Genomic DNA, 55,003 nt, shown 5'->3' on the forward strand with positions numbered 1-55,003 from the left:
CCCCCACCGACACCAAATCCGACAACCGACGATCCGACTCCGGCTTACGCCAACCCGCACGAGGCATGCACTACAAACTACACCCATGTAGTCTTAACTGAACGGTATTGGGTCTAGGGCCCGTGGCTCGCCGGTGCGCCGAGGGTACGGTTGTTGTACAGATCGCCCGAGTGGGGCCGCAATCAACCGTACTTTCGGCGAGCGGTTACCCGCGTGAATCAGAGCGCATTTGCCTTGCAGGGCATCGCCAACCTGATCGGGATCGCGTGGCCCAGCACGCCGATGCCTGCGCCGAGGATCGGCCAGATCGGCCAGAAATACCAGGCGCCCGCCGACAGCGCGACGGCCAACCAGACCGTCAACACGACGACGACCATCAGCAGGTAGGCGGCCAGGTGCAGGCGGACCGACATCCTGGCGGCGGCGCGGCGGGCCTCCTGGCGGCGCGGGTCGGTGCGGCGCAACCGGGCGACGGGCAGATCGGCCAGTAGCGAGTGGAGGTCGGCCGCGGTCTGCGCGGCGAACGCTGCCCCGACCCTGCGCTCGTATTCGGGCATGTCCAGATAGCCCTCGGTGAGCGCCTGACCGAGTTGGCGGGCCGTCGTCTCGCGCTCGTGGTCGCCGACGCGGACGGGCGTCTGAGTGAGCATATTGGTCATATGCCAACAGTGACATGTCAGTTGTGGAGTGTCAATGGTTCAGGTTGAATTGGAGCCATGACCGACGAGCAGCGCGTGGTCACGGCCAGCCGCGACATCGCCGCACCGGCCGCGACGATCTTCGAACTCATCGCCGAACCCACACAGCAGCCGCGCTGGGACGGCAACGACAACCTCGCCGAGGCTCCGTCGGGCCAGCGTGTGCGGGCCGTCGGGGACGTCTTCACCATGACGCTGACCTTGGGTGTCGATCGGGAGAACCACGTCGTCGAGTTCGAGGAGGGTCGGCTCATCGCGTGGCAGCCATCGGAGCCCGGGGCCGCGCCGCCAGGGCACCTGTGGCGGTGGCAGCTGGAGCCCGTCGACGACGGCCACACCCTCGTCACCCACACCTACGACTGGACTCGGCTGACCGACGAGAAGCGGCAGGTGCGGGCCCGCGCCACCACTAGCGAGAAGTTGCAGGCCTCGATCGACAGGCTGGCCGCGCTCGCGGAACAGACCTGAACTCGCTGGTTTGTTCAAACTCCAACGACGGCCTGACTCGGTGATCACGATGGTTGCTAGGAAACCCAACTAGTGAGACGAGCAGCACCATGGCTGTCGACGAAAACAAGCTGAACGAATTCCTCGGCAAGGCCGTGGGTGATCTCGGCGCCGCAATGAGCGCGACACTCGTACTTGTCGGTGACCGGCTCGGGCTGTACCGAGAACTGGCGAAGGGTGCGGTCACGTCGACCGAACTGGCCAAACGCACCGGAACCAACGAACGCTACGTCCGCGAATGGCTGGGGAATCAGGGCGCCGGGGGATACGTGCAGTTCAACCCCGCGTCCGACGAGTGGTCGCTGAGCGAGGAGCAGGCGCTGTGCCTGACCGACCCGAACGGTCCGGTCGACCTGCCCGGCGCGTACAACATCGTCGAGGCGACGTTCCACGCGCTTGCCCACACCCTCGACAACTTCACGTCCGGTAAGGGCATGGAGTGGGGCGAGCACCATCCCTGCCTGTTCGAGGGGACCGAGCGGTTCTTCCGCGCCGGCTACAACGCCAGTCTGATCGATGCGTGGCTGCCTGCCTTGGACGGTGTCGTCGGCAAGTTGCAGGCCGGCGCGAAGGTTGCCGACGTCGGCTGCGGGCACGGCGCCAGCACCATCTTGATGGCGAAGAATTACCCCGATTCGGAGTTCGTCGGATACGACTATCACGCCGCATCGATCGACGTGGCCCGCGAGAAGGCAGCGGCGGCAGGTGCGACGAACGCGACGTTCGAGGTGGCGGACGCGGTCGGCTACGACGGCAAGTTCGACCTCATCGCGTTCTTCGATTGCCTGCATGACATGGGCGATCCAGCTGGCGTGGCCCGGCACGCGCGTGAGGCGATCAACGACGACGGCGTCGTGATGCTGGTGGAGCCGTTCGCCAACGACACGGTGCAGGACAACCTCAATCCGGTAGGTCGGGTGATGTACGGCGCGTCGACGCAGATCTGCGTACCCGTTTCGCTGGCGCGCAATGGGCCCGCACTCGGCGCTCAGGCAGGTGAAGCCCGGCTGCGCGAAATCCTGGTGGACGCAGGCGGTTTCAGCCGATTCCGCCGCGCCACCGAGACGCCGTTCAACCTGGTGCTCGAGGCCCGCCCGTAGCGGCTACTTACCTTCGGAGAACGCCCGCAGCGACGCCACCTGCACCGGGTCGAGCGAAGGTCGCACGTTGGCGCGTGCCTTCTCGACGTCGGCGGCCGTGACGTCGGCGGCGTCGATCGAGCGGCGCATCGCCGTCAGTGCCGACTCCCGCAGTAGCGCAACACAATCGGCGGCGCTGTAACCGTCGAGTTCATCGGCGAGCGCATCCAGGTTGACGTCGGCACTCAACGGGATCGACTTGCCCGACGTGCGCAGGATCTCCCGCCGCGCGTCGGCGTCGGGTGGCTCGACGAACACCAGCTTCTCCAGCCGGCCGGGCCGCAGCAGCGCGGGGTCGATGAGTTCGGGTCGGTTGGTGGCACCGAGCACGACGACGTCGCGCAGCGGGTTGATGCCGTCGAGTTCGGTGAGCAAGGCGGACACCACGCGATCGGTGACCCCGGAGTCGAAGCTCTGCCCGCGCCGCGGGGCCATCGCGTCGATCTCGTCGAGGAACACCAGCGACGGCGCGGAATCGCGTGCGCGCCGGAATAGTTCGCGCACAGCCTTCTCCGAGGAGCCCACCCACTTGTCCATCAACTCGGCGCCCTTCACGGAGTGGATCGACAGCCGGCCGGTGCTGGCCAGGGCGCGCACGACGAACGTCTTGCCGCAACCGGGCGGACCGTAGAGCAGGACGCCGCGTGGCGGCTCGACGCCGAGCCGGGCGAACGTATCCGGGTGCTGCAGCGGCCACAGCACGGCCTCGGTCAGCGCCTGCTTGGTGTCGACCATGTCGCCGACGTCGTCGAGCGTCACCGACCCGACGGCGACTTCCTCAGTGGCGGAACGGGACAGCGGACGTATCACCGACAGCGCACCGACGAAGTCCTCCTGGACCAGCGCGGGCGACTTGCCGTCGGCGCTGGCCCTCGCTGCCGCCCGCAGCGCGGCCTCGCGAACCAGGGCGGCCAGGTCGGCGACGACGAAACCCGGTGTCCGGCCGCCAATTTCGTCCAGGTTCAGGTTCTCGGACGGGACGCCGCGTAACAGCACCTCTAGCAGCGACTTGCGGGTGGCTCCGTCGGGCAGGGTCAGGCCGAGCTCGCGGTCGCAGAGGTCGGGTGCGCGCAGCCGAGCGTCGACCGCGTCGGGCACCGCCGACGTCGCGACGAACGCGACGCCCTTGGTGCCGACCGCACGGCGCAACTCGGTCAGGATCAGCGTGGCGACCGGTTCGGCGGTCGCGGGCAGCAGCGCGTCGACGTCGGTGATGAGCAGCACCCCGCCGCCGGTTCGCACCGTGGCGACGGCCGATGACACGCTGGCCAGCCGGTCCTCTGCGCGTAGCGCTCCGACTTCTGGGCCGTCCAATTCGACGAGGCGGCGCTGCGAGCACACCGAGCGCACCAGTGCGGCCTTGCCGACGCCGGCCGGTCCGGTGACCAACACGCCGAGATTGGCTGTGGCGCCAAGAGTTTCAAGTAGCTTGGGTTCGTCGAGCGCCAACTTGAGCCACTCGGTCAGCCGCGACGCCTGCGCGTGGGAACCCTTGAGGTCGTCGAACGGGATCGTCGGGGTGTCCGGTTTCTTGCTGGGCGTCGTCACGGTGTGCTGGGCGGGGCCCGCGGCGCCTGCGATGGCTTCGGTGCCGTCGCCCCAGGCGACCGACGAGTTCGGCTGGATGCTGACCGGACCGCTCGGGTCGACGCTGGTGACCGTCAGCAGTTCCGAGGTCCAGGTGATGCCGACTGACGACGCGAGCGCCGTGGTGGCCGCCGACGTCGACGTGCCAGGCCCGAGATCGCGCGGCAGCAACGACACTGTGTCGCCGACCGTCATCACCTTGCCGAGCAGCGCCTGGCGCAATGTGGCCGGGGTTATCGACTGGGTGGCGAGCCTCGACCCATTGACCGTGACCGACCGCGCGCCGTACACCGTCACTGGCGCGACGATCACGGTCGTGTTCTCCGGAAGTCCGGCGTTCGACAGCGTTACGTCATCGAGCAGTGCCGTGCCTGCCGGGGTGCCGGACGGCGCAACGCCGACGACCGAGGCGGTAGTACGGGCCCCCGTCAGCGACACCGCATCCCACTCCCGAATACCAAGGGCTGCAATCACTTCGGGGTGCAGCCGGACCACGCCCCGGCGCGCGTCCATGGCCGAGGTGTTCAGCCGCGCCGTCAACCGCAAGTGCGACAACCGGGTGTCCTCGGCCTCGCGCAGCGCGTCGCCGGACTCAGTCATTGCGCGAGCCCGGCCTGCGGAGCCCGAGTCGCGCCGCGGACCGGCGATTGGGCGCGGCGCGGCGCGCGGCCCGGCGCACCGCCCGGCGTTGTTCCGGTTTGGCGTCCCACGCCTCGGGGCGCGCCGCCACCCAGCGCTGGCTGCGGATGGTGAACGGGATGATGCACAGGTACCCGGCGATGATCAGCAGCACCAGGATGTACGGGAACAGCAGGAGCCCGGCGGCCCCCGCCGCGACGAGGATCAGCAGAATGGGCGCGGCGTTGGGCGGCACCGAGATGGCCTTCAGTGCCAGTGTGGGCACCCGGCTGACCAGCAGTGCGGCGTTCGCCGCCAGCCACGCGCAGACGAACCAGTGCGACGTCCACCAGCCCTGGCCGAACTGCATCATGGCGACCAGCGGGCCAATCGCCCCGACGGCGCCGCAGGGGGCGGGCATGCCGGTGAAGAACTCACGGGTGTACGCCGGTCGGGTGTCGTCGTCGAGTAGCGCGTTGAAGCGGGCCAGCCGCAACACGACGCACACCGCGTACAGCAGCACGAAGATCCAGCCGATCTGCGAGTGCTCCAGCATCGTCACGTAGATCACCAGCGCGGGCGCCACGCCGAAGTTCACCGCGTCGGCGAGCGAGTCGATCTCGGCGCCCATCCGGGACTGGGCGTTCAGCGCGCGGGCGATGCCGCCGTCGATGCCGTCGAGCACGGCGGCCGCGCCGATCAGCGCCAATGAGATCCACGGCTTCTCGTCGAGCGCGAACTTGATGGAGGTCAGGCCCGCGCAGATCGCCAGAACCGTCGTCGCACTGGGCAGGATGCGGAGGCTGATCTGAGGAGTCTTGATGCGGGGTCTCATCGCGTCAGCTCCGCGAGCACGGTTTCGCCGGCGACCGCGCGCTGTCCGATTTCGACGAGCACGTTCGCGGCCTCCGGCAGGTAGGTGTCGAGCCGGGAGCCGAACCGGATGAGGCCGTACGTCTCGCCGAGCTCGAGCTTGTCGCCGACCTTCGCCGAGCAGACGATGCGTCGGGCGATGAGCCCCGCGATCTGGACGGCCACGACGTCGATGCCGTCGGGCGTGCGGATCCAGACGCTGTTGCGTTCGTTGTGGGTGCTGGCCTCGTCGCGCTCGGCGGAGCCGAACTGACCGGGCTGGTACTTGATGGTGACGACCTCGCCCGCCACCGGCGCGCGCTGCACGTGGGCGTCGAACACCGACAGGAAGATGCTGATGCGCGTCATCGGCTCGGTGGAGAGGTTGAGCTCGGCGGGCGGGACGACCTTCTCGATCAGGGTGACCCGGCCGTCGGCGGGAGCGACGATGACCCCGGGCCTCGTCGGAGGAACGCGCGGCGGGTGGCGGAAGAACAGTGCACTGGCGCTCGCGGCGGCGAGGCCAGCCGTGCGCACCCAGCGGTGCCGCCGGCCTGCCGCGGCGAGCCCGAGCCCGCCCGCGATGAAGGGTAGGCCCGCAGGGTGGACTGGGGGGACGGTGGAGCGGACGAGGTCAACCAATTGGGAGAGCTCGGATTGGTCGGCTGCGTCTGATGGGCGCGCGGGTCTGGCCATGGGGTCTCGATTCTACGGTTGGAGTGCTCGGCCGGGGACGGCTAGCCCAAGTCCCAGACGCTCACCCGTGCCCCGGGCTCGAGCTCGGTGACGCCCTCGCCGAGTTCGAGCAGGCAGTTCGCCGACGCCAGCCAGCGCAGGTGATGTGACGCGGGAGGTCCGTAACTGGTGACGGTGCGTCCATCGGGCCCGAGCACCCCGCGCCGGAACTGCCGCTTGCCCTTCGGGGAGGTCAACGACTCCGTCAGGGTGACGTCGAGTCGCGGGCGGTCGGGATGGGGGACCCCCATGGCGGCGCGCAAGGGTGCGCGGATGAACACCTCGAACGACACCAGCGCGCTGACGGGGTTGCCGGGCAGCGTGATGATCGGCGTGCCTGCCACTCGACCCGCGCCCTGCGGCATGCCCGGCTGCATGGCGACCTTGACGAATTCGACCTCGTCGCCGAGCGAATCCTTCACCACTTCGTAGGCGCCCGCGCTGACCCCCCCGGTGGTGATGATGAGGTCGGCTTTCGCGGCGTGCTCTTCCAGCGTGGCCCTGAATGTCGCGACGTCGTCGGACGTCATCGCGACGGTGCTCACCTCGGCGCCGGCGTCGCGCACGGCCGCGGCCAGCATGACGGCGTTGGACTCGTAGATCTGGCCGGGCAGCAGGGCAGTTCCCGGCGCCACCAGCTCCGAGCCCGTCGACATGACCAGAACCCGTTGTCGGGCAACGACGTTCACCTCGCCGAGCCCAAGCGCGGCGGCCAGGCCAAGCGCGGCAGGCGTGAGTACCTGCCCGGCGTGCAGCACGGTGGTGCCCGCGGTGACGTCCTCACCGGCGCGGCGGAGGTGTTGGCCGGGCTTGGCAGCGGCCCGGATCGCCACCGTCTCGGTGCCGCCGTCGGTGGCCTCGACCGGCACCACCGCGGTGGCGCCTGCGGGCAGCGGTGCGCCCGTCATGATGCGGTGCGCGGTGCCGGGCGCCAAGGTGAGCAGATCGGTGCGTCCCGCCGGGATGTCCTCGGCGACGGGAAGATTCACCGGATGTTCATCGGACGCATCGACGACCTCGTCGGCGAACACGGCGTAGCCGTCCATCGCCGAGTTGTCGAACCCCGGCAGCGACAGCGGGGCGACGACGTCGTCGGCCAGCACCAGCCCGAGTGCGTCGGTCAACGGCACCAAACCTGGCTTGGACGGCGCGATCAGCCCGGCGACGACCCGCTGATGCTCTTCGACGGATCTCATGGAGTTAGACCGGGAAGGTGACGCCGGTGAGCTCCTCGGAGACGGTCCAGAGTCGCGCCTGGATGCTCTCGTCATGCGACTGTTTGCTCGACGCAACGACTTTCGGGTGTCCGCTGGATTCGCCGAGCCCGTCGGGACCGTAGTACTGGCCGCCGACGACGGTCGGGTCGGTCGCCGCGCGCAGGGTCGGCAGTGCGCCCATCTCGGGCGATTGCGAGAACAGTGAGACCACCGGAACGAGGATCGACGGCATGTGACGCGCCAGCTCGGTGTCGGACAGGCCCGGATGGGCGGCGACCGCGATCGTGTCCGCGCTCTTGGCGGCGAGCCTGCGCTGCAGCGCGTAGGTGAACAGCAGGTTCGAGAGCTTGGACTGTCCGTACGCGGCGACGCGGTTGTAGCTGCGTTCAAACTGCAGGTCGTCGAAGTGGATCTTCGCGATGATGCGGTGGCCGACGCTGCTGACCGTGACCACGCGTGAACCCGGGACGCCCATCAGGTTCTCGAGCAGCAGCCCGGTCAGCGCGAAGTGGCCGAGGTGGTTGGTGCCGAACTGAAGCTCGAAACCGTCCTTGGTCGTCTGCCTCGGCGACGGGTACATGACCCCCGCGTTGTTGATCAGCAGGTCGATCCGCGGGTAGGCCGCCTTGAGCTCGGCTCCGGACGTGCGGACCGAGTCGAGCGAACCCAGGTCCAGCGGGTGGACCGTCACGTCCGCGCTGGGGGTGGCCTCCTTGATGCGGGCGGCCGCCGCCGCGCCCTTCTCGGTGTCGCGCACTGCCATTACGACCTTGGCTCCATGCTCGGCGAGCACGCGGGCGGTGTCGAAACCCAGGCCGGTGTTCGACCCGGTCACGATGGCGACGCGGCCGGTCTGGTCGGGGACGTCTGCGTCGGTCCACTTTGTCTTGGCGCTCATGTGCACGACCATACTCAAGGTGATGGTCACGCTCGTAGATCCCGCAAATCCACCCAGCCGGAAGGCGCCGCTGGTGTGGGCCGTCGGCGCAGCCATTCCGTGGACGGTGCTTGCCGTGGCCCAAGTGGTGTGGTTGTCCCTCGACGCGCGACTGGCCGTCCTGCACGTCGCCGCGGCCGTCGCGACGGTGTTCGGGGTCGCACTGTTCGTGTTCGTGGTTCCGTTGTGGCGGTACCGCGTTCACCGCTGGGAGATCGGGGCGCAGGCCGTGTACACGCGCACCGGTTGGCTGGTGCAGGAGCGCCGCATCGCGCCGATCTCGCGGGTGCAGACCGTCGACACCCAACGGGGGCCGCTAGACCGACTGTTCGGACTCGCGAATGTCACGGTGACGACGGCGTCGTCGGCGGGCGCGGTGCGCATCATCGCGCTGGACGCCGACGTCGCCGACCGGATCGCCGCACAGCTGACTGACATCGCGTCGATCGGAGAGCAGGACGCCACGTGAGCGTCGACGAGGTTGCGATTCCAGCGGGCCAGTGGCGCAGGCTGAGCCCGCGCATGCTGCTCGTCCACCCGGTCCACGAGGTGCTGCGCCAGCTGCCGCTGCTGATCGGCTCCGTGGTGCTGGGCTATTCGACGGGCAACCCGATGTGGTCGGTGGCGGCGCTGATACTCATGGTGGCCTACGGCGTGGCGCGGTGGTTCACCACGGCGTATCGCCTCGACGCCGACCAACTCCAACTCCGCGAAGGCGTGCTGCAGCGCAAGGTTCTGTCGTTGCCGCGAAACAGAATTCGCTCGCTGTCGACGGATGCGCGGCTGTTGCACCGCTTGCTCGGGCTCACCGTCGTGAAGGTCGGTACCGGCCAGGAAGCCAAGGGGGACACGGAGTTCGAGCTCGACGCCGTCCGGTCCGAAGAGCTCGCGGGCCTGCGCACGGTGCTGCTGGCCGATGCTCCGTCGGCCGCCTCGGACGAGGTTCCGGCGGCCGAGCGGGTGCTGGCCCGGTGGCAGCCGACGTGGCTGCGCTACAGTCCGCTGAGCTTCACGGGGTTGGCCATGATCGCGGCGGCGGTCGGCATCGTGTATCAGACCGGGGCCGTTGCAGCGCTTGAGGATTCGCAACTCGCGCGAGCAGGGCTGGACGCCGCGGAGCGATTCGGAGTGTTGGCCAGTGTGGCACTGGGTGCGGTCGCGGTGGTGGTCATGTCGGTGGTGCTGTCGGTCGCGCGCTCGCTCGTCACGTTCGGCAATCTGGTGCTGACGCGGCGTGATGACGGGACGGGCGCCGGTGTGCTTCACCTCGAACACGGCCTGCTGCGGGTGCGCGAGCACACGTTCGACGTTCGTCGACTTCGCGGCGGAACGCTGCGCGAGCCGCTGCTGGTGCGAATCTTCGGGGGCGCGCGCCTGGATGCGGTGATGACCGGGGTCGGAGGGGCGGGCGAGGCGTCGCTGTTGCTCCCGCCGTGCCCCCGCGCGACGGCCGAGGCGGTGCTGACGTCGCTGACGGGGCCGGACGTCGTCGCCGGCGAGTTGCGGCGGCACGGGCCCGCGGCGACGCGCAGGCGGTGGACCCGGGCGCTGGCGTTTCCTGCGGTGCTCGCACTCGGGCTGGCGGGGTTGTCGTTCGTCGTCGCGGTCCCGACGTGGGTGTGGGTGGCGTGCGGCGTGCTCGCGGTGGTGGCCGCGCTGCTCGCCGCCGACCGGTCGCGCTCGCTCGGACACCGGGTGGATGGCGGCTGGCTGGTTGCGCGAGCCGGCAGTCTGGACCGGAGGCGGGACTGCATCGCCGCCGCGGGCATCATCGGTTGGACGGTGCGTCAGACGCTGTTCCAACGAAGGGCTGGCGTCGCGACGCTGGTCGCGGCGACCGCCGCGGGGGTGAAGGGCTACCGCGTGCTCGACGTGCCCGCGGACCTGGCGTGGTCGGTGGCCGCCGCGGCGTCACCGTGGGTGGCCGGCAACGAATGGGCGCGGATTCAGTAAACCGACTGTGTCGCTGGGAACATCCGGGGAGTCCCGAGTTGCGCGGATTCGGTCGCCCTCTACCTTGGCACCATGGCTATCGGTGGTGTGCTGTTCGACATCGATGGCGTCCTGGTCACTTCATGGAAGCCGATCGCGGGCGCCAGCGACGCCTTGCGCACCCTGGCCGACCACCAGATCGCCAGGACCTACCTCACCAACACCACCACCCGCACACGCGGGCAGATCGCCGGACTGCTCACCGACGCGGGCATGGACGTCTCCTCCGACGAGGTCATCACGGCCGCGCTGCTGACGGCCGACTACGTCAGGGACCGCTATCCGGGTGCCCGTTGCTTCCTGGTCAACAGCGGACTGGTCGGCGAGGACATGCCGGGGATCGACCTGGTGTACGCGGGTGACGTCGTCGACGCCGAGCCCGAGACGCCCGACGTCATCCTGCTCGGCGGCGCGGGGCCCGAGTACGACCACGTGACCCTGAGCCGCGTCTACGACTGGATGAGCCAGGGCGTGCCCGTGGTCGCGATGCACCGCAGCACGTCGTGGAACACCACCGAGGGGCTGCGCATCGACACCGGCATGTACCTGATCGGCATGGAGGAGACGTCCGGCCGCAAGGCCACCGCCGTGGGCAAGCCGGCCCCGGAGGGGTTCCTGGCGTCGGCCGCGCGGCTGGGCGTCGAGCCCGAGGAGATGTACATGGTCGGCGACGACCTCAACAACGACGTGCTCGCCGCACAGGTGGTGGGGATGACGGGCGTGCTGGTTCGCACCGGAAAGTTCCGCCAGGACACGTTGGACCGTTGGGCCGCAGACGAATTCGCGATGCAGCCCAACCACGTCATCGACTCGATCGCGGACCTGCCGGAGCTACTCGGGCTCTAGGTCAGATCGTCAACTCCAGGTCCGGAGTGTCGCGAGTCGGACTCAGGTGCCGCCGACAGATGCGAAACGATTCGGCGACACCGCCCAGATCTGGCGACTCGCCAGCAGCAGCCATCGCCTGTGCCTTGAACGCCTGCGCGGCAAGGCTGAGACGGTGCTCCACTGGACGCAATCGGCTCAACTCCGTCGGCCAGTCGCGTCCCCACAACGTGACTTCGGTTCGATTCGAACCGATCTCTTTCGTGGTGTACCGCTGCACGCGTGCGTCTCGTTCGTATAGCCCGACCGACACCGACAAGGCATCGGGCACGCCTGCCGGTGACGCTTTGCCCAAGACGTGGTCCAGCTCGACCAACCGGGCGCCCAGGATGTGCAGCGGCCGGTCATCGGGGCATTCGGCAACGGCGACCTCGACGTCCCATCCCATCACTGCCCGGTCGTACAGCCAACCGCCGGCGCACCACACCACGTCGGCAACGCTTGCGGCGAGCACGGTCAGTCGGAATTTGTGCGCCGGGGGTTTGGCGCGGGCGCGGGCACGTTCGAGCCTGCGCATGCTGGCACGATCGAGCTTGTGGACACCGTCTGCCACCCGGTCGGTCGCTTCTAAAGGTCGAACAGCCATGCGGATTCCGTTCCGTTGACAAAGACGATGGACATCCCGTCCAGGGCCATGCCAGTATACGAGAAGTAGTGTTCTCATAGAAGAGAGCACATATTATTGAACCGAGTTGTCCGCGGAACCGCGACGCCGTTACGGCTACACCGCTCCTCGCTGGGTTACCCGAATACACCTGTACAGCACCGCAATCGGATTCCTGGGCCCTTCGGTTCGGGCGATCATCGAGAGTATGGGCAACGGTCCAGTATCCGTTGCGGGAGGGACGTCGCGGTGAATGGTGCTGGGGCGAGAACCTCGATTACGAATGTTGATAATGACTGTGTTCGCAGGTGGTGGAGATGATCGGCGTCGTTGCATAGGCTGATCCCATGACCGACGTCGTCGCCCCCCAGCTCTCGTACTGGCTACCCTCTTGGAGCGCCAAGGATCCGGGCGGGTGGCGGCACCTCCGCGACGCGGCACGCATTGCCGACGAGACTGGGATCGACCGGGTCGTGGTCTCCGACCACGTCGTGTTCGGGGAGAACCTCGACGCCTACGGCGACCCGGCGCTCGGAGGGTCGGCCGGAGGCAGGCAGCCCACCGGGCCCGACGGACACTGGCTCGATCCCCTCACCGTGCTCACCTACGTGGCCGGCTTCACCGACACAGTCCGGTTGGGCACCGCCATCCTGATCGCCGCCCTGCGCCGTCCGGTGGTACTAGCCAAGGAATTGGCCACGCTCGACGTGCTCTCCGGCGGCCGCGTCGACCTGGGCGTCGGGGTCGGCTGGCAGCGCGAGGAATACCAGGCGGCCGGGCTCGACTTCGAGGGAAGGGGCCGCCTGCTCGACCACACCCTCGAGGTCTGCCAGACACTGTGGCGGCAGCAGCGGGCCAGCTTCGCCGACGACCTGTTGCGCTTCGACGCCACCCACCAGATGCCCAAGCCATTGCAGCCCGGCGGGGTGCCGATCTGGGTAAGCGGAACATTCAACCGCAACGTCGTCAGACGGCTCGCGGCCTACGGCTCGGGGTGGATCCCGTGGGGCCCAGCCGCAGAAGACTTGCCATCGTCGATTCCCCGAATGAAGCAGGCGATGACCGACGCCGGCCGCACCGACGCCGGCGCCCTTCAGGTCGTCGGATTCCTCCCCATGGCCTACGAAGGCCGGACCGTGAACCTCGAAGCCACGATCGCAGCGACGAAGCCACTCCTCGACGCCGGCGTCACCGACTTCCGGGTCAGCTTGCGTTTCACCGGCGACTTCGACACCGACAAGGGCACGGTCTTCGACATCGTGGATGCGTTCTCCAAAGCCTTTCGCTGACAATCCGACTTGTCCCTACCGTCACAGGTTGAGAGCGCGTTCCCCAATCACGCGTTCTTCGCGCAGCCCCGTGAGGTCGGCCTCGGTGACGCCGAGACCGCGGAGGATCTCGTCGTTGTGCTGGCCCAGCGTCGGCGGAGGAAGACGATGGTGGCTGGTCGGTCCGGGAGTGATGCGGAAGGGCCAGCCGGGGTAGCGGCGTCGCCCGGTGACCGGGTGCTCGAACTCTTCGTAGAATCCCCGCGCGTCCAACTGAGGTACGTCGTACATCTGATTCGGTCGCAGGAGCAGCTCGGCCGGGACGTCGCGGGAACGAAGGGCGTCGACAATCTCGGATGCGGTCCGCGTCCGGGTCCAGTCGGCGACCACCACGTCGAAGGCGTCGTGCTCGCGTTCGCGCTGGTGCGGCGACGAGAAGCGCGGATCGTCGAGCAGGTCGGGCCGCCCCATCGCCGCGGCGAGCTGCGACCAGTCGGCATCGTCGCGCACGGTCAGCGCCACCCACGTGTTGTCCGTGTTGGCGGGGTAGACGCCCTGCGCGTAGCCGCGCTGCCGATTGCCTTGGCGCTGCTGCACGGTGCCGTTCATCGAGTATTCGATCACCGGCTCAGCAACGACACACGCGCCGGCTTCGATCTGGGCGACCTCGATCAGCTGTCCCTCACCGGTGCGCTGCCGGTGCTCGAGCGCGGCGAGGAGGGCGACACTAGCGTGCAGCCCGGCGTTGGGATCGGCTGCCCCGCCCAGGTTGCGCGGAGGGCCGTCCGGATATCCGGTGACGGCACTCATCCCCGACGTCTGCTCGATGTTGAGCGCCCATCCGACGTAGTCGCGCCACGGTCCAGCGAGGCCGAACCCGGGCATCCGAAGCTGAATGACATCTGGTTTGAGGAGCGCGAGGGATTCGTAGTCAAGGCCGAACTGCTCTATGACTCGGGGCGAGAAGTTCTCGACGACGACATCGGCCTCGGCCGCAAGCCGGCGCACCAGCTCGAGACCGCGCTCCGACGACAGGTCGAGGGTGAGGTCCCGCTTGTTCAGGTTGGCTGCCTGCCACAAAGCTCCGCTCTCGTACCAGTCGACCCCGTCTTCCGCGGACGTGCCGGAGTATCGGAAGCCGTCGAGTCGCTGAATCGATTCGACCTTGACGATGTCAGCGCCCAACGCGCCGAGGTAGCACGTGACGTACGCGCCAGCCCAGTACGTGCTGAAATCGAGCACCTTCAGCCCTGCGAACGGTGCCGTCGCCGTTATCTCGGGATCGACTGACCCAACGGACGCGTCGACAGTCGGCGTGACCCGGACCTGTGGGGCCCTGAGGCGCGGCGCGGCGCGCGGCGGGGCAACCGGTGTCTTCGACAAGCGGAACGGTGCGCCTGCGCGGCGGAAGGGCGAGTCCTCCGCTGCGGAATCGACGAAGAAACCGCGTTTTTCGTATTGGGGGCAGGTGGGGGCAGTGGCACCGTCGCACACAGGCGCTGCCGGGATTCGAAACGCCTGGCTTAGTTCCACGAGGCCAGCTACGGTCTGTTCGTCGAGCCAGGATTGGGCCTTGGCGAAGAATTCCGCGCGCCGGGGAGCGCCGCGCATGATCTCGAACTGGTATTCGCCGTACTCGGGCAACCCGACCATGTCGCAGACGTCGAGCCAGTGTTGGCCGGTGAGGCAGTTGACGCCTATCCAGCCGTCGGCGACGCGTACGACGCCCAACATGGGACCCGCAGTCGGGCCCGCAGGTGGGCCGGTGCGCTTGCGTTGGACGGCGATCATCGGATACGGAAGTGTCGCCAGGTGAGCCTCGAGCAGGGAGAGGTCGGCCTCGACCAGCCGGCCAGGTGCCTGGCGAGCGATCCGCAGTGCGGTCAGTGCGCCAAGCGCGGCATAGGCGCCCGCGACGTATTCGAGGATTCGGGCACCGGCGCCAACGGGAGGACGATCGGGATTGCTGATGCAGATCCAGCCCGAGGCCGCCTGCATGGTCAGCGGGGTCATCGCCCGATCACGCAGCGGTCCGGATTGGCCGAAGTTCGAAATGCGCACCACTGCCAGGCGCGGATTCAGGTCGTAGAGGGTGTCGGCGTCGAGCCCATAGTCGCCCAGGGCCCCAGGCGGCAACGCCTCGACAAGCACGTCGGCCGTCGCGACCAGCTCGCGGGCAGTCGCGAGGTCAGTACCGCGGGTCAGATCGAGCGTGACGCCGCACTTGCCGGCGTTGAGGTACTCGAACATCCCAGAGCGTTCCGGATCGGCCACGCCACCCGGGAACGGACCCCAGGTGCGCATCGGGTCTCCGGCCGGAGGCTCGATCTTGATGACGTTGGCGCCCAGGTCGACGAGCAGCTTCGTGCAGTACGCGCCGGTGATGTCGCCCGCGATCTCGACGACGCGAAGGCCGTCCAATGCCCCCGTCATTTGGGCACGCCGATGGCCTTCGGCTCCATGTACTGATGAAGTCCGGTGAGCCCACCACCTTCACGGCCGAACCCACTTTGCTTGAAGCCGCCGAATGGCGAATCGCCGGGACCGCAGCCGTTGATGGTGACCTGGCCGGTGCGGATCCGGCGCGCGACGTCCACGGCGCGGTCCACGTCGGTGGCCCACACGCCACCGGAGAGTCCGTATTGCGAGTTGTTCGCGATCGCGACCGCTTCGTCGTCAGAGCGGTAGCGCAGCACCGTGAGTACGGGTCCGAACACTTCGTCTTGGGCGATGAAGGCATTGGGATCGACGTCGGTCAGGATGGTGGGTTCGAAATAGAACCCGGTGTCCAATCCGTTTGGCCGCATGCCACCGGCAGCCAGCGTGGCGCCCTCGCCGAGCGCTCGCGCGACGCACCCCTGTACTCGGTGCAGCTGGTCGCGACTGATCAGCGGCCCCATGTTGACCTCTGGATCGGTGGGATCTCCAACGCGCACATTGGCCGCCAGCTCGACGAGCCGGGCCACCACGTCGTCATGGATCGAGTCGGGCAGCAGCAACCGGCTCTGCAGGATGCAGGCCTGCCCGGCATGATTCGTGCAGCTGTCGTTCAGCACCTGTGCGAGTAGCTCGTCGGTCACCTCCACGTCGTCAAGGAAGATTCCGGCCGACTTCCCGCCACATTCGAGCAGGATGCGCTTCATCGTGCCGCCGGCGGCGGCCATGACCTCGCGTCCCACGGCCGAGCTTCCGGTGAAGCTCACCATGTCGACCCGTGGGTCGGTGGTCAGCAGCTTGCTGGCATCCAGTCCGGTCGGCGTGACGACGTTGACCACCCCCTGGGGGATGTCGGTGTGTTCTTCGATCAGACGCGCCAGCGCCAGGCCCGACAGTGGGGTCAGCGGCGAAGGCTTGAGCACGACGGTATTGCCGGCGGCGAGCGCACTGCTCAGCTTTAGCGCGTTGAGCATGTGCGGGAAGTTCCACGGAGTCATGATGGTGACGACGCCAAGAGGCTCATGGCGGAGCAGCACCGTTCCGAAAGCTCCGTAGGCGTCGAACGTTTCCTCGGCCGGCTCTGCTGCGAGGTCGGCGGCGTGCAGTGCCATGAAGGCGGGACCGTCGATCTGGTTCAGCCGCTCGTTGGCGGTGCAGCCCCACTCGAGCGCTGCCAGCCGGGCGAACTCGTCGCCGTGTTCCAGCAGTGCGGTCCCCAGCTGGCGTAGGCAGCGTGCCCGCTCCTCGGGCCCGGAATTGGCCCACGGTCCCGAGTCGAATGCGTTACGTGCAGCGCCAATAGCCGCGCTGACCTGAGAGATGCTCGCATCGGGTGCGCTGGCTAGTACCTCCTCGGTCGAGGGACAGATGTCGTCGTAGCGGCCGTTCTCCGGATCAACCCACCGGCCGTCGATGTACAACCCGTAGGTATCGACGAGTGCGGGAGCAGCGGACATCAGGACTCCTCGATTGAGTCGGACATATTGGCTTTGTGTGTACACCGGTCGCGCTGCGGTCGTCAACTGCGTCGTGATCCAAAAGCATTGGTAAACAGCCTGTTGACACGGATACTCTCATCCGAGTAGACAGATTGATAATTGCTCAATCCGCGATCGAGAACGTGCATATTCAAACATATGTCCGACGATCACGTCGACAGTCCGGCATGGAGGCCGTCCAGTGCGCACCGAGTTCCCGCTGCATTCGCCAGACTTCTATACCGGCGACCCCTATCCGGCGTACCGAGAGCTGCGTGCGACGTCGCCCGTGTGCTGGAACGAGGAAGAGAAGTTCTGGGCACTACTGAAGTACGAGGACGTGCGCGCGACGTCGACGAACACCGCCAACTTCACCTCGACCAAGGGCGTCACGATCCCGGATCCGGCGATCCCGAACGCAGTGCAAGAGGGCAACCTGGTCTTCATCGATCCACCGCGGCACCGGCAGCTGCGCAAACTCATCAGCGCCGGGTTCACGGCTCGGCACGTCAAGCAACTCGAGCAGAAGATCCGTGACATCGTGCACGGCATCCTCGACGAGGTCGAACCCAACTCCACCCACGAGTTCGCCGAGGAGATCGCCGCCCCCCTGCCGACGCGGTTGATCGCCGAGATGCTTGGCGCTCCGACAAGCGATTGGGCGCAGTTCCGGATCTGGTCGGACGCGGTGACGGGTAGCGCGGACCCCGACATCGAACTCGACGCGATGGAGGCGTCCCTCCAGCTATACGAGTACTTCATGAACCTCATCGCGGAGCGACGTACCAAGCCGAAGGACGACATCCTCTCGGTGCTCGTCCACGCCGAGGTCGACGGCGAGCGACTCTCCGATATGGACCTCGTCCACTTCTCGTTCCTGTTGCTCGTCGCAGGCAATGAGACCACCCGCAACCTCGTTTCCTTGGGCACGCTCACGCTGATGGCCCACCCAGAGCAGCACCGCAAGCTGATAGACGAGCCCTCGTTGATACCGCTCGGTGTCGAAGAGATGTTGCGGTGGACCAGCCCAGTGACGCACATGGCACGCACCGCGACTAGCGACATCGAGATCCGTGGCCAGCTGGTCCGGGAGGGAGATCTGGTCGTCATGCTCTATGGGTCCGCCAACCGTGACGAGGACGTCTTTGGCCCGACTTCAGAGACCTTCGACGTGACCCGTAGTCCGAACCCCCAAATTGCGTTCGGCACCGGGGAGCACTCGTGCCTGGGTGCTCAATTGGCGCGCATCGAAGCGCGAATCATGTTCGAGGAGCTCTTCAAGCGCTATCCGAAGCTCGAGTTGGTGGGTGACGTCACTCGGCTGCGCGCCACCATGGTGCCTGGTGTCAAGAGAATGCCCGTGCGACTAGGAACCGGAGGCTGACTGATGGACTTCGATTACACGCCCGAACAGAACCAACTGCGCGCGGAGCTCCGCGCAACGCTGGAGCGGGTGATGACGCCCGAGCGCCGTGCAGCGGTGAGCGACCTCATGGAGGGCGGCCCGGCGATCAAGGAATGCGTACGCGCGCTGGGGGCCGAGAATCTGCTCGGCCTTGGTTGGCCCAAAGAGTATGGCGGCCGGGGTTTCTCGGCGATGGAGCAGTTCATCTTCATCGAAGAGGCACGTCGGGTGAAGGCGCCGTTCCCGATGATCACCCTCAACACGGTCGGCCCGACGCTGATGCGCTTCGGCACCGACGAGCAGAAGCAGAGGTTCCTCCCCGCGATCCTCGAAGGAACGGTGGAGATCGCCATCGGCTACTCCGAGCCCTCCGCAGGCAGCGACCTGGCGGCCCTGCGCACGACGGCCGTGCGCGACGGGGACGAGTACGTCATCAACGGCCAGAAGATGTTCACCAGCGGCGCGGAATTCGCCGACTACGTCTGGCTCGCCGCGCGCACGGACCCGACAGCCAAGAAGCACAAGGGAATCACCCTGTTCATCGTGCCGACATCGTCGCCCGGGTTCTCCTGGCAGCCGTTGCACACGATGCCAGGGGTCTCCACCTACTACACGTTCTACGACAACGTGCGCGTCCCGGCCAGCGCGGTCGTGCTTGGCGAGAATGAAGGATGGAACCTCATCACGGCGCAGTTGAACCTGGAACGCGCCACCCTGGGAAACCTCGGCGCCCTGTTGCCGCTGTACGAGAAGACCTTGGAGTGGGCGACCACCACCGAACTCGACGACGGCTGGGTCATCGATCAGCCCTGGGTTCAACTCACGCTGGCGCGGGTCGAGGCCCAGGTGGCTGCGTACAAGCTGTTGAACCTGCGCGTCAACGCCGCGATGAGCAATGGTGGTGCGCTCAACATGGCTGAGGCCTCTGCGGCCAAGGTCTTCGGCACCGAACTGACTCAACAGGTGGCGCGCGAGTTACTCGAAGTACTCAACCGCAACGGCTCGCGCCGAGGCGAGGACGCGCCGCTGAAGGGGCAACTCGAATCCGCCTATCGCCTCGCCGTCATCAACACTTTCGGCGGCGGTGCGAATGAGGTCCAGCGAGACATCATCGCCATGGCCGGCTTGGGGATGCCGCGTGCGCCTCGGGACCTGCGGGCGACCGCACCGTCACCCACCACGGCGGTGGCGGAGAACGTCAAGACGGAAGTTGGGGTGTGATGACCGACGACACGAAGGCAGCCTTCCACGAGAAGCTCAAGTCGGTGATCGGCATGCCGACTGGCAACGGAAAGCCTTCCGTAGCAACGGATCCGGTCAATCAGGCGATGATTCGGCATTGGGCGCTCGCGTTGGAGGACATGAACCCGGTCTATCTCGACCCCGAGTTCGCCGAGCAATCCCGCTTTGGCGGGATCGTCTCACCGCCGGTGATGCTGCAGACCTGGACGATGCCGCAGCCGGTAGTGTCCGGAATCCGCGAGCGCGGTGGCATTCCCATCGTGATCACGGCCAACCCGCTGTCGTTCATCGACGAAGCCGGGTTCACGGGGTCGGTGGCCACCAACTCGGAGTTCGAGATCGAACGCTACCCGCGCCTCGGTGACGTCATCACCTCGACGACGGTGATCGACGACGTCTCCGAGGAGAAGAAGACGGCGCTCGGGATCGGCCACTTCGTCACGTGGGCCACCACCTATGTCGACCAACACGGCGAGGTCCTAGGGCGGCAGCGATTCCGCCTCCTGCGATTCAGGCCGAACACCTGATGTCCACCAGACCCGCGCCGCCGACCAGCCGGGACACCGAGTTCTTTTGGGCCGGGCTGCGCGACGGCAAGCTGCTCATCCAGCGCTGCGGCGAGTGCGGCGCGCTACGCAACCCGCCCCGCCCGATGTGTCCTGCCTGTACTTCGTTGGACTGGGACACGGTCGAATCCTCGGGCCGCGGCACCGTTTACAGCTATGCGGTTCCGCAATATCCCCGGCAGCCCAATTTGGAGTATCCGTACATCGTCGTATTGGTGGAACTGGCCGAAGGTGTGCGGCTGGTGTCCAACCTCTGCGATGTCGAACCTAGCGACGTCAGCGTCGGGATGTCGGTGGAGGTCTTCTACAAGACCTTCGACGACGACCTCGTACTTCACCAATTCCGTCCCGCCCGCTAACCGCGCCGGTCAACCGAAACCAGGACTCATGGACTTCAACTTCACCGAAGAACAAGAAGCGATCTCCACGGTGGCACGCCAGCTCTTCGAGCACCGAGCCACCCCGGAGCGGCTCACCGAACTCGAAGCCACCGACGTGCGCTACGACGCAGCGTTGTGGAAGGAACTCGCCGACTCCGACCTGCTCGGGATCGCGCTACCCGAGTCCGTTGGCGGCAGCGGCCGCAGCTTCCTCGAACTTTGCGTGTTGCTGGCCGAGGTGGGCTGGAGCGTCGCCCCAGTGCCGGCCTATCCGACGCTTCTGCTGGGAGCCGACTCGATCGCTCGATATGGAACCGACGCCCAGCAGCGGCAGCACCTCCCCGGCGTCATCGCGGGCACGCGGGTGCTCACCGCAGGCCTGACCGAGCCCGGGCGCACCGACCCCAGCGCTCCCGCGACGACCGCGCGACGCGACGGCGCCGGCTGGCGCCTCCACGGGATCAAGGAGCTGGTCCCGGCGGCACAGCTCGCCGATGCGATTCTGATCCCCGCGGCGACCGAAGACGGTGCGGTGGGCCTGTTCCTGCTCGACGCGGCCACCGCCGGGGTCGAGGTGCAACCCGTCACGACGACCCACTTCGAACCCCATGCCGACGTCATCATCGACGGCGCAGTCGTCTCCTCCGACGACCGGCTCGCGGATGGCGGTGACGGTGCGGAAATGGTTCGGTCGCTGCAGGCCCGTGCCCTGATCGGGCTCTGCGCGGTCCAGCTCGGGGTCGCCGAACGCGCCTTGCGGATGGCGGCCGAATACACCTCGGTCCGTGAGCAATTCGGCCGGCCGATCGGGACGTTCCAGGCCGTGCAGCAGCGTTTGGCGGATGCGTACATCGACGTGGAGTCGATCAGGTGGACCACGTGGCACGCGGCGTGGTTGCACGCACAGGGGCGGCCCTTCGCCCGGGAGGCGCGCATCGCCAAGTTCTGGGCGTCCGAGGCCGGGGCCCGAGTCGTCGCGTCGGCCCAACAGGTGCACGGCGGGATGGGCATCGACATCACGTATCCGCTGTCTCGCTACTTCTTGTGGTCCAAGCACCACGAACTCGCACTTGGTCCGGCCACCGAGCAACTGGCTCACCTCGGTGCCGCCTACCTGGAAGGGACTCCACGATGACCACCACCACCCGCACCACCCTGCAGTGGAACGCCATCGACGTGGGTGACGACGTGACTCCGCTCGAGATCCCCGTGACCGCAACCGTGATCGTCGGCGGCGCCATCGCCTCACGTGACTACATGCCGGTGCATCACGATCGCGACTTCGCCAACAAGCAGGGCTCGCAAGACATCTTCATGAACATCCTGACCACCAACGGACTGTGCACGCGTTTCCTCACCGACTGGGCCGGACCCGAGGCGATGCTCAAGAAGCTGTCGATCCGGCTCGGCGTCCCGTCCTATCCCAACGATCCAATGCGCTTCACCGGCACGGTCACCGGCAAGTCCCAAGCGGACGGCGAGGGTTTGGTCGACATCACGTTCAAGGGCACCAACAGTCTGGGGGACCACGTCATCGGTACCGCGGTACTGAGCCTTCTCGACGGAGTCGCCGGGTGACCCGCTCGCTGGGTGGTATCGCCGCCATCGCTGGCATCGGCCAGACCGAATTCTCCAAGGAGTCCGGACGCAGCGAGTTGCAGCTCGCCTGCGAGGCCGTGAAGGCTGCCATCGACGACGCTGGGCTCAAGGCGAGCGACGTCGACGGATTGGTTACGTTCACCGTCGATGAGAACGAAGAAATCGCGGTAGCGCGCAACGTCGGTATTCCGAACCTCACGTTCTTCACCCGAGTGCCGCATGGAGGTGGGGCGGCGGCAGGCACCATCATGCAGGCCGCCATGGCCGTGGCAACGGGTATGGCTGACGTGGTCGTCTGTTATCGGGCGTTCAACGAGCGCTCCGGCTTCCGGTTCGGCGGAGGCTCGGGGCGGACGTCGGCGGGTCTCCCGTTGTGGCTTGCGCCATACGCGCCGTTCGGGCTGAACACGCCGGCGGGCTGGGTGGCCCTCCATGCTCAGCGCTACATGTCGACCTACGGCGTCACCAACGCCGACTTCGGGGTGGTTTCCGTCGTCGACCGCGCGCATGCCGCTCGAAATCCCAACGCCTGGTTCTACGAGCGCCCAATCACCCTCGAGGATCACCAGAACTCGCGGTGGGTCGTCGAGCCGGTGCTTCGACTCCTCGACTGTTGCCAGGAGAGCGATGGCGGTGTTGCGCTTGTCGTCACGAGCGCGGAGCGTGCCCGTGACCTCCCGCAGCCGCCGGCGGTCATCACCGCGGCGGCGCAGGGTGCGGCATACGACGGTGAGGCCATGACGAGCTACTACCGCGACGACATCACCGGCCTTCCGGAGATGGGCGTGGTTGCCGACAAGTTGTGGCGTGACTCGGGACTCAAGCCCGCCGACATCCAGACGGCGTTCCTCTACGACCACTTCACGCCGTTCGTGTTCGCCCAGCTCGAGGAGCTCGGCTTCTGCGGTCGCGGAGAAGCGAAGGACTTCGCCACGATCGAGAATCTGTCGCTCGGCGGAACCTTGCCGATCAATACCAACGGCGGGCTGCTCGGCGAGGCCTACATCCACGGCATGAACGGGATCATCGAAGGCGTACGGCAAGTGCGTGGCACCTCGTACAACCAGGTCCACGACGTCGAACACGCCCTAGTGACCTCCGGCACCGGAGTACCGACGAGCGCGCTCATTCTCGCGCCGGCCAACTGAGGCCGTGCCCGGTGCTGGCGTCCGCAGTTATCGTTGTCGACATGATCGCCGAGCAGCTCGACGTGGTGCCCGACTGCGTCGTGAGCGCGGGTTCGGTTTCCAGGGGAGCCCTCGTTCCGTGATGGCCGAGGTGAATGCCCAGACGACCGAGATCGTGGCGGCCGACACGCGCGACGTCATCGTCAAGGTCGCACTCGAGTGCTTCCGTGACTACGGGATGCGCAAGACCACCATCGTCGACATCGCTCGTGAGGCGGGCGTGTCACGAAGCACCTTCTACGAGTACTTCCGTGACAAGGCTGCGATCGTCGAAGCGACCGCGGAATCCGTTTCGCAGCGCTTCTACCGCGAGCTGGCCAGAGCAATGGAGCGCGGAGACACGCTGGAGGAGAAGCTGAGTCGCGCAGCGGTGACCGTGACCACGGCCCGACAAATCGTCGAGCCCGAAAAGTACTTCGACGCCGACGAGGTCCGCGTCATGCTCACCAAGAACGCCGAGGTGCTGCTCCAGGAATGCACCGACTTCCTCGCGCCGTACATCACCGCCGCGAAGCTCACTGGTGAGGTTCGAAAGGACCTCGACGTGAAGACCGCCGGAGAGTGGTGTGCGCGAATGTTGATCTCCCTGTTCACTACACCCTCGCTGACCCTCGATATGAGCGACGCCACCGCCGTCGCGGAGTTCATGCGTGCATACGTGGTGCGAGGGTTCGCCGAGGGACGTTCGCGGCCCAGGCGGACGCTCGTCGACTGACCCGCGATCGGGTCCACACCGCGGAACCAGCCGAATGGCTCTCGATGTTTGCTGCTGGCGGTGTTACCTTCATAGTTGAGAACATTGGAATTCAGTAATGAGAACGATGACTCTGATACGGGCCTAAGGCGCGTTGAGTCGAAAGGTGGGGCAGCGATGAGCCAGCAGCGTTCGATGGAGGGCAAGGTTGCCTTTATCACCGGTGTCGGCCGCGGCCAAGGCCGCAGCCATGCACTGCGTCTCGCGCGCGAGGGCGTACGCATCTTCGGGATGGACCTCTGCCATGACTTCGACAGCGTCACCTACGGGATGGCCACCACGGACGACCTCGAGCAGACCAAAAAGCTTGTCGAGCAGGCGGGCTCAGAGCTGGTGGCCACCGTCGGCGACGTCCGCAGCCTCGCCGACGTCGAGGCATGCGTCGCCGCGGGCCTCGAGGCCTTCGGCCGCATCGACATCGTGCTGGCCAACGCAGGCATCTTGAGTGGGGGGCGGACTTGGGAGCTGACGCCAGAGCAGTGGCAGGACGTCGTCGACGTCTGCCTGACCGGCGTTTGGCATACGGTGCGCGCCGCTATCCCGACGATGATCGCCCAGGGTGACGGAGGGTCCATCGTGCTAACCAGCTCGGTGGGTGGGCTCAAGGGACTGCCGTTCTCCGGGCACTATGTGGCCGCCAAACACGGCGTCGTCGGCTTGTGCCGTACGTTGGCCAACGAGCTTGGAGAGTACGACATTCGGGTCAACACGGTCCATCCTCATGGCGTGAACACGCCAATGATGATGGCAACGGATGTGATCGAGAGAATCGTGGCCGTCCCGGAAACGCTCGGTCCGATCTTCATGAATGCGCTGCCGTACCACTTCGTGGAGCCCGAGGCCGTGTCCGAGCTCGTCCACTACCTCGTCTCCGATGCCGGTCGCTACACCACTGGTTCGCAGCTGCCGATGGACTTGGGCACGATGAACCGCTGACACCGGGTTGAGCCGCCGCCGGGTGGGTGAGAGTCGCTGAAATATCCGACGGGCCAAAGCTCTTTAGAAGTCGGCCAGCGCGGTATCAGTCCGTGGAAACCATAGTTCTCAAATCGGTGACTTGGCATTATCATGGAGTGATGGCCAAGTACGAGAACTACGGCGCGCGGATGTCGCGATGAGGGTGGAAGTCGACTTCGCCTTGTGCGAGAGCAACGCGGTGTGCGTGGGCCTCAGCCCCGAGGTATTCGACCTTGGCGACGACGACCAACTGCGGATCGTGCAGCCTGACGTCACCGAGCGAGACGCGCCACAGGTGCGCGACGCCGTCCTGCAATGCCCTCGCCAGGCGATCCAACTCGTCGATTAGCGTTGCTCCGCAGCCGATTCGCGTCAATCAGCGGAGCTTGGCTCCTCGCCGACCATGAGCGCCACGCTGTCGAGGACACAGGCCGGGCGATCGCTGCCTTCGACCTCGACGGTGAACCGCACGGTGGCACGCCCCCGGTGGCCGGAGAGTTCCAGAGCGACGAGTTCGGCGCCAGCACGGATGCGCGAATCGACGGGAACAGGTGCGGGGAAGCGAAGTTTGTCCACTCCGTAGTTCACTCCCATCGAAAGCCCCGACACCTGGTAGATCTGCTTGGCCAACAGCGGGACCAGGGACAGGGTCAGGTAGCCGTGCGCGATGGTGCGGCCGTACGGACCGCTCGCGGCCTTTTCGGGGTCGACGTGAATCCACTGATGATCGCCGGTGGCCTCGGCGAACCGGTCGATCTGTTGCTGAGTGACCGTATGCCAGCCGCTGTAGCCGAGATGGTGCCCGAGCATGGCGGCGAACGCCGAGATACCGTCGTAGACGGTCGGCGCTGCCGCATCGTCCGAAAGAGCGCCCTCCGTGGTATCGCTGGGCACCGTCACGCGTTTACGTCGACGCCAAGCAACCCAGCCAGGTTGCCGCCCATGACCTTTGCCTTGTCCTCTTCGGAGAGCCGATCGAGACGGTCGACGTAGCTGATCGGGTCACCTACGCCTTCTGGATGGGGGAAGTCCGACCCGAACAGCACATGGTCGGTTCCCATGATGTCGATGATGCCGTAGGCATCGTCCTCGAGGAACGGGTGGACCCAGACGTTGCGTTTGAAGACGGCGACCGGGTCCTCGTCGAACACCTGGGGCATGACGCCATAGGCCTTGCCGAGGGTGTCGAGGAGGGGGCCGACCCAGGAGCTGCCGTTCTCTACGGTCGCCACCTTGAGGTCGGGGAACCGGGACAGCGCGCCGTGGCAGATCATGGCCGCCAGGGTGTCCTCGATCGCGCGGTGACCCATGACCACTTCACGCAGCGAGCTGGGCTTGCCGAACGACAGGTACTCGTCGCCACCTTCCCACGCCTCCAGGTGGGCTTGGTAGCCGCTGTCAGAGGCGTGGATCGTCACGGGCACCCCCGCGTCGACGACGGCCTGCCAGAAGGGGTCGAACTCTGGGAGTCCCATGGATCGCGACTTGCCGTCGATGCTGGGGACCGGGGCGGGGCGAATCAGGAAGGTCTTCATCCCGCGTTCGAGGCACCAGTGCAGTTCCTTGATCGCTTCCTCGACGATGGCCAGAGTGATGACCGGGGTGGCAAAGATGCGGCCTTCGTAATCGAAGGTCCAGTGCTCGTACATCCACTCGTTGAGAGCGTGTATCACCGCGTGGGTCAGGTGGACGTCGTCTGTGGTGCGTTCCTCGATCAGACTGGCCAGCGTCGGATACATCACGGTGCGGTCGATGCCCTGCTCGTTCATCAGCTCCAGCCGAGGTGCGGGCGACTGAAAGCCGGGGGCGACATCCATTGCCTGACCGATGAATTCGCGAAACGACTTACCTTCGGGGTTTTTGCCAAGGAAGTAGTCTTCCGCGCTGCCGGGGCGCGCCACCCGTTCGAACGTCGGGTTGGGAATCATGTGGCTGATGTGGTCTTTGATGACGAGCCTCGGCCGTCCGTTGACCTCTACGTAGCCGACCTTGTCCTTGTACTTGGTCGGCAGGTACTTCGTGAGCGCATCACGGGTCTCGTACATGTGATTGTCGGCATCGAAGACGGGGAAGCCCAGGGAGCGCGGCGACATGATGGTGGGTCCTCTCTAGCGGTGTTTCTTCCTGCGTAAGGATAGCGAGATCGCTTATTATCCTTTATGAGAATGACGTTATCACCTCGCATCGCGGCGGGCTAGACTGCGCCCATGTCGACCACCGAAACGGCGGCTCTCGCAGCGCGGCTCGACAAGTTGGAGTCGCTGCATGCAATCGGCCAGCTTCCGAGCAGATATGCAATGGCGTTGGATGCCCGAGACGTCGACGGGCTAGTGGGCCTGTTCGTGGAAGACGTGAGGGCGGGTGGGCATGGTAGCGGGCGCGAAGCGTTGCGTGGGTGGTACGACATCGCTCTGCGCCGTTTCTACCGAAGCATCCACCTGGTCTGCGGGCACCAGATCGACCTCCTCGACCCCGACCATGCCACCGGTTCGGTGTATTGCCGCGCCGAGCACGAGGATCGCGACGGGTGGTATGTCATCGTCATGCGATACGACGACGTCTACGAGCGTCGCGAGGGACAGTGGTACTTCGTGCGTCGGCGCGAACATCCCTGGTACTCAGTCGATGTGACCGAGCGCCCGGGCCCTGAGTTCGTAAGGTGGCCGCCCAATGTCACACTGCGCGAACTCATGCCGCAGCGGATGCCTAGCTGGCAGGCGTTCTGGGACGCCGGCGCGGCGGACCTGCCTGGTCAATTGTCTGCGAATCCGTGATCCGCCCGCGCTTCGACGATGCGTCCGATGTCGGTCAAGGCGCGGGTCTGATCGCTCGCTGGCAGCAGCACCTGTAGATGATGGACGCCCAGTTCGTGATACGAGCGCATGAGATCGCCGAGCGAGCCATCAAGCTGCGCGCGGGTGGACGCCACGATGCGCAGTGCATTCGCGTGTCGGCCATGCCTTTCCGCAGCCGTGTGCAGCGTCGCGATCCGCTCGGCCAGGCGCGTGGGTGACATCGGTGCGGCGATCCAGCCGTCGCCGATGCGCGCAGCCCGGTCCAGCGCGGCATCGGAGTGGCCACCGACCAGGATTGGGATGGGCCGTTGGACCGGTTGTGGCTGCGGGTCCATCGGCGGCAAGTCGTGGTACCGGCCATGGAATTCCACCAGTGGGCCCTGCGCACACCAGAGCGTACGCATCAACGCGATGTGTTCCTCGCTGCGCTGAGCTCGCCGCTCCCAAGGCATTCCCATGGCTTCGGCCTCCTCCCGCAGCCATCCGATGCCGACGCCGTAGGTCAGCCGGCCGTCGCAGAGCACGTCCAGGGTGGCGAGCTGTCGGGCATTCGCCACGGCGTTGCGGATCGGCAGCACGGCAACGGAGGTGCCGAGGCCAATCGTGTTGGTGTGGGCGGCAACCCAAGCCAGTGTCGTCATCATTTCGTAGTTGGGTGCGAGGTTGGCACTGAGCCAGCCGTCGGCAACCGGTCCTGGTGTGCGTGACAGGACGTAGCTCGACTCGCTGTGATGGGGCAGCACCAGATGGTCGACGGCCCAAAGCCCGTCGATTCCACCCGCTTCCGCGGCCTGGGCGAAATCGCGCATGAAGGATGGCGTGGCTGACGGGCCGGTGTGGGGCAGCACCAGCCCGATCTCCATGCCGCCTGCCGTCAGCTGACCAGCCCCCGACCGACCAACAGTGGCAAGTCGATCGCGGTGATGATGCCCGGACGCGCCGCGCACACCGCGGGCACCGCGTTGACCAATCTCATCGCGGTGAGCGAGAACCCGGCGGTGACCGGGTTGCCGTCGGGTCCGCTGAGCCGCAGATCGAGGTCGAGGTCCGGATCACCGCGCACCTCGACCCGGTACGAGCCGGGCCCGGCGGGCATCGGCCACTCGGGCGCAAGATCGGGGTGCAGTCGGGTCACGTGTTCCAGGCTGAACACCACCCGATCGCCGATGCGCCCGTCCACCCCGAAGCGGATGGCTGCGGTCGTGCCGGTTTTGATGGTGCCGACCGCCACCTCGAGATCGTTGATCGCCGGCCGACGGTCGTGGTGCTCGGTCACTTCGTCGAGCTCCAACCCCAGGGCGGCGGCCAGCTGGCGGACGGTGACTGCGAGGGCCATCGAGAGCATGCCCGGCGTCAACATCGTGGGGACGTCGTCGAGGGGCCGGCCGAAGCCCATCATGTCGAACATCATCTCGCGGTTGCCGTACGTGGAGTAATCGAGAAGTTCCAGACAACGGATGGAGTCGATCCGGGTGCACACCCCGGTCAGCAGGAGCGGCAGGACGTCGTTGGCGAACCCCGGGTCAATCCCGTTGACCCACAGCGACGCGTTGCCCGCGACGCCCGCGTCCTGCAGTTGCGCGATCATCTCCTCGGGAACCGCACCGTAGGGGTATTGCAGCAGCGTCGGGCCGCTGGCAAGCACGTTGATGCCCGCTGCGAGGAAGCCGCAGATGTCGTCGATGGCCTCCATCGGTCGTTCGTCGGCCCGGGCGTTGTACAGGATCGCATCGGGTGCCAGTGCGAGTAGCCGGCCGGCGTCCTGGGTCGCGGCGACGCCGAGCGGGGTGTCCAGCTCGGCGAGTTCACCGGCGTCCCTGCCCTCCTTGGCCGAACTGGACACCCAGACGCCGACGAGGTCGAGATCGGGTCGACGAGCGACGCCACGCAGCGCCGCCGCGCCCACCGGTCCGGTGCCCCATTGCACGACCCTGAATCGGCGGTCGGTGGAGTGCGTGCGAACGGAATCGGGTGCGGTATCGGCGATCACGGTGCGTTCCAGGTGGCGATGATGTCGTCGCTGGTGGTGACGGTGGCCAGCAGGGCCAGGGTGTTGTCGATGACGGTTTCGGCGTACTCGCGTGGATAGCCGGCAACGGCGTCGCGGGGCAGGACGAACTGGTAGGAGCGGTTCACTGCGTCCATGACGAAGTTCTGCATCGCGATGTTGACCGAGACGCCGACTCCCACGATGGTGGTGATGCCGAGGTTGCGCAGCACGGTGTCGAGGTCGGTGCCCGTCATGGGGCCAACCCCGTGGGTGCGGGTGAGCACCAGGTCGCTGGGTTCTGGCCCGAACTCCGGAAGCACCGAGCCGCCCTCGCTACCCGGTGTCATGTCCACGCCGAATGACTTGCCGGACGCGAAAAGCCGGGCGTTGGTGTTGGATCCGCGGCCGTCGGGACGGCGCTGGATCAGGCAGTGCACGACGGTGACGTCGGCGGCGCGGGCGGCTTTAAGCAGCTTGCCGATGTTGGGAATCGCTTCGCGGCGAGCCTCGTTGGCCAGTAGGGCCAGGCCGGCGTTCGGGCCGATGACACCGCCCTGGCATTCCTGGGTGACGAGGGCGGTGGTGGCCGGATCGAGAAGCTCGGCGAGTGTGGGTGCGGGCATGAGAATAGACGTTATCGTTTCCGGGAACGTAGATGTCAAGGAATGGGGCCAAATGGATAATTGGGAACTAGTGGTTCGAGAGTCGGTGCGGCAGACGTTGGCCGACTACACGGCGGGAACCGACCGATTTCGGCTGGATGACCTGGCCGCATGCTTTGCGCCAGAAGGTGCCCTTGAGTTCCCCGGCAGTGAGCCGATGGTTGGACCAGCCGCAATCGCCGCCGGACTCGGTACGCAGCTGGGTGGTTCTCCACCCGTGCGTTCGACGCCGCTTACCCATGTTCGGCACCATGTCTCGAGCGTCCGGTTCAGTGCGGTGACCCCGGACCGCGTGGAGGTGACTAGCTATTTCGTCGTGTTCACCGACGTCGGGGTCGACCACTGGGGCCGCTACCGTGACGTGCTCATCCCGGGAGCGGGGCGGTGGCTGTTTTCGTCGCGACGAATCAGTGTGGACGGCCACTCGGCGCGAAGCTTGATGCGCCCTAATTCTGAATGAATTCCTTGGCGAAGGAGCGCATTCCGTTGGTTAGCTCCGCGCGGTCATCGCCCGAGCCCATCACGGTGAGCCAGGTGACGCCGGCGTCGACGAGCCGACTCAGCGTGGCATGGCGCTCGTCGAGGGACAGACCGTCGTCGAGCAAGCTCCCCGCCGAGAAGCAGATGTCGAGGGGTTCGGTGCGGCCGATTTCCCGGGCATACTCGCGAGCCCAGCCGATCGCGGCCTCGAGGTCGCCGACGTCGGAGATCTCGGCCGTACGAGAACTCTTCGCGTAGCCGGCCGTCGCGAAAGGTGCCCAGCCTTGGTACTTCGAGACGGCTCTCCGCACGGCGGCCTTGCTGTTCCCGCCGATCCAGATCGGCGGGTGCGGCCGTGAGACCGGAAGCGGTCGGAGTCGTACTCCCCGTGCCGAGAAGTCGACACCGTCGTAGGCGGTGTCCGCACCTGTCAGCGCTTGGACGAGAACGTCGAGGGCTTGATCGAGCAACGCGCCTCTGGTAGCGAAATCGATGCCAAGAGCGGCGAATTCGGGCTTCAGGTAGCCGGCCGCGGTCCCGAGTATGAGCCTTCCGCCGGAGACGACGTCGAGACTCTGTACCGATTTTGCGCCCAGGAACGGGTTTCGGTAGGCGGCCACGTAGATGTTGGTGAGCAGTTTGATGGTCGAGGTCGCTGCTGCCGCGAACGAGAGGGCAACGAACGGGTCGAGGGCGTGGTGACCGCCGTGATCCAGCCATTTCGCGTCGGGAGCAGGGTGGTCGGTCACGTGCACGGCAGCGAAGCCCGCGGACTCCGCCTCCCGGGTGACCTCGGCGATGGCTGCGGCCGTGACGAATTCGTCCGCGTGCTCCACCCGGTGGGTGGGCAGTTCAAACGAGAAGGATGGATTCATGTGTTGGCTCCCTGCGTTGGTTGGAAACTGGTGCTCATACCGGTCACAGCTTCTGATCCCGGTGGACATCGATGAGTCGGGCGAGTCGTTCGGCATGCATGGTGGGACTCCCGAACATGAGTTGACTTGCCTTCGCTCGGCGAACGTAGAGGTGCGCATCGTGCTCCCACGTGAAGCCGATGCCGCCGTGGACGTGCATGTTGTCGACTGCCGTCCTGAGGAACGCCCCGGAGCAGCACAGCTTGGCCACGGAAGCCGCAGTCGCGACGTCCTCGTCCGCGTTGGCTGCGACCGCGGCCGCGTGCCACGCGGCCGATCTCGCTGACTCAACCCGGACCAGCATGTCGGCGCAGCGATGTTTGACGGCCTGGAAACTGCCGATGGGGCGACCGAACTGCACACGATGTTTCGCGTAGTCGACTGCCATCTCTTGGCATCGTTGGGCACCTCCAACCTGCTCGGCGCTCAGCGCGATGATGGCCAAGTCCGACGTCCTCTGCAAACCCGGTTCGGCGCCACCGTCCGTACCGATCGGCCTGGCTGCGACGGTGTCGAAACGCAGTTCGGCAATCTTTCGGGTGCGGTCGAGGCTGCGTTGGCGCACACGTCGCAGGCCCGTGGCCGCACCGTCCACGGCGAAGAGCGACATCCCGGCCGCGGTGCGGGCGGCGAGCAGGATGACGTCGGCTACGTGGCCGTCGAGCACCATGGCCGCGGTGCCGTCGACGTGGTGTGTCCGGCCGGTCTGGGTTGCGGTCAGCGTGACGGCGGCCGCGCTCCACGGCGCGAGCTCACCGTTGAGGATCAACGTCGCAATCGTCGAGCCGTCCGCGAAGGTGGGAAGCAGCCGCGCCATCATCTCGTCGTCGCCACTGGTCATCAATGCGTGAGCGGCCAGCCCAATGGTCGAGAAGAACGGTGCGCACAGCAGTGCACGCCCCATCTCTTCGAACACGATGGCCAACTCGGCCATGCCGCCGCCAGCCCCACCGAACTTCTCGGGGATCGGGATGCCGTGCAACCCCAGCTCGCGTGCCATCTGCTGCCAGACCTTGCGGTCGTAGCCGACGTCGGTGTCCATCAACGTGCGTACGGCACTGCTGGGAGATCGCGCGCGGAGGAAGTCGCGCACGCCGTCGCGAAGCTCTTGGTGACCTTCAACTGTCACGCCTCACCCACTCAGTGCGCGATCAGACGGCTGAGCTGGTCAGCGAGCGCAGTTTTATGGATCTTGCCGGTGTCGGTAAAGGGCAGCTCGTGCTTGGCGGCCACCCAAATGAACTTGGGCACCTTGTAGGCGGACAGCTCGCTGCGGAGCTGTTTGCGCAGGGTTTCACCGTCGAGCACGGTGTCCCGGCGGGCCACCACCGCGGCGGCGACGACCGCACCGTGGTCGCCGTCGGTCGCGCCGACGACGTAGGCCTCCAGGACCCCGTCGTATGCGGTGAGCGCCGCCTCGACCTCTGCCGGGGTGACATTGGTGCCCCCGCTGGTCTTGATCATGTCTCCGAGTCGGCCGGTGTAGGTAAACCAGCCGTCGGCGTCGACGAATCCGACGTCGCCGGTGCGGTAGAACCCATCCGCGGTGAAGACGTCCTCGCGCTCGCGCTTGTACAGCCCCTGGATCAGGGAATAGCCCCGGACCCAGATCTCGCCCACCACACCGATGGGCGTCTCTCGGCCGGTCTCGGGGTCGACGATGCGGTGTGTCAGTCCGTCGATGGACGGCCCGAACGTGCCGCGTCGATACTCCGGCTGCGCGACGTAGGGGTCGGCGCCAAGGTGGTTGCCGCACAACTCGGTCATCCCCAACGAATCCGACCCGGTCGGAGGGGGCCGGCGATCGGGCGGCACCATCGCCGGCATGCTGGTGCGGCGCACCGAAGACAGATCGCGTCGGGTGAAGTCCGGGTGCTCGCCGAGCGTTCTGCCCTGCTGAGCCCAACCGAGCGTGATCGTCGCCTGGTAGCGCTCGATCAGCTCGAGCGCCTCCGCGGCATCGAACGCCGGCTGTGTCACCAGGGTCGCGCCGTGGTGGATGACCGCGTGCAATCCCGTGATCAGCCCGCCCACCCAGAAGAACGGCATGGACGTGAACATCACGTCGTCGTGCGTCACGACGTAGATCGAGGTGAGGCTGTGGGTGTGCCGGACCAGAGCGCCGTGACTGTGTCTGCACCCCTTCGGGTCACCGGTGCTGCCCGAGGTATAGATGATCATCGCGTCGTCGGCGGGGGTCACACAGGCTTCGACGTCGCTGAGAAGCTCTGCGGCCGAAGCTGTTTCGGCATCGCCGGCGATCGCGGAGCTGTCGTCGATGATCGTCGTCGCCCAACTGCGATCGTTGGGGCCCCACACCGCGATCGTGCGCAGATAGGGCGCGGCGGCGAGCCGCAATGCTCCCGGCGCACGGTGGTCGGCAAGTCCGGGAAGGGCCTCCTCCAACCGCGCGAGGTAGTCGTGGGTGCGAAAACTCGGCCACACCAGCAGCGCCCGCAGATCGGCATGGTGCGCGGTCCACGCGAGTTCCTTGGCCCGGTAAAAGGTGTTGACGGGCACGGCAACCGCTCCGATGCGGGTGACGGCGAACCATGCGATGGCCCAATCGCTGCTGTTGGGCATCAGGATGCCGACGTGGTCGCGCTTGCCGATGCCCTCGGCGAGCAGCGATGCGGCTAGCCGGGCGGACCGTCGGTCCAACTCGGCGTAGGTCAGCGTGTGGCCACCGGAGACGAGGAAGGCCTTCTCGCCGTAGCGCGACGCGCTGGATTGCAACAGCGCTGGGATCGTCGGACTGAGCTCAGGGAATGGCATGTACTTCGCGTACCTCGCGTCCTCTTCACGGATGAGCGTATGGAGTTGCGCCGAACCGGGATGGGCAGTTCCCAAACGAGGATAGTATCCTTCTTGAAACTGAGCATGGTCATTCTCAGTGTGAAAAGGGAGCTGACGCCAATGACGACGCTTGACTACGGAATCTTTGACTGCGACACGCACTGCTACGAAACTCGGGACTCCTTCACCCGCTATCTGCCCAAGCAGTTCCTCGACCGGACGATCCTGCCGATCCGCGGAGCCGACGGCCAAGAGGTCATCCTTGCCGGCCACCGCATCGCAACTTTCCAGAGCGAGGGGGGGCTGGGCTTCGACCTCGCCTATCGGCCGGGCTCGTTGAAGGAGATGCTCAAGCAGATGGGGTCGGGCAACCCCGACGAAACCTACGAGCCTCAGCCCATGCGCCCCGAGTTCGTCGAGCGCGCACCACGCCTCGAGCTCATGGCGCAGCAGAACGTGGAGCGTGTCGTGCTCTTCCCGTCCATCCTGGCGTTGGCGGCCGAGCACTGGGTCGACGATACCGAGGCGCTGTACGCCAACATCCGGTCGTTCAACCGCTGGTTCGACGAGACGTGGGGCTTCAACCATCAGGACAAACTGTTTGCCACTGCCCTGCTCTCGTTGCGCGACCTCGACTCCGCGATCGCGGAGACGGAGGCGATCATCGAGCAGGGCGCCCGGATGGTCTTGCTGCCGACGGGCCCTGCCTATGGACGGTCGCCCGGCGACCCCTACTTCGACCCGATCTACGCGCGTCTACAGGAGGCTGGCTGCGTCCTGGCCTTCCACATCCAGCCGTTCTGGTACTTCGACGCGATCTCACCCGCTTGGGGCCACAACCCGAACCCCGCGTCATGGCACATGTCGGCGTGGCAGTGGATGAACATCTACGGCCAGCGCCCCATCGAAGACACCCTGTCCGCGCTCATCTTCGACAACCTGTTCGGCCGCTTCCCGGGGCTGAACGTCCTCGTCGCCGAGCACGGCGCAGAATGGGTCCCGCAATTCGTCCGGCACATGGACAAGAGCCGTGGCATGGGCCGCAACGGACCATGGATAGGCGGCAAGCTCGTCGAGCGACCGTCAGACATCTTCCGTCGACACGTCCGGGTGGTTCCCTATCCCGAGGACGACATCCCGGGAATCGTCACCAGCCTCGGCTACGACGACTGCCTGGTGATGGGCTCGGACTTCCCGCACGCGGAGGGGATGGCTGAGCCGGCTGACTTCGTCAAGCTGCTCGACCCGCTCGATGAGGCGAGCAAGCGACGGATCATGCGCGGTAACGCTGACCAGCTGCTTGCGCGAGGCTAGCCGGCAGATGGATGACGACGACGTCGATCTCGACTTCCTACGACGATCTGCGCGAGAGTTCCTAGCCGAGCGCGGCGAGAAGCATTCGATCCAGGACGTCGCTGCGATGGATTGGATCGGGTTGTTGGTCGATGAGGACCTGTCGGGCTCGGGGTGGCGCCCGGTTGAGAGCTGCGTGATCGCCGAAGAGCTCGGTAGGGCGCACGACCGCACGCCATGGCTAGGCTCGGCCGTCGCTGCTGCCGCGATGGCCACCGCGCCTGACCAATTGCGTGAGCGCTGGCTGCCCGCTCTGCTCAAGGGGGCGAAGGTCGGAGGTTTCGCGGTGGCGCCCTCGAGCGGGACGCAGTTCCCGACGGTCCGCGTCATCGACGGCGATTCGGTGGACATCCTCGTGATCGCGACGACGAACGGCCTCGAACTGTTCGAGGCGGCGCAGGAGCTGCCCCGCCGCCCTGACCGAGAGTCGCTCGACGTCGAGCGAACGAGCTGGTGCATCGATGTCTCCGCCGCGACCGGCATTCAGCTCGGTGACGCTGCGCGCGCCTCCGAGTTGCGGGTCGTGGCCCAGCTGTTGATCAGCGCTGACGCGCTCGGGGCGCTGTCGCAGGCCGTAGAGCGGCTGACGGACTACTTGCGGTCGCGGGTGGCCTTCGGTGCGCCGATCGCCAGCTTTCAGGCCATCCAGCACCGATTGGTGGACTTGGTGGTGTTGGAGGCGAAGGCGCGCGCGATCGTCATGAAGGCCGCGCGGACGGCGGCCCAAGGGCATGGCGCCGAAGCGCTCGCCGCGGCCGCCCACGCCTTCGTCGCGGCGAAGGTCACCGACGCCGTCGATGAGTGCATGCAATTGTCCGGGGGTATCGGCTTCACTTGGGAGTACCCGTTGCATCACGAGCTTCGTCGGGCGTCCGTCGACGCCTGGCTGTTCGGCACCGCGCGAGCTAGCCGGGCGCTACTGGCCGAGGTGTCCGGATGGTGAGCAGTCAGCGGCCGCGGCCCAGCAACCGGGACCTGGACGCATTCCGCGACCGGGTGCGCACCTTCATTGCGGACAACGCGCCGCCGATAGTGGCTCGCGAGGGATGTCGTGCTCCGGACGACGCGCGCGAAGAGGCTCTGCTGCGAGCGTGGTTGGGCTCGTTGTACGCCGAAGGGTTCGTCGGTGGCGACTGGCCGGTGGAGCACGGCGGCCGGGCGGACCACCATCCGCTGCACGATCGCATCGTCAGCGAGGCGATCCTGCGCGCCCGCGCGCCCAGGCCGATCGACCAGAGCAACCTGGCCGCACACGTGCTGCTGCATTTCGGGTCCGAACCGCAGAAGGTCGCCTACCTACCGTGCATCCGGCGCGGCGAGCACGTCTGGTGCCAGTTGCTCAGCGAACCCGATGCCGGCAGTGACATCGCCGGGGTACGCACACGCGGCACCGCCCACTCCGACGGGACCTGGACGCTCGACGGGCAGAAGATCTGGATCACCGACGGCCACTGGGCGAACATGGGCCTGGCGTTGGTCCGAACCGATCCCGGGTCTGTGCGACATCACGGGTTGACCATGTTCCTGGTGCCCATGTCCGCCGACGGAGTCGACGTTCGTCCGATTCGGACACTGGGTGACTCGATCGAGGTCAACGAAGTCTTCCTCAACGACGTGCAGCTGCCCGGCGAATCGGTGGTTGGCGAAGTCGGGCAAGGCTGGTCGATCATCATGGCGGGACTGGAATTCGAACGATTCAGCATCGGCGGAAACGTCGCACTGCTGGATCTGCTGGTGGAGGATCTGATCATGGTCGCCCGGCACCTGGAGGTCGACGGAGGTCCTGCTCTCCAACTCGCCGACATCCGGCAGCAGATCGCCGAACTGGCCGTCGAGGCGGAGGTTGCCAAGGCGTTCATCGACGATCACGTCGAGCGAATGATCGTGGGCGCCGACGCCGAGGGAGACGCAGCGATCGCGAAGATCAGCTTCGCCGAGACCTATCACACGGTGGCCGCCTTCGGTGCGGCCCTCGCGTCGTCGGCGATCTCCGCGTTGGACGAGAACAGCGAGGTGTCGCATGCGCGAGACCGGTTGCGGGAGTGTTGGCTGTGGTCGCGCGCGTACACCGTGTCGGGGGGAAGCTCGGAAGTGATGCACAACATTCTGGCGAAGCGTCGGCTGCGGCTGCCGAGCTCGTGACAACCGAGCCTGGGACCTACTGGCAGTTGATTTCAGGAGCGGCCCAGCTCGATCCGAACAGGCCGCTTCTCGTCGACCAACACGGGCGCAGCCTCACCACCGGCGAGTTCCATGACGCCGCGTGCGCATGTGCCGCGGCGTTCGCCGAAACCGGGATCGGCGCGGGAAGCGTTGTGTCGTGGCAGCTTCCCACCACTCTCGAGGCCTTGGTCGTCATGGCGGCCTTGGCGCGCCTTGGTGCCGTGCAGAACCCGATCGTGCCCATCCTGCGGGAGCGCGAGGTCGGTTTCATCACCGATCAGGTGGCGACCGAGTTCCTGCTAGTGCCGGAGTCGTGGCGCGGATTCGCCCATGGTCAGTTGGCGCGCGCGCTGTCCGTGCAGCAGGGTTTCGAGGTCGTCATCGTCGATCACGAGGCGGTGCCCACCGCGGGTGCCCTCCGATTGCCGAGCGGTGACGTCGGGGCACTGCCGGAGCCGCCTGCTCCGAGCAATGCGGTTCGCTGGATCTACTACTCGTCTGGGACCACCGCCGCGCCCAAGGGCGTTCGCCACACCGACGGTTCGGTGATGGCGAGTTCGTCCGGTGTCGTTCGACTGGTCGGCTCCCACGCCGACGACGTCAACCCCGTTGCGTTCCCCGTCTCACACATCGGCGGTGCCACCATGTTGGCGAGTTGTCTGCTGACGAATATGAGGCTCACGCTGTTCGAGGCGTTCGACCCGGAGACAAGCCCATTCGCCATCGCGGCACAGCACCCCACGTTCCTCGGCAGTGCGACCCCGTTCTACGTGGCGTTCTTGGCAGCCCAACGAGCCCATGGCGATGAGCCGTTGTTCCCGGCGCTGCGTGCGTGCTTGGCCGGTGGCGCGCCGATCACCCCTGAGCTGGGACGCCAGGTGAGAGAAACGTTCAACGTGGCGGGCATCGCGAACTCGTGGGGACTCACCGAGTTTCCGGTCGCGACGTCGCCAGCGATCGATGACGGCCCACAGGTGCTCGACTACACCGTCGGGGCTCCGGTGAATGGCGTGACCGTGCGCGTCGTCGACGCCACCGGTGACGAGGTCGGCGTTGGACAGGAGGGCGAGTTGCGGCTCAAGGGCCCGCAGTGCTTCGCAGGATATGTCGACGACTCGTTGAACGCGGCCGCCTTCGACGACGAAGGATGGTTTTGCACAGGCGATTTGGGCATGGTCGACTCCGATGGCTACGTCCGGATTACGGGTCGCATCAAGGACGCCATCATCAGAAACGCAGAGAACATCTCGGCGCTGGAGGTGGAGAACGTCCTCGCGACACATCCGGGTGTCGCCGACGTCGCGGTCATCGGAGTGCCCGACCTACGCACCGGCGAACGAGTCTGCGCAGTGGTCGTACCCGTGCCCGGCAGCGCCGTGTCGTTGCAGTCGCTCGTCGAGCACTGCTCCACGCATGGCTTGAGTCGGCACAAGCATCCGGAGCGGGTGGAGCTCGTGGACGCGTTGCCGCGCAGCCTCGTCGGGAAGGTGCTCAAGAAGGAGCTGCGCGCGACCTTCCGGTGATCCCCGCATGCCCGCGTGACGGGATGCTCACGGCTCGGCGGTGATCCGCTCAGCCAACGCGACCAAGTCGCGCTTGACCACTTTGCCGACCTCGTTGCGGGGGAGCGCTTCCACGTCGACGATGCGCGTCGGAATCCGGTAGGGCGTCAGACGTTCGCGACACCAAGCCACCAACTCGGCGTCGTTCGGTCCCTCGTCACCACGGACCACGAAGGCCCATGGCACCTCGCCCAGACGGTCATCGGGGACGCCGACCACCGCTACATCGCGGATACCGGGTGCCGCGATGAGCACGTCCTCGACCTGTCCGGGAAACACCTTGAGCCCGCCGCGGTTGATCATGTCCGAGACACGTCCATCGAGCCACAGGAAGCCGTCCTCGTCGAACCAGCCGAGGTCGCCGGTGTGAAACCAGCCGTCGTCGGTCAGCCGATCATGGAAGGCCGGATCGAGTTTGCGTGCGGCGGTCGTCGGGGTGCGCACCAGGATTTCGTCGGCGACCACCGAGACGTCGATTCCCGCCAGTGGGCGACCGACCGAGCCAAGCTTGTCTTCGCCGAAGGCCCTGGCGTCGGCGGCGTTCCAGCCGACGACTTCGCCGCCCAGCTCCGTCTGCCCATAGGAGTTGAGCACGACGACGCCGAATCTGTCCTTGAAGCGGCGGCCCTGCACCGGCGACAGCGGAGCGGTGATACTCCGCACGATCCGCAGCGGAGCCAGCTCGGTCACGTCTTCGTCCTGCAGAATCATCGTCAGCGCAGCGGGCGGAAGAACCGTCGACTTGATCTGGTAGCGCCGCACCAGCGTGGCGAACGACTGTGGCGAGAAGCGGTCCATCAGAACGACTCCCGCGCCGGCGCGAAACGCGAACAGGATCTGGTAGATGCCCGCCCAGAGCGAGAGGGAGACGGGGACGACGTTGGGCATCGGGGCCTTGTCGGCAACTCGGGCGCGGTTTCCGCGGAGCGTCGCGAGCAGCCGGTCGATGAGATCCAGAACGGTTGCGTGGCGCAGTGGTACGGGTTTGGGCCGTCCGGTGGTTCCCGACGTGAACTGCAGCAGCGCGACGCCGTCATCGTAGGAGCGCAGCTCCCCCGGCGGTTCAGACGATGGGTGCGCGGCCCAGCCGAGGTCGTCCGCGGTGATGACGTGAAGTCCGCGGTGTTGGTAGGTGTCGAAGCGGTGTGCGAGTGCGGCTGTCGTGATCACCGCCGCTGGGCGCAGCGTCTCGAGGAGGTCCTCGAGTTCGTGATCGACCGTGCGTGGATTGAGCGGGGTGTACACGCCGTTGGCGCGCCAGGTGCCGAAGAGCGCTGCCACGGTGGTCGGTTCGTTGGGAAGCATGGCGGCCACGACCTGCCCTGGCAGTAGGCCCAGTCCCTGGAGGATCGTCCGAAGCTCGTCGGCGCTGCTGACGAGCGCCGCGCGGCCGACGGTGTCGTCGAGGGTGTGAACCGCGTCGTCCGGTATCCCATCGAGTAGCTCCACGAGATTCATGGCGTGGGGCCCAACGGTTGCCACTCCGGGGCGCGCTTCTCGGCGAATGATCGAGGTCCTTCTTCCTGATCGGGGTGCCCCCACATCGAGGTGAGGTGGTCGGCACCTACCTTGCAAGCGTCGGTCAGGCCATGTTCGAGTGCGCCCCAGAGCGCGCGTTTCGTCGCTCGCATCGCAGCTGGTGAATTGCGCGCCACCTTCTCTGCGAGTTCTTGCGCGACCTCGCGGAGCCGCTCCGGCGGGTCGACGACCTGGCTGATCATGCCGAGCTCGTACGCGCGCTGGGCGGTGAGCCTCTCGTGGCTACCGACGAGCGCCATGCGTAACACCGCCTCGGCGGGCATCTTTCGCATGAGTGCGATGGTCTCCAGCGCGCTGACGTGTCCGATCGATACGTGCGGGTCGACGAACGTCGCGTTAGACGAGGCGATGACGATGTCGGCATCGGCGACCCAGTGGAGGCCGCCGCCCGCGCACACGCCGTTGACCGCGGTGATCACGGGTTTGCCGACGTTCATGTGCCACGACGTGAGGCCGAGGTCGAGGGTTCGCACCGTCTCCTCGAACTGCAGAATGGCATCGCCGTCCATGTCGGACATGTCGGCGCCCGTCTGGAATGCGCGTCCATTGCCGGTGTGGACGATGACGATGACGTCTGGGTCGGAGTCCAGTTCGGTCCAGGCCCGCCGGAATTCCTGACGCATCAGGGCGTCGTACGCGTTGAGTCGTTCTGGCCGATTGTTGATGATCCATCCGACCGGCCCGCGACGCTCGACGATCAGGCGCTCGTAGGGGTTGCCCTGCTCTGGTGTCGTCATCGTGCCTCCACTGTCACGCCGCTGTTGAGGGGTTGCCACTGGGGTGGTCGCTTGGCAAGGAATGCGCGCGGGCCCTCGGTCTGATCGGGATGGCCGCGCATGTCGGTGACGAAGGCCCAGCCGGCGCGGCGAGCATCCGCCAGGCCGACCTCCAGCGACGTCCACAGCGCCTTCTTTGTTGCCCGCATCGCGGTAGGGGAGTTCGCTGCCACCGCCGTGGCCATCCGTAGCGCGGCGGCTCGGAGTTGGTCGGGGGCCACGATTTCTCCGACGATTCCGACTTCGTAGGCCCGTTGCGCCGTCAGCCGTTCGGTACTGCCCGTCAACGCCATTCGGGTGATCGCCTCCATCGGTGAGGTGCGCATCAGGGTGATCGCCTCGTAGGCCACGGCTTGTCCGACGGAGACGTGGGGGTCGACGAAGGTGGCGGTGTCTGCGGCAATGACGATGTCGGCGTCGGCGACCAAGTGCAGACCGCCGCCGGCGCAGACCCCGTTGACGGCGGCGATCACCGGCTTCCACACATCGCATTGCCATGAGGAGATGCGCAGCTGGGCATCGCGGGTCCGGCGCGAGTGCCGGCGCATCGCGTCCTTGTCGCGGGCGATCTGCGCCAGATCCATTCCCGTACAGAAGGACCTGCCGTTCGCGGTGTTCACGATGACCCGGACGGCGGGGTCCGCATCAAGCTCGGCCCACGCGGACTCGAGTTCATCGAGCATCAATGCGTCGAAGGCATTGCCGACCTCGGGGCGGTTCAGGATCAGCCACCCGATCCCGTCGGTGACTTCGACGCTCAGTCGCTGGTATTCGGTCATGACCGTGGCACCTCTTTCCACGGTGCGCCCTTCCAGGGATCGGGCTCCCTTGGCAGGCCGAGCACCCGCTCGCCGAGGATGTTCTTGTTGATATCGGTTGTCCCGCCCTCGGTTCCGTTGGCGAGGCTGCGCATCATGCCGCGGACTTCACGGGGTAGGGCATCCGCGTCGTCGGCGGCGGGCCATGCGAGCGCGCGGGTGCCCAGCAAGTCGACCATCAAATCCTGGATCTGCTGGTTCAAGGTCGCCTGGTGGACCTTGCCGATGGACGAGGCCGCCCCGGGGGACTGTCCGGTTGCCAGCGCCGACCGGACGCGCTCATTGGTCCAGCCCCGAGTGAGCTCCTCTGCCCACAGCGTCATGACCTTCTGCCGCACGACCGGGTCGTCCCACCGACCGTTCTCGCGGGCCACCTCGATGAGCCGCTCGGCGCTGGACCCGCCAAGGCGCCCGATCCCACCGGAGCCCGTACCGGAGACCATCTGACGCTCACTCGCGAGCGTCGAGGCGCTAACCGTCCAGCCGTCCCCGATGCCGCCAACGCGGTTGGTGTCGGGCACCAGCGCTTCGTCCAGGAAGACTTCGTTGAACTCCGTCTCGCCGGTGACTTGCCGCAACGGTCGGACCTGAACGCCGGGTTGGTGCATGTCCAGGATTAGGTACGTGATGCCTGCGTGCTTTGGCTGATCGGGATCGGTGCGGGCCAACAGCATTCCAAAGTCCGCGGTGTCCGCTGACGTGGTCCAGACCTTCTGCCCGGTCACGACCCAGTCGGCGCCGTCGCGCACCGCGCGCGTCGCGAGCGACGCCAAGTCCGAGCCGGCGCCGGGCTCGCTGAACAGCTGACACCACGACTGCTCGTTGCGCACGATGGGTGGCAGGAACCTGCCTCGCTGCTCTTCGCTCCCATGGCTGAACAGCGCGGCGGCAGCGTTGTGAAGACCTAGCTGGTTGAGCCGGTAGAGGTTGAAGGGCTCGAGCACGGTCTGCACCGCATCCGCCACGCGGGCGTGCACGCCCAACCCGCCGTGCTCCGGCAGCCATGTCGGCGCCACCAGGCCGGACAACGCGAAGGTTGGATACCAAGCTCGGTACTGCTCCGATGATCGGACGGCGCGAAGGGCGGCGGGGCCATGCCGCGCCGCCGCGCGCCATTCTCCAGGAAGCTCGACTTCGACCCAGGCCGAGACGGCGGCGACGGCATCGTCGAGGTCGGTGTCGGGGTGGATCTGGATGCGGCTCATCGGCCCTGAAACAGCGGTGCCCGCTTCTCGCGAAAGGCGGTCAAGCCCTCCCGGAAGTCGTCACTGCGGCTCGAAAGCTCCAGCGCCAACGCTTCGTTCTGCAGGTGGCGGTCTAGGTCGAGCCCATTTCCGCTGTGCAGCAACCACTTTGTGAGACCGAGAGCGACCGTCGGTCCAGATGTCAATCGGGTGACGAGGTCGTCAGCCGCCGCACTCAGCTCGGCAGAAGGATAGGCGCCGTGGATGATGCCCCACTCGGCCGCCGTCGCACCGCTCAATTCCTCGCCCAGCATCAACAGCTGCCGGCTGCGCACCAGCCCGATGAGCCGCGGCAGCAACCAGGCGGCGCCGCTGTCAGGGGTGAAGCCCCTCGCCATGAACGGCTCCCACAGACGCGCGTCGTCTGCCGCGACACAGAAGTCTGCTGCCAGCGCAAGGTGAAACCCGAGGCCGGCAGTCCACCCTTGGACGACGCAGACGATCGGGGTCTGGACTTCCGTCATCAGGGGGATGAGGCGATTGGCCTTGCTGGGCAACCGACGCTGCATGCTGCCCACTCGCGGCTTGCGCGCCGTGGTCGCATTCCGCGCGATGAGATCGGCGCCCGCGCAAAAGTCGGGACCAACGGCGTCAATGCGGATGGCCCGAACCTGCTCGTCCTGCCCAGCCGCCTCGACATGGCTGATGAGTGCGTCGAGCATGACGTCGTCCACGGCGTTGCGCTGGGCCGGCCGATCGAGGGTCAGGTGCAGCGTTGGCCCGTCGAGCGCCGCGATCAGGCCGGGCACGGTGTCGTACGTCATCGCCTTGGCTACCTGCCCGCGAAGTCGGCGGCAACGGCGCCGAGAAGTTCGTGAAGGCTGCTCGCACCACCTGGCGGATCCGGCAACTTCACCGGCCCATGCTCGTGGCTCGGCAGCAGAATGGTTGCCTGGCCCGGAGCGGTGACGTCGCCGCGTTGATTCGTCGCTGACAGACTGACGTCCACTGCCGGACGCCCACCGTCGGCGAGGTACTTGCGGATTACCGTGCCGCGCAACGTCTGTAGGTCACCGACGTAATTGAACAAGCGGAACTCGCAATCCAGCTTCCACAACCAGGCATCATCGCCCATCCAGTCGGTGCACAGGTGGATCAACCATGTCTCGCGCATCCGCCCGTAGTCGAATGTGTTGGGATTGCCTGCTTCTCGCGCTGCCTCCGGATCCCAGTGGACGCGCTGTTGAACATCGGGGACGCCCTGCGAGTTGGGGCCGTAGAAGCGCGGGATCCGCTGCCGGTTCTGCCAGGCCAGCCGAAGTGGCCGCACGCCGTACATGCCGGTGCCCATCCCGACGTGCCAACAGACCATGTCGGTAACGGTCAGTGGGCCCTTCGTCAACGGGCCGATGTCGTCGCCTTCTTGGACGTCCTCCCAATTGCGGGGCTTCTCACCCCGCGGCTGCTCGGCGGCATAGAGCTCGTCGATCGCCGCCAGCTCGTCGGGAGTCCAGGTCTTGAGTTCGACCGCAGCATTCTTCTTTCGCTCCCGCGCCTTGGTCCGCTCGGTGCGAATCATGTTGCGGTATTGCCCACCCAGGATCGTGCCGTCCTCGTCGGCGAATACCTGGGCGGACCACTCGTGTACGGCTCGCCCTGCGAAGTCGCTCGCCTTGTCCAGGGCGGCGACGAGCGCGTTGCGGCGAAAGACCCGCTTGTTGGGACGCAACGGCGCCCACCACTCGCGCGATGAGGATGCGTAGAACGCGTGAACGCCCCGCAACGGATCGCCTTTGGTGAGCGCGCGGTCCTCGTCGGACAGTGACGTCACTTCGTCCTCACCGACCAGCGTGTCGCCACCGATGAGCGCCGGCGGAGCGATGGTGCCCTGCCAGCGGGACTTCGCCGCGTACTCCGCATCCGACCACAGCGGGTTGGGGTCACCGTAGCTCTCCGCCACGTGGCGGAAGGCATCGTCGTTTGGGCGGTAGTAGTGCGGCGGCTGGGTATGAGGGACGGCGATACCGATGGTGGCTCTTAGCCGGGCGACACCCTCGTCGGTGATCCGTCCCGACTCAGCCATCCCACACACTCCTCTTCACGCCACGACGTAACCTACGGAAACACGATACCCGAATATGAGAACGAACATTTACAGGAGGTGGACTCCATGTCAATAGAAGCGCTGGGGATGACGAAGTCGGTCGACGCGCGGGGAGTCGGGGTGCTGACCATTGCCCGCCCGGAAGCGGCCAACTCGCTGACACCGCAGACACGTGATGCGCTCGCTGACGCCTTCGTCGAGTTCAGTGGGTCCCCGGAGGTGCGTGCGATCCTGCTGCGCTCGACCGGTGACCGGCACTTCTGCACCGGCGCATCGCTGTCGCCGTCGTCGGCCGCACCCGCACCGACAGAGCCTGCGCGGAGGGTCGGGGACGTCGCTCGCATGCTGCAGCAGGGTTGGCAGCGTCTGATCGCATCGATTCTGGACTGCGAGAAGCCGGTGGTTGCGGCCGTACAGGGCACTGCGGCCGGAGCTGGAGCCAGCCTGGTGCTGGCCTGCGATCTGGTGGTGATGTCGCAAACCGCCAACCTCGTAGAGGTTTTCGTGCGTCGGGGCATCCTGCCCGACGCGGGGGCGGTGCACTTGCTGACCAGGGTCGTTGGCCTACGGCGTGCGACGGAGCTGCTGCTGCTCGGCGACGCCGTCGACGCCGAAACGTGTGAGCGATTCGGCATCGTGAACCGCGTGGCGTCTCCCGAAACGCTGGCCGGAGTCGCCGACGAGCTCGTCGGCCGGCTCGCGCAGGGGCCAACGATGTCGATGGCCATGACCAAGAAGCTTCTGCTGGTCGCCTCGGAGTCGGATCGCAACCGTGCCTTCGAACAGGAGGCATCGGCGCAGGAGTTGGTTGCGGGGACGCATGACCATGGGGAGGGAATCGCTGCGTTCGTGCAGCGCCGACCACCGCAGTTCCGCGGATACTGAGCTCAGCCTGCGAGGCCGCCACGAATCGTGAAGCGGCCGCTATCGTCGATCGTCGCGATGGAGGCCGCTACCGACTCGGGTGTCAGGCCGACATCCTCCACCCCCGCGGTAACGCCGATGAACACTCTTTTGACCATGCCACCGCCGACCGAGTAGATGTGCGCGGTTCGGTCGCAGCTCTCGTGCGCCAGGTAGATCACCACCGGTGTCACCAGTTCAGGATCCAGCTTGGCCGCGGCTTCTCCCATGATGGCTTCGGTCATCCGAGTGCGGGCGATGGGTGCGATCGCGTTGATGGCGATGCCGTTTCTTGCGCCCTCGATCGCCAGGACGTTCATCATGCCGATGAGTCCCATCTTCGCCGCTCCGTAGTTCACCTGGCCGAAGTTGCCGAAAAGGCCGCTGCCCGAGGATGTCTGGATGATCCTTCCGTAGTTCTGCTCGCGCATTATCGGCCATACCGCGCTCGTGAGATTGAAGGAGCCCTTGAGATGCACCTCGACTACGGCGTCGAACTGATCAGCAGTCATGTTCTTGAAGGCGGCGTCCCGCAGAATCCCGGCGTTGTTGACGAGGATGTCCACGCGGCCGAAGTTGTCCATCGCGGTCTTGACGATCGCCTGACCGCCCTCCGGCGTTGCCACGGAATCGCTGTTCGCGACCGCAGAGCCGCCAGCTGCCGTGATCTCGTCGACGACCGCGGATGCCGCCGAGGTGGAGCCACCGGTGCCGTCGACGGAGCTACCCACGTCATTGACCACGACGTGGGCGCCTCGCCGCGCCAGCTCAAGTGCGTGACAGCGTCCGAGACCGCCCCCGGCGCCGGTCACGATGGCGACCTTCTGATCGAAAATCATCGTTTCCATGAATGAGACACTACATTTACAGAAGTAAGAATGTCACTGACGCGAAGGGGCGGCATGAACACGGCGCCTAGCCTGCTAGATCAAGCCAACAAGCGCGCCGACGCGCTGCGAGCCGGCTACCGGGCAGCCGGATTCTGGTCGGCCAGTCCAATGGATACCGTTCGTTCGGCCGCGCTGCGTGACGCAACTGCGACCGCTGTGATCACCCGTACCGAGACGCTGAGCTACGGCGAGCTCGATCATAGAATCGATCGGGCTGCGCTGGCGCTGAAGTCATTTGGGGTTACGGCCGATACCCCGGTCCTCCTCGCGATCGGCAACGACGTCGATTCAGTGATCGCGGTGCACGCGGTCCTGAGGGTCGATGCCGTGGCGCTGCTCGCACCACTCAATGCCGGGCGCGCGCACCTCGCCGACATCGCCGCCGGCGCCTCCGCACAGGTGGGAGTCGCACCACGAAGCTGGCTCGCGACCACGGAGGGGGTCAACGAGATCTGCTCGTGGATCGACCTGGCCGGAGCAGCCGCCGAAGGCACCGCATCATCGGTGGCCTCCGTCGAATCTCGCCGAGCGGCGGACGCGCCGTCGCTGGTGCTCTACACCTCCGGTACCACCTCGAGGCCGAAGGGCGTCGTCCACTCCTTGAGCACGTTGGGGAAGGCGGCGACCAACCACATCGTCGCCGCGGGCCTCGATTCCGACGACAGACTATTCGTGGTGAGTCCGTTCGCTTCTGTCACCGGAGCGCTACAGGTGATGTTCATCGGTCCGATGTTGAACGCACCCGTGGTGTTGGAGGACAGCTTCAGCCCTGCGGCGACCGCCGAACTGCTCGCCTCGTCCGGCGGCACCTGGTTTGGCGGACCCGACCGCCTTCTCGACCGGATCTTGGAGGAAGCGGTCAAAGCAGGCCGACGAGTACCGCTCAGGGCGGCCTACGTTGGCGGGACGATGCTCGACAGGAGTGTCGTCGAACGAGTCGAGCGCGACTTCGGCATCGTCGTGATGCGCGCCTACGGGTCCTCGGAGGTGCCAACGAGCACCTCTGGATTGCGCGGAGACAGTGAGGAAATGCGGCATTCCTACGACGGAGTGCCACTCGATGACGTCGAGGTCCGGATCGGTTCGTCACTGGATCCAAACGAATGCTGTATCCGCGGCCCGCATGCCTTCCTGGGCTATACCGACCCAGAAGACGATGAACACGCCTATGAGCAGGGTTGGTTCCACACGGGTGACGTCGCCGAGCTCAACGAAGGGCGAATCCGCATCGTGGGCAGACTCCGCGACATCGTCATCCGCAATGGGCTCAAGATCCCCATCGCGGAGGTAGAGGACGCAATCAATGGACTGGGCGGCGTACGTCAATGTGCCGGCTATTCGGTGCCCGACGCGGTGACGGGGGAGCGCCTAGCCGTCGCCGTCGTGCTCGAAGCCCAAGCCGTGGTGACGTTCACCGCCGTCATCGAAAACCTGACGGCGGCGGGCCTGGCAAAGTACAAGCTGCCCGAGGAACTCGTCATCTGGGATGAGCCGCTGCCGACGAACGCCAACGGCAAGGTGGAACGAAACAAGCTGGAGGCCGGATCGCAACGCCACCCGCGCCTGCGTGCTCCACGGCTCGCCGAGCTCGAGGCCCTCGGCTAGTCCGGTTGCCACCCATCAGGGTGAAAAATGTGGTGCGTCAATCCGTTTGGCTTGTCTCGATAGGCCACTACGAGCTCGAGGTCCGCCCGGAGTTCGGCCACGGGGCAGCCCTCGATGATCGTCATCAACCGTGGTCCTTCGGCCAGCTCCACGATTGCCGCGACATAGGGGACCCGGTCGGCGAATGGAGGTCCGTTGCGATGTACGACACTCCACGTATAGAGCGTGGCGCGCCCGCTGGCTTGCTCGAGCTCGACATCCTCGCTCCAGCAGTGGGGGCAGAACGAGCGGGCGTACAGCGAAGGCTGTTCGCACGCGCGGCAGCGGTTGAACATCAACTCGTGGCGCCCTAGCGCTTCCCACCACGCAGCTGAGTCCTCGTCCGGGGTGGGGTCGTCTGCGGCTGTCCCGGCCGACATCACTGCCTGCCGAGAATCATCGTGGCGCTGTGGCTGAAGAAGCCGCCCATCGCACTGACGCAGGCCAGGTTTGCATCGGGTACCTGCCGCTCGCCGCATTCGCCTCGGAGCTGACGGACTGCTTCGACCATCAGGAACATTCCCCTCATTCCGGGATGGCATGCGGCGAGTCCGCCGCCATCGGTATTGATCGGCAGCGCGCCTCCCGGTCGAAGCGCGCCGGATTCGATGAACGCACCGCCCTCGCCCTTCTTGCAGAAACCCAGATCCTCCAGGATGAGCAGCACCGTCGAGGTGAATGAGTCGTAGAGCTGACATACGTCGATCTCCGCGGGTTCGACACCCGCCTTGCGGAACGCTTCGGCGCCCGACCTCGCTGCGGCCGACGTGGTGAGGTCGCTCCACTGACTCATGCTGACGTGAGATGCCGCGCTGCCGGTCCCGAGAATCCAGACGGGTTCCTTCGCGCAGTGGCGGGCGACGTCCTCGCTGGCGAGGACGACGGCACCCCCGCCGTCTGTACGTAGGCAGATGTGCTTGGTAGTGAAGGGATCGGCGACCATCGGAGCCGCGGCAACGTCTTCGATCGAGAGCCGCTCCCGTTCGAACGCATCCTCGTTCATGGCTGCCCACTCGTGGGCGGCCACCGCCACCTCGGCGAGTTGATCGGCAGTCGTCCCGAATTCGATCATGTGGCGACGGGCGACCATGGCGTACTTGGCCACCAGCGTGTGCCCGTACTGTGCTTCGAACTGCATCGGGCCCGAGGTAGGCATGACGGCCGTCGACGCGCGGAGCTGTCGCTTGACGTCGGAGCGTACGGTCGAGCCGTAGGTGAGCAGGGCGACGTCGAGCTCCCCGGTGGCGATGGCCGACGCGCAGTGCTGTGCCATCACCTCCCACGAGGAGCCGCCCACGTTCGTCGAGTCGATCCAGCTCGGCGTGAGCCCCAGGTGCTCGGCGACCTCGATCGGCGGCTGCACGACGCCGTGCGCACCGAAGCCCTGCACCGCACTCTTGGTGAGGCCGGCATCTTCGACGGCACGCCTGCTGGACTGCGCCATGAGCGCAACCGCGGTCTTGTCTGGGACCCGGCCGCAATCCGACAGAGCGGCCCCGACGATCGCAACCCTCCTGCTAGCCATGGGTACTATGGTTACCACATTTGAGAACGGCAGCGAGGTAAGAGTGGAAATCAGCGTTCTCGCTCAGCTATGGTGGGCTGATGGCCGGGTCTTTGAAGGCAGCGCTCACCCAGGACGAGCTCGTCCTGTGCCTGGCGCTGATCAACGCCCGCACGCCTGATGTTCCAGCGATCGCGGCAGCGTGCGGCTACGACGCCATCTACGTCGACCTCGAACACACCACCACGTCGGTGGAGACCGCGGGCATGTTGTGCGTCAGCGCCTTGGGTGCAGGCATCTCGGGGCTGGTGCGGGTGCCCTCCCAGGAGCCGACGTTGATCGCCAGGATCCTCGACAGCGGCGCCGTCGGAGTCATTGTCCCCCATGTGAACTCGAAGGCCGAAGCGGAGGGCGTGGTGCACGCCGCGCGTTTTCCACCGCTTGGGCACCGGTCGGCCGCCGGACCCAATGCGGTCAGCGGCTACGCGGCGTTGTCGCCCACCGACCTGACCGCCGTGCTGGAACGCGAGACCGTCGTCGCCGTGATGATCGAATCGCCGGACGGTGTCGAGGCCTGCGATGCCATTGCCGCCGTCGACGGTGTCGACATGATCGTCCTGGGCCCCAGCGACCTCACCGCCGAGCTGGGCATCCACGGCCAATACGAGCACGACCGCTTCCTGAAGGCCGTGGGCGCAGTGGCCGCCGCCTGCCGATCGCACGACGTCGCCTTCGGCATCGCCGGAATCAAGTCGGTCACCCAACTTCAGCACTTCGCAGACCTCGGGCTGAAGTTCATCAGCGCGGGCACGGATGTCGGAATGTTCACCCAGGCAGCCACCTCCCGTGCCCGCGAACTCCGCGGCCTCACCAGGCACCACGACACGCATTGAACTGTTGGCAACACCGATCACAGGAGGATCAGCGCAATGGCCACACCGATCTACCACGACACCGTTACCGGACCGATGGCCTGGACCGGAGCGGATCTCCCGACCAAGGAGGATGTGGCATTCGACCTGTCCTCGGCCAATGTCGCTGCGCTGCAGTCGATTCTGCATGCCACGGCAGGCAAGGACCGTGACGAGATCTCGCCAGCGGACGCCCGGCACCCCGACCTCGACGACGACCTCGCCCGGCTGTACCAGGAGCTGATGAATGGCAGAGGCGTCTGTGTCGTACGCGGTTTCCCCGTCGAGCAACACTCGATCGAAGAGTTGGAGCGCATCTACTGGGCCTTCTGCACGCACCTGGGCTACCTGGTCTCGAACAATTCCCTCGGCGACCGCATGGTGCGGGTGCAGGAAGAGGTGTTGCCTGGCGGCGTTCAGCCGGCGCGCGGCACGAAGTCAAGAGCCGAGCTCGCGATGCACAACGATGCCGCCGACATCTTGTCCCTGCTCTGCGTCTACCCGGCCGCAGAGGGTGGTGCGAGCCAGTTCGCCAGCGGCCCCGCCGCGCACAACACCATCCTCGCTGAACGCCCCGACCTGTTGCCCGTGCTCTACCGCGGCTTCCCCCATCATCGCCGCAGCGAGCAGTACGACGACCAGCCGGACATCACGCCCTACGAAGTCCCGATCTTCTCTCAGGTCGACGGCCGCGTCTGCATCAACTTCACCTACAGCAGCATTCTGCCGGCGATGCACGAGCTGGGTCGCGAGTTCACCGCGGAGGAGACCGAAGCCGTCGAACTGCTCAGGGAGGTCCTCATCCGCCAGCAGATCGAAGTCAGGCTGGAGTCCGGCGAGGCGGCGGTCGCGAACAACTTCGCGATGTGCCATTCGCGCTCCGACTTCGTGAGCAGTACCGACCCGAAGCGGACGCGGTGCTTCCTGCGGGCATGGATGGAGGTGCCCCTCGAGGATCGTCGGCTGCCGATCGGTCGCGAGTTCTTCCACATGGAGAACAAGGATGCGCGGCTGGGTTACGACACGATCCCAGGCCGCAGTCTCAAGGTCGCCCGCAACGACTACGCCAACGTCGATCCTGCGTTGGCTGAGATGTTCAAGGCTGCCCAGGCGAAGCCCAAAGTCGCAGGACGATGACCTCGAGCGTGCAACCACGGCTGGTCTACGAACGGTGGACAGACCCCGTCGCCGGGCAGATTCTTGCCGCCTCCCCGATTGACGTCGTCGCGCTGGACCTGGCTGCCGACACGGCCAAGGGCTGGGCGTCGTTGGAAGCCGCGCACGGCTACCAAGTCGCCACTCGCACCGACGTGGCCGGTGTCGCCGGGGGCGCTCAGTGGTTGGCCGGCGCCGACCTCGTCGCACGCTGCACGCAACTGCTCGCAGTGTGCTCGGCGGGCGCCGGCTATGACGTCATCGACGTCGAGGCTTGCACCCGAGCCGGAATCGCGGTGTGCAACAACTCGGGTCCGGGCGCGGAAGCCGTCGCCGAGCATGCGCTGGGGTTCATGCTCGATCTGGCCAAGAAGATCACCCTGTCTGATCGCGTGCTTCGTCGAGGGGACCTCGGCGATCGGCTGGTGCTACAGGGCAGTGAGCTGCTGGGCAAGACCGTCGGGATCGTCGGAATGGGCGCTATCGGCCGCCGACTGGTCGAGCTGTGCGCCCCGTTCAAGATGGACGTCCTGGTGCACGACCCCTACCTCGACGACGTCGCGGCCGAACGGAGCGGGGTCGAGCTGGTGGTGCTGGCCGAACTACTCGAACGCTCCGACTTCGTCCAGCTGAACTGTCCGCTGACCGCCGAGACCGAGGGCCTCATCGGTCGAGCCGAGTTCGCCTCGATGAAGCGCACCGCCTTCTTCATCACCACGGCACGTGGTCGCGTGCACGACGAAGCTGCCCTCTACGACGCGCTGGCAAGCGGTCAGATCGCAGGAGCGGGGATCGACGTCTTCCACGACGAGCCACCGAAATCCGACAACCCCCTGTTCGGGCTGGACAACGTGGTGGCGAGCCCACACACGGCCGGGATCACCGTGGAGGCCGCCCACCACATCGGGGTGGCCACCGCCACGCAGTGGCGGACCATCTTCGACGGAAAGCCGCCACCGCGCTTGATAAACCGCGACGTGTGGCCGCGCTATTGCGATCGATTCGACGACGTCTTCGGCTTCCGTCCGTCGGCGGATCCGCTGTGAGCGTGCCGCAAGCGAGTTATTCGACCATCGAGTTCGAGGTCCGGGATCGCACGGCGTGTGTGACCCTGAATCGGCCCGAGGTGCTCAACGCCATCAACAACCAGATGATCTCCGAGCTCGCCGAGGTCTACGCCACCATCGAGAAGTCAGCCGACATCTGGACGGTAATCATCACGGGTAACGGCCGGGCCCTGTGCGTCGGCGCCGACGTGAATCAGACCGTCGCCCACGACAACGAGTTCGCGATGGGCATCGACACCCAAGGTGACCCCTTGCTGAGCTCACTGCGCCAATTCGATGCGCCGCAGGAAGCGACACCACCGTGGCTGCAGATGACCAAGCCGATCATCTGCGCCGTGAACGGCATTGCCTGTGGCGCAGGTCTGGACCTCGTCACCATTGCCGATATCCCGATTGCCTCGGACCAGGCCACCTTCATGGATCCCCATACGAGCATCGGCCTCGCATCAGGGCGGGAAGCCGTCCGTCTCGCCCGGGTCCTGCCGTTGCCCGTCGCGATGCGCATGGCCTTGATGGGTCGACACGAACGACTGAGTGTGCAACGTGCGTACGAACTCGGGCTCGTCACCGAAGTGGTCGCTCACGACATGCTCATGGACCGGGCGTGGGAGATAGCTGAAACGCTCAACCGCAATGCCCCCCTTGCGGTTCGGGCAACGCGCATGGCAGTTCGCAAGGGTCTTACCCTGCCGATCTACGAGGCCGAGCTACTGTCGGAGAACTATCGAATGAAGGTGGCACTCACCCAGG

General features: G+C 66.3%; 54 protein-coding genes (1 of these 54 cut by a window edge). 28 read left to right on the plus strand and 26 right to left on the minus strand.

All coding sequences use genetic code 11. The features are described 5' to 3' along the window. Positions 1–218: 218 nt before the first annotated feature. Positions 219–650, minus strand: coding sequence for a DUF1707 domain-containing protein (locus tag SLQ33_RS07990; protein ID WP_413467625.1), 432 nt, complete (start codon positions 648–650; stop codon positions 219–221). A 66-nt stretch (positions 651–716) separates the two neighbouring features. On the opposite strand from SLQ33_RS07990, the gene SLQ33_RS07995 reads away from it, so the two are divergent. After that, positions 717–1,166 (plus strand): SRPBCC family protein, encoded by a 450-nt coding sequence (locus SLQ33_RS07995; protein WP_319453291.1) that lies wholly within the window; start codon positions 717–719, stop codon positions 1,164–1,166. Positions 1,167–1,255: 89 nt separating this feature from the next. After that, the gene (locus tag SLQ33_RS08000) at positions 1,256–2,305 is read left to right on the plus strand and encodes a class I SAM-dependent methyltransferase (protein WP_319453292.1); all 1,050 of its coding nucleotides are present in this window, start codon (positions 1,256–1,258) and stop codon (positions 2,303–2,305) included. A 3-nt stretch (positions 2,306–2,308) separates the two neighbouring features. On the opposite strand, the gene SLQ33_RS08005 is transcribed toward SLQ33_RS08000, so the two are convergent. The 5 genes from SLQ33_RS08005 to SLQ33_RS08025 are packed head-to-tail and all read right to left on the minus strand — an operon-like array spanning position 2,309 to position 8,251. Further along, positions 2,309–4,531: an AAA family ATPase gene (locus SLQ33_RS08005; protein WP_319453293.1), complete on the minus strand. Its 2,223-nt coding sequence runs from the start codon at positions 4,529–4,531 to the stop codon at positions 2,309–2,311. After that, positions 4,524–5,384 (minus strand): phosphatidylcholine/phosphatidylserine synthase, encoded by an 861-nt coding sequence (locus SLQ33_RS08010; RefSeq protein ID WP_319453294.1) that lies wholly within the window; start codon positions 5,382–5,384, stop codon positions 4,524–4,526. The genes SLQ33_RS08005 and SLQ33_RS08010 overlap by 8 nt, the downstream gene beginning before the upstream one ends. Then, positions 5,381–6,097, minus strand: coding sequence for a phosphatidylserine decarboxylase (locus tag SLQ33_RS08015; protein ID WP_319453295.1), 717 nt, complete (start codon positions 6,095–6,097; stop codon positions 5,381–5,383). The genes SLQ33_RS08010 and SLQ33_RS08015 overlap by 4 nt, the downstream gene beginning before the upstream one ends. Positions 6,098–6,138: 41 nt before the next feature. After that, on the minus strand, positions 6,139–7,332 hold the full coding sequence (glp, locus tag SLQ33_RS08020; RefSeq protein ID WP_319453296.1) for a gephyrin-like molybdotransferase Glp: 1,194 nt from the start codon (positions 7,330–7,332) through the stop codon (positions 6,139–6,141). 4 nt (positions 7,333–7,336) lie between these two features. Next, positions 7,337–8,251 (minus strand): SDR family NAD(P)-dependent oxidoreductase, encoded by a 915-nt coding sequence (locus tag SLQ33_RS08025; protein ID WP_319453297.1) that lies wholly within the window; start codon positions 8,249–8,251, stop codon positions 7,337–7,339. 22 nt (positions 8,252–8,273) lie between these two features. Here SLQ33_RS08025 and SLQ33_RS08030 point away from each other — a divergent pair, with 22 nt between their 5' ends. The 3 genes from SLQ33_RS08030 to SLQ33_RS08040 all read left to right on the plus strand — a co-directional run bounded on the left by SLQ33_RS08030 (position 8,274) and on the right by SLQ33_RS08040 (position 11,128). Continuing rightward, positions 8,274–8,759 carry a PH domain-containing protein gene (locus tag SLQ33_RS08030; protein ID WP_319453298.1) on the plus strand — a complete coding sequence of 162 codons (486 nt, stop codon included), beginning with the start codon at positions 8,274–8,276 and terminating at the stop codon, positions 8,757–8,759. 53 nt (positions 8,760–8,812) lie between these two features. Continuing rightward, positions 8,813–10,243: a PH domain-containing protein gene (locus SLQ33_RS08035; RefSeq protein WP_319453813.1), complete on the plus strand. Its 1,431-nt coding sequence runs from the start codon at positions 8,813–8,815 to the stop codon at positions 10,241–10,243. A gap of 72 nt (positions 10,244–10,315) precedes the next feature. Next, positions 10,316–11,128: an HAD-IIA family hydrolase gene (locus SLQ33_RS08040; RefSeq protein WP_319453299.1), complete on the plus strand. Its 813-nt coding sequence runs from the start codon at positions 10,316–10,318 to the stop codon at positions 11,126–11,128. Between the two features lies 1 nt (position 11,129). On the opposite strand, the gene SLQ33_RS08045 is transcribed toward SLQ33_RS08040, so the two are convergent. Then, positions 11,130–11,753: a hypothetical protein gene (locus SLQ33_RS08045; RefSeq protein WP_319453300.1), complete on the minus strand. Its 624-nt coding sequence runs from the start codon at positions 11,751–11,753 to the stop codon at positions 11,130–11,132. Positions 11,754–12,118: 365 nt separating this feature from the next. On the opposite strand from SLQ33_RS08045, the gene SLQ33_RS08050 reads away from it, so the two are divergent. Then, positions 12,119–13,060 carry a TIGR03619 family F420-dependent LLM class oxidoreductase gene (locus SLQ33_RS08050; protein ID WP_319453301.1) on the plus strand — a complete coding sequence of 314 codons (942 nt, stop codon included), beginning with the start codon at positions 12,119–12,121 and terminating at the stop codon, positions 13,058–13,060. Between the two features lie 21 nt (positions 13,061–13,081). Here SLQ33_RS08050 and SLQ33_RS08055 read toward each other — a convergent pair whose 3' ends face one another. Beyond that, positions 13,082–15,472: a CoA transferase gene (locus SLQ33_RS08055; RefSeq protein ID WP_319453302.1), complete on the minus strand. Its 2,391-nt coding sequence runs from the start codon at positions 15,470–15,472 to the stop codon at positions 13,082–13,084. Next, positions 15,469–16,932 (minus strand): aldehyde dehydrogenase family protein, encoded by a 1,464-nt coding sequence (locus SLQ33_RS08060; RefSeq protein ID WP_319453303.1) that lies wholly within the window; start codon positions 16,930–16,932, stop codon positions 15,469–15,471. Before SLQ33_RS08060 ends, SLQ33_RS08055 begins: the two co-directional genes overlap by 4 nt. 241 nt (positions 16,933–17,173) lie before the next feature. Here SLQ33_RS08060 and SLQ33_RS08065 point away from each other — a divergent pair, with 241 nt between their 5' ends. From SLQ33_RS08065 to SLQ33_RS08110, 10 genes are all read left to right on the plus strand, one after another. Then, on the plus strand, positions 17,174–18,337 hold the full coding sequence (locus SLQ33_RS08065; RefSeq protein ID WP_319453814.1) for a cytochrome P450: 1,164 nt from the start codon (positions 17,174–17,176) through the stop codon (positions 18,335–18,337). Positions 18,338–18,340: 3 nt separating this feature from the next. Then, positions 18,341–19,579: an acyl-CoA dehydrogenase family protein gene (locus tag SLQ33_RS08070; RefSeq protein ID WP_319453304.1), complete on the plus strand. Its 1,239-nt coding sequence runs from the start codon at positions 18,341–18,343 to the stop codon at positions 19,577–19,579. Further along, on the plus strand, positions 19,579–20,127 hold the full coding sequence (locus tag SLQ33_RS08075) for a MaoC family dehydratase N-terminal domain-containing protein (protein ID WP_319453305.1): 549 nt from the start codon (positions 19,579–19,581) through the stop codon (positions 20,125–20,127). The genes SLQ33_RS08070 and SLQ33_RS08075 overlap by 1 nt, the downstream gene beginning before the upstream one ends. Then, positions 20,127–20,525, plus strand: a complete 399-nt coding sequence (locus tag SLQ33_RS08080; RefSeq protein WP_319453306.1) for a Zn-ribbon domain-containing OB-fold protein — start codon at positions 20,127–20,129, stop codon at positions 20,523–20,525. Before SLQ33_RS08075 ends, SLQ33_RS08080 begins: the two co-directional genes overlap by 1 nt. Positions 20,526–20,553: 28 nt before the next feature. Then, positions 20,554–21,681, plus strand: a complete 1,128-nt coding sequence (locus SLQ33_RS08085; RefSeq protein ID WP_319453307.1) for an acyl-CoA dehydrogenase family protein — start codon at positions 20,554–20,556, stop codon at positions 21,679–21,681. After that, the gene (locus SLQ33_RS08090) at positions 21,678–22,124 is read left to right on the plus strand and encodes a MaoC family dehydratase (RefSeq protein ID WP_319453308.1); all 447 of its coding nucleotides are present in this window, start codon (positions 21,678–21,680) and stop codon (positions 22,122–22,124) included. The genes SLQ33_RS08085 and SLQ33_RS08090 overlap by 4 nt, the downstream gene beginning before the upstream one ends. Then, entirely contained in the window at positions 22,121–23,293 is a 1,173-nt protein-coding gene (locus SLQ33_RS08095) for a lipid-transfer protein (protein WP_319453309.1), read from the plus strand. The genes SLQ33_RS08090 and SLQ33_RS08095 overlap by 4 nt, the downstream gene beginning before the upstream one ends. A gap of 121 nt (positions 23,294–23,414) precedes the next feature. Then, positions 23,415–24,047, plus strand: coding sequence for a helix-turn-helix domain-containing protein (locus tag SLQ33_RS08100; RefSeq protein ID WP_319453310.1), 633 nt, complete (start codon positions 23,415–23,417; stop codon positions 24,045–24,047). Between the two features lie 156 nt (positions 24,048–24,203). Beyond that, positions 24,204–25,022 (plus strand): mycofactocin-coupled SDR family oxidoreductase, encoded by an 819-nt coding sequence (locus SLQ33_RS08105; protein WP_319453311.1) that lies wholly within the window; start codon positions 24,204–24,206, stop codon positions 25,020–25,022. A 178-nt stretch (positions 25,023–25,200) separates the two neighbouring features. Next, on the plus strand, positions 25,201–25,392 hold the full coding sequence (locus tag SLQ33_RS08110; protein ID WP_319453312.1) for a ferredoxin: 192 nt from the start codon (positions 25,201–25,203) through the stop codon (positions 25,390–25,392). Between the two features lie 23 nt (positions 25,393–25,415). On the opposite strand, the gene SLQ33_RS08115 is transcribed toward SLQ33_RS08110, so the two are convergent. Further along, a complete protein-coding gene (locus SLQ33_RS08115; RefSeq protein ID WP_319453815.1) occupies positions 25,416–25,853 on the minus strand; it encodes a MaoC family dehydratase in 438 nt (145 codons plus the stop codon). Between the two features lie 86 nt (positions 25,854–25,939). Further along, positions 25,940–27,136 carry an amidohydrolase family protein gene (locus tag SLQ33_RS08120; protein WP_319453313.1) on the minus strand — a complete coding sequence of 399 codons (1,197 nt, stop codon included), beginning with the start codon at positions 27,134–27,136 and terminating at the stop codon, positions 25,940–25,942. A 114-nt stretch (positions 27,137–27,250) separates the two neighbouring features. On the opposite strand from SLQ33_RS08120, the gene SLQ33_RS08125 reads away from it, so the two are divergent. Continuing rightward, entirely contained in the window at positions 27,251–27,817 is a 567-nt protein-coding gene (locus SLQ33_RS08125; RefSeq protein ID WP_319453314.1) for a nuclear transport factor 2 family protein, read from the plus strand. On the opposite strand, the gene SLQ33_RS08130 is transcribed toward SLQ33_RS08125, so the two are convergent. Genes SLQ33_RS08130 through SLQ33_RS08140 form a run of 3 tightly spaced genes read right to left on the minus strand, consistent with a single transcriptional unit; the run spans position 27,796 to position 30,451 of the window. Next, positions 27,796–28,701, minus strand: a complete 906-nt coding sequence (locus SLQ33_RS08130) for a TIGR03619 family F420-dependent LLM class oxidoreductase (RefSeq protein ID WP_319453315.1) — start codon at positions 28,699–28,701, stop codon at positions 27,796–27,798. The genes SLQ33_RS08125 and SLQ33_RS08130 overlap by 22 nt on opposite strands. An 11-nt stretch (positions 28,702–28,712) precedes the next feature. Further along, complete coding sequence (locus tag SLQ33_RS08135; RefSeq protein ID WP_319453816.1) at positions 28,713–29,825, minus strand: diacylglycerol kinase; 1,113 nt, start codon at positions 29,823–29,825, stop codon at positions 28,713–28,715. After that, positions 29,825–30,451 (minus strand): cysteine hydrolase, encoded by a 627-nt coding sequence (locus SLQ33_RS08140; RefSeq protein WP_319453316.1) that lies wholly within the window; start codon positions 30,449–30,451, stop codon positions 29,825–29,827. Before SLQ33_RS08140 ends, SLQ33_RS08135 begins: the two co-directional genes overlap by 1 nt. Before the next feature lie 52 nt (positions 30,452–30,503). On the opposite strand from SLQ33_RS08140, the gene SLQ33_RS08145 reads away from it, so the two are divergent. Further along, complete coding sequence (locus SLQ33_RS08145; protein ID WP_319453317.1) at positions 30,504–30,950, plus strand: nuclear transport factor 2 family protein; 447 nt, start codon at positions 30,504–30,506, stop codon at positions 30,948–30,950. Here SLQ33_RS08145 and SLQ33_RS08150 read toward each other — a convergent pair. From SLQ33_RS08150 to SLQ33_RS08160, 3 genes are read right to left on the minus strand one after another with little or no spacing between them, the layout of a single operon-like run. Continuing rightward, on the minus strand, positions 30,937–31,845 hold the full coding sequence (locus tag SLQ33_RS08150) for a TIGR03619 family F420-dependent LLM class oxidoreductase (protein ID WP_319453318.1): 909 nt from the start codon (positions 31,843–31,845) through the stop codon (positions 30,937–30,939). The two genes, SLQ33_RS08145 and SLQ33_RS08150, sit on opposite strands and share 14 nt — an antisense overlap. 43 nt (positions 31,846–31,888) lie before the next feature. After that, a complete protein-coding gene (locus SLQ33_RS08155) occupies positions 31,889–33,013 on the minus strand; it encodes an acyl-CoA dehydrogenase family protein (RefSeq protein WP_319453319.1) in 1,125 nt (374 codons plus the stop codon). Between the two features lie 11 nt (positions 33,014–33,024). Continuing rightward, positions 33,025–34,659 carry a class I adenylate-forming enzyme family protein gene (locus SLQ33_RS08160; protein WP_319453320.1) on the minus strand — a complete coding sequence of 545 codons (1,635 nt, stop codon included), beginning with the start codon at positions 34,657–34,659 and terminating at the stop codon, positions 33,025–33,027. A 141-nt stretch (positions 34,660–34,800) separates the two neighbouring features. Between SLQ33_RS08160 and SLQ33_RS08165 the strand changes: the two genes are divergently transcribed. From SLQ33_RS08165 to SLQ33_RS08180, 4 genes are read left to right on the plus strand one after another with little or no spacing between them, the layout of a single operon-like run. Beyond that, entirely contained in the window at positions 34,801–35,994 is a 1,194-nt protein-coding gene (locus tag SLQ33_RS08165) for an amidohydrolase family protein (protein WP_319453321.1), read from the plus strand. A gap of 7 nt (positions 35,995–36,001) precedes the next feature. Beyond that, positions 36,002–36,976, plus strand: a complete 975-nt coding sequence (locus SLQ33_RS08170; RefSeq protein ID WP_319453322.1) for an acyl-CoA dehydrogenase family protein — start codon at positions 36,002–36,004, stop codon at positions 36,974–36,976. Next, positions 36,973–38,175, plus strand: coding sequence for an acyl-CoA dehydrogenase family protein (locus SLQ33_RS08175; RefSeq protein ID WP_413467626.1), 1,203 nt, complete (start codon positions 36,973–36,975; stop codon positions 38,173–38,175). The genes SLQ33_RS08170 and SLQ33_RS08175 overlap by 4 nt, the downstream gene beginning before the upstream one ends. Continuing rightward, positions 38,172–39,719 (plus strand): class I adenylate-forming enzyme family protein, encoded by a 1,548-nt coding sequence (locus tag SLQ33_RS08180; protein ID WP_319453324.1) that lies wholly within the window; start codon positions 38,172–38,174, stop codon positions 39,717–39,719. Before SLQ33_RS08175 ends, SLQ33_RS08180 begins: the two co-directional genes overlap by 4 nt. Before the next feature lie 27 nt (positions 39,720–39,746). Here the strand turns inward: SLQ33_RS08180 and SLQ33_RS08185 are convergent, their stop codons facing one another. From SLQ33_RS08185 to SLQ33_RS08210, 6 genes are read right to left on the minus strand one after another with little or no spacing between them, the layout of a single operon-like run. After that, positions 39,747–41,216 carry a long-chain fatty acid--CoA ligase gene (locus SLQ33_RS08185; protein ID WP_319453325.1) on the minus strand — a complete coding sequence of 490 codons (1,470 nt, stop codon included), beginning with the start codon at positions 41,214–41,216 and terminating at the stop codon, positions 39,747–39,749. Next, positions 41,213–42,034 carry an enoyl-CoA hydratase/isomerase family protein gene (locus tag SLQ33_RS08190; protein ID WP_319453326.1) on the minus strand — a complete coding sequence of 274 codons (822 nt, stop codon included), beginning with the start codon at positions 42,032–42,034 and terminating at the stop codon, positions 41,213–41,215. Before SLQ33_RS08190 ends, SLQ33_RS08185 begins: the two co-directional genes overlap by 4 nt. Continuing rightward, positions 42,031–42,852: an enoyl-CoA hydratase/isomerase family protein gene (locus SLQ33_RS08195; protein ID WP_319453327.1), complete on the minus strand. Its 822-nt coding sequence runs from the start codon at positions 42,850–42,852 to the stop codon at positions 42,031–42,033. Before SLQ33_RS08195 ends, SLQ33_RS08190 begins: the two co-directional genes overlap by 4 nt. Further along, a complete protein-coding gene (locus SLQ33_RS08200; RefSeq protein ID WP_319453328.1) occupies positions 42,849–44,096 on the minus strand; it encodes an acyl-CoA dehydrogenase family protein in 1,248 nt (415 codons plus the stop codon). The genes SLQ33_RS08195 and SLQ33_RS08200 overlap by 4 nt, the downstream gene beginning before the upstream one ends. Next, positions 44,093–44,899 carry an enoyl-CoA hydratase/isomerase family protein gene (locus SLQ33_RS08205; RefSeq protein WP_319453329.1) on the minus strand — a complete coding sequence of 269 codons (807 nt, stop codon included), beginning with the start codon at positions 44,897–44,899 and terminating at the stop codon, positions 44,093–44,095. Before SLQ33_RS08205 ends, SLQ33_RS08200 begins: the two co-directional genes overlap by 4 nt. Positions 44,900–44,907: 8 nt before the next feature. Then, positions 44,908–46,158: a hypothetical protein gene (locus SLQ33_RS08210; RefSeq protein ID WP_319453330.1), complete on the minus strand. Its 1,251-nt coding sequence runs from the start codon at positions 46,156–46,158 to the stop codon at positions 44,908–44,910. 87 nt (positions 46,159–46,245) lie between these two features. Here SLQ33_RS08210 and SLQ33_RS08215 point away from each other — a divergent pair, with 87 nt between their 5' ends. Then, complete coding sequence (locus SLQ33_RS08215) at positions 46,246–47,064, plus strand: enoyl-CoA hydratase/isomerase family protein (RefSeq protein WP_319453331.1); 819 nt, start codon at positions 46,246–46,248, stop codon at positions 47,062–47,064. 2 nt (positions 47,065–47,066) lie between these two features. Here the strand turns inward: SLQ33_RS08215 and SLQ33_RS08220 are convergent, their stop codons facing one another. Beyond that, positions 47,067–47,930, minus strand: a complete 864-nt coding sequence (locus SLQ33_RS08220) for an SDR family NAD(P)-dependent oxidoreductase (protein ID WP_319453332.1) — start codon at positions 47,928–47,930, stop codon at positions 47,067–47,069. A 54-nt stretch (positions 47,931–47,984) separates the two neighbouring features. On the opposite strand from SLQ33_RS08220, the gene SLQ33_RS08225 reads away from it, so the two are divergent. Next, positions 47,985–49,577: a class I adenylate-forming enzyme family protein gene (locus SLQ33_RS08225; protein WP_319453333.1), complete on the plus strand. Its 1,593-nt coding sequence runs from the start codon at positions 47,985–47,987 to the stop codon at positions 49,575–49,577. On the opposite strand, the gene SLQ33_RS08230 is transcribed toward SLQ33_RS08225, so the two are convergent. Together SLQ33_RS08230 and SLQ33_RS08235 are read right to left on the minus strand one after the other, a co-directional pair. Then, a complete protein-coding gene (locus tag SLQ33_RS08230) occupies positions 49,574–49,996 on the minus strand; it encodes a Zn-ribbon domain-containing OB-fold protein (protein ID WP_319453334.1) in 423 nt (140 codons plus the stop codon). The genes SLQ33_RS08225 and SLQ33_RS08230 overlap by 4 nt on opposite strands. Continuing rightward, entirely contained in the window at positions 49,996–51,141 is a 1,146-nt protein-coding gene (locus SLQ33_RS08235) for an acetyl-CoA acetyltransferase (RefSeq protein ID WP_319453335.1), read from the minus strand. The genes SLQ33_RS08230 and SLQ33_RS08235 overlap by 1 nt, the downstream gene beginning before the upstream one ends. An 80-nt stretch (positions 51,142–51,221) precedes the next feature. Here SLQ33_RS08235 and SLQ33_RS08240 point away from each other — a divergent pair, with 80 nt between their 5' ends. The 4 genes in view from SLQ33_RS08240 to SLQ33_RS08255 are tightly spaced (at most 36 nt apart) and all read left to right on the plus strand, a layout consistent with a single transcriptional unit that may run on beyond the window. Further along, a complete protein-coding gene (locus SLQ33_RS08240; RefSeq protein WP_319453336.1) occupies positions 51,222–52,013 on the plus strand; it encodes an HpcH/HpaI aldolase family protein in 792 nt (263 codons plus the stop codon). 36 nt (positions 52,014–52,049) lie between these two features. Next, on the plus strand, positions 52,050–53,168 hold the full coding sequence (locus tag SLQ33_RS08245) for a TauD/TfdA family dioxygenase (RefSeq protein ID WP_319453337.1): 1,119 nt from the start codon (positions 52,050–52,052) through the stop codon (positions 53,166–53,168). After that, positions 53,165–54,232: a hydroxyacid dehydrogenase gene (locus SLQ33_RS08250; RefSeq protein ID WP_319453338.1), complete on the plus strand. Its 1,068-nt coding sequence runs from the start codon at positions 53,165–53,167 to the stop codon at positions 54,230–54,232. Before SLQ33_RS08245 ends, SLQ33_RS08250 begins: the two co-directional genes overlap by 4 nt. A 2-nt stretch (positions 54,233–54,234) precedes the next feature. Next, positions 54,235–55,003, plus strand: partial view of an enoyl-CoA hydratase/isomerase family protein gene (locus tag SLQ33_RS08255; RefSeq protein ID WP_319453817.1) — the 5' portion only. Its footprint extends 62 nt past the window's final position; 769 of the gene's 831 nt are visible here — the first part of the coding sequence; its start codon is at positions 54,235–54,237; its stop codon lies off the right edge, out of view.

This window comes from Mycobacterium sp. RTGN6 (assembly GCF_033804605.1).
Classification (GTDB): domain Bacteria; phylum Actinomycetota; class Actinomycetes; order Mycobacteriales; family Mycobacteriaceae; genus Mycobacterium.

What these genes read in the sequence shown, in the direction of transcription:
- SLQ33_RS08250 (WP_319453338.1), top strand. Translation starts at nt 53,165, where the DNA reads ATGACCTCGAGCGTGCAACCACGGCTGGTCTACGAACGGTGGACAGAC.
- SLQ33_RS08105 (WP_319453311.1), top strand. Translation starts at nt 24,204, where the DNA reads ATGAGCCAGCAGCGTTCGATGGAGGGCAAGGTTGCCTTTATCACCGGT.
- SLQ33_RS08185 (WP_319453325.1), bottom strand. Translation starts at nt 41,216, where the DNA reads ATGAATCTCGTGGAGCTACTCGATGGGATACCGGACGACGCGGTTCAC.
- SLQ33_RS08040 (WP_319453299.1), top strand. Translation starts at nt 10,316, where the DNA reads ATGGCTATCGGTGGTGTGCTGTTCGACATCGATGGCGTCCTGGTCACT.
- SLQ33_RS07990 (WP_413467625.1), bottom strand. Translation starts at nt 650, where the DNA reads ATGCTCACTCAGACGCCCGTCCGCGTCGGCGACCACGAGCGCGAGACG.
- SLQ33_RS08005 (WP_319453293.1), bottom strand. Translation starts at nt 4,531, where the DNA reads ATGACTGAGTCCGGCGACGCGCTGCGCGAGGCCGAGGACACCCGGTTG.
- SLQ33_RS08070 (WP_319453304.1), top strand. Translation starts at nt 18,341, where the DNA reads ATGGACTTCGATTACACGCCCGAACAGAACCAACTGCGCGCGGAGCTC.
- SLQ33_RS07995 (WP_319453291.1), top strand. Translation starts at nt 717, where the DNA reads ATGACCGACGAGCAGCGCGTGGTCACGGCCAGCCGCGACATCGCCGCA.
- SLQ33_RS08235 (WP_319453335.1), bottom strand. Translation starts at nt 51,141, where the DNA reads ATGGCTAGCAGGAGGGTTGCGATCGTCGGGGCCGCTCTGTCGGATTGC.
- SLQ33_RS08060 (WP_319453303.1), bottom strand. Translation starts at nt 16,932, where the DNA reads ATGTCCGCTGCTCCCGCACTCGTCGATACCTACGGGTTGTACATCGAC.
- SLQ33_RS08030 (WP_319453298.1), top strand. Translation starts at nt 8,274, where the DNA reads ATGGTCACGCTCGTAGATCCCGCAAATCCACCCAGCCGGAAGGCGCCG.
- SLQ33_RS08100 (WP_319453310.1), top strand. Translation starts at nt 23,415, where the DNA reads ATGGCCGAGGTGAATGCCCAGACGACCGAGATCGTGGCGGCCGACACG.
- SLQ33_RS08015 (WP_319453295.1), bottom strand. Translation starts at nt 6,097, where the DNA reads ATGGCCAGACCCGCGCGCCCATCAGACGCAGCCGACCAATCCGAGCTC.
- SLQ33_RS08165 (WP_319453321.1), top strand. Translation starts at nt 34,801, where the DNA reads ATGACGACGCTTGACTACGGAATCTTTGACTGCGACACGCACTGCTAC.
- SLQ33_RS08010 (WP_319453294.1), bottom strand. Translation starts at nt 5,384, where the DNA reads ATGAGACCCCGCATCAAGACTCCTCAGATCAGCCTCCGCATCCTGCCC.
- SLQ33_RS08140 (WP_319453316.1), bottom strand. Translation starts at nt 30,451, where the DNA reads ATGCCCGCACCCACACTCGCCGAGCTTCTCGATCCGGCCACCACCGCC.
- SLQ33_RS08205 (WP_319453329.1), bottom strand. Translation starts at nt 44,899, where the DNA reads ATGACGTACGACACCGTGCCCGGCCTGATCGCGGCGCTCGACGGGCCA.
- SLQ33_RS08115 (WP_319453815.1), bottom strand. Translation starts at nt 25,853, where the DNA reads ATGCTCGGGCACCATCTCGGCTACAGCGGCTGGCATACGGTCACTCAG.
- SLQ33_RS08125 (WP_319453314.1), top strand. Translation starts at nt 27,251, where the DNA reads ATGTCGACCACCGAAACGGCGGCTCTCGCAGCGCGGCTCGACAAGTTG.
- SLQ33_RS08120 (WP_319453313.1), bottom strand. Translation starts at nt 27,136, where the DNA reads ATGTCGCCGCGCTCCCTGGGCTTCCCCGTCTTCGATGCCGACAATCAC.
- SLQ33_RS08210 (WP_319453330.1), bottom strand. Translation starts at nt 46,158, where the DNA reads ATGGCTGAGTCGGGACGGATCACCGACGAGGGTGTCGCCCGGCTAAGA.
- SLQ33_RS08045 (WP_319453300.1), bottom strand. Translation starts at nt 11,753, where the DNA reads ATGGCTGTTCGACCTTTAGAAGCGACCGACCGGGTGGCAGACGGTGTC.
- SLQ33_RS08190 (WP_319453326.1), bottom strand. Translation starts at nt 42,034, where the DNA reads ATGACGACACCAGAGCAGGGCAACCCCTACGAGCGCCTGATCGTCGAG.
- SLQ33_RS08110 (WP_319453312.1), top strand. Translation starts at nt 25,201, where the DNA reads ATGAGGGTGGAAGTCGACTTCGCCTTGTGCGAGAGCAACGCGGTGTGC.
- SLQ33_RS08050 (WP_319453301.1), top strand. Translation starts at nt 12,119, where the DNA reads ATGACCGACGTCGTCGCCCCCCAGCTCTCGTACTGGCTACCCTCTTGG.
- SLQ33_RS08215 (WP_319453331.1), top strand. Translation starts at nt 46,246, where the DNA reads ATGTCAATAGAAGCGCTGGGGATGACGAAGTCGGTCGACGCGCGGGGA.
- SLQ33_RS08035 (WP_319453813.1), top strand. Translation starts at nt 8,813, where the DNA reads ATGCTGCTCGTCCACCCGGTCCACGAGGTGCTGCGCCAGCTGCCGCTG.
- SLQ33_RS08025 (WP_319453297.1), bottom strand. Translation starts at nt 8,251, where the DNA reads ATGAGCGCCAAGACAAAGTGGACCGACGCAGACGTCCCCGACCAGACC.
- SLQ33_RS08000 (WP_319453292.1), top strand. Translation starts at nt 1,256, where the DNA reads ATGGCTGTCGACGAAAACAAGCTGAACGAATTCCTCGGCAAGGCCGTG.
- SLQ33_RS08170 (WP_319453322.1), top strand. Translation starts at nt 36,002, where the DNA reads ATGGATGACGACGACGTCGATCTCGACTTCCTACGACGATCTGCGCGA.
- SLQ33_RS08240 (WP_319453336.1), top strand. Translation starts at nt 51,222, where the DNA reads ATGGCCGGGTCTTTGAAGGCAGCGCTCACCCAGGACGAGCTCGTCCTG.
- SLQ33_RS08075 (WP_319453305.1), top strand. Translation starts at nt 19,579, where the DNA reads ATGACCGACGACACGAAGGCAGCCTTCCACGAGAAGCTCAAGTCGGTG.
- SLQ33_RS08090 (WP_319453308.1), top strand. Translation starts at nt 21,678, where the DNA reads ATGACCACCACCACCCGCACCACCCTGCAGTGGAACGCCATCGACGTG.
- SLQ33_RS08200 (WP_319453328.1), bottom strand. Translation starts at nt 44,096, where the DNA reads ATGAGCCGCATCCAGATCCACCCCGACACCGACCTCGACGATGCCGTC.
- SLQ33_RS08245 (WP_319453337.1), top strand. Translation starts at nt 52,050, where the DNA reads ATGGCCACACCGATCTACCACGACACCGTTACCGGACCGATGGCCTGG.
- SLQ33_RS08055 (WP_319453302.1), bottom strand. Translation starts at nt 15,472, where the DNA reads ATGACGGGGGCATTGGACGGCCTTCGCGTCGTCGAGATCGCGGGCGAC.
- SLQ33_RS08160 (WP_319453320.1), bottom strand. Translation starts at nt 34,659, where the DNA reads ATGCCATTCCCTGAGCTCAGTCCGACGATCCCAGCGCTGTTGCAATCC.
- SLQ33_RS08145 (WP_319453317.1), top strand. Translation starts at nt 30,504, where the DNA reads ATGGATAATTGGGAACTAGTGGTTCGAGAGTCGGTGCGGCAGACGTTG.
- SLQ33_RS08085 (WP_319453307.1), top strand. Translation starts at nt 20,554, where the DNA reads ATGGACTTCAACTTCACCGAAGAACAAGAAGCGATCTCCACGGTGGCA.
- glp (WP_319453296.1), bottom strand. Translation starts at nt 7,332, where the DNA reads ATGAGATCCGTCGAAGAGCATCAGCGGGTCGTCGCCGGGCTGATCGCG.
- SLQ33_RS08150 (WP_319453318.1), bottom strand. Translation starts at nt 31,845, where the DNA reads ATGAATCCATCCTTCTCGTTTGAACTGCCCACCCACCGGGTGGAGCAC.
- SLQ33_RS08225 (WP_319453333.1), top strand. Translation starts at nt 47,985, where the DNA reads ATGAACACGGCGCCTAGCCTGCTAGATCAAGCCAACAAGCGCGCCGAC.
- SLQ33_RS08080 (WP_319453306.1), top strand. Translation starts at nt 20,127, where the DNA reads ATGTCCACCAGACCCGCGCCGCCGACCAGCCGGGACACCGAGTTCTTT.
- SLQ33_RS08220 (WP_319453332.1), bottom strand. Translation starts at nt 47,930, where the DNA reads ATGGAAACGATGATTTTCGATCAGAAGGTCGCCATCGTGACCGGCGCC.
- SLQ33_RS08230 (WP_319453334.1), bottom strand. Translation starts at nt 49,996, where the DNA reads ATGTCGGCCGGGACAGCCGCAGACGACCCCACCCCGGACGAGGACTCA.
- SLQ33_RS08130 (WP_319453315.1), bottom strand. Translation starts at nt 28,701, where the DNA reads ATGGAGATCGGGCTGGTGCTGCCCCACACCGGCCCGTCAGCCACGCCA.
- SLQ33_RS08195 (WP_319453327.1), bottom strand. Translation starts at nt 42,852, where the DNA reads ATGACCGAATACCAGCGACTGAGCGTCGAAGTCACCGACGGGATCGGG.